The organism is Caulobacter sp. AP07 (genome assembly GCF_000281955.1).
Taxonomy (GTDB): Bacteria; Pseudomonadota; Alphaproteobacteria; order Caulobacterales; family Caulobacteraceae; genus Caulobacter.
Genome location: NZ_AKKF01000225.1, coordinates 1 through 51,539, shown reverse-complemented (window position 1 = coordinate 51,539; position 51,539 = coordinate 1). Strand labels below are relative to the sequence as shown.

Genomic DNA, 51,539 nt, shown 5'->3' with positions numbered 1-51,539 from the left:
GGGGGACCCAAGCCGAGCTTGCGGCGGCGTTCTTAAGGTGCGTCAACCGCCGCTTGGGTCCCCCGCATAAAGCGGGGGATGACGGGTGTTTGTGGGGCGATGACCTAAGCCGCCGCCCCCTGCCGGAACTCCCGCGGCGACATTCCGTACTGGTCGCGGAACGCCCGGCTGAAATGGGCCGAGCCGTTGAAGCCCCAGCGGAAGCAGATCTCCGAGATCGACAGCCGTGCGTGCTGCGGGCTGGCCAGGTCGGTGCGGCAGCGCTCCAGCCGCCGGGTGCGCAGATAGTGGCTGAAGGTCTCGTCGGCGCTGGCGAACAGCTTCTGGACGTAGCGCGGCGAAACCCCCTCCTCGTCGGCCACCCGGCGCAGGGACAGGTCCGGGTCGGGCAGCAGGGTCTCGATGGTCTGGCACAGCCGCTGCAGGTGGGCGGTGGGGGCTCCGGAGCCGCCGCCGACGCCCAGGACGTCGGTCTCGGCCCCGCCCTCGACCAGGCAGATGGCCAGGAACTCGGTCAGGGCCAATTCAACAGGACGAAGTTGGTCGACGGTCAGGTCCTCCAGCCCATCGGCCGTGGCCCGCAGCAGGCCCGACAGGATGTGGGCCACGCCGGTCGCCCCCTGCAGCCGTCCGATCCGCAGGCTGACCGGGGCGATCAGCCGGTGGTCCAGGGCCACGCGCGGGGCGCGGACGAACATCAACCGGCAGCGGGTCTCCAGCCGCAGGGCCGCCGGCTGGCCGGTCGGGCCGTAGGCGATGTCGCCGGCCACCATCTCCTCGGCCAGGTCGTCGGTGACCAGGGTGGCCTGGCCGCTCAGCAGCACCGCCAGCCAGACCGCCGCCGGCTGGCCGGTGCGGCGGCCGGAGATCGCCTGGGCCCCGGCCTCGACCAGGGCGAACTCGATGCCCAGGGGCGAGGTCAGGCAGACCACCGAGGCGCTGGCCGGCTCGGCGTCCGACAGGCCCTCGATCGGCAGGCCCAGCCGGCTCATCGCCTCGCGCCAGGCCTCCGCGCGCTCGGCGCGGGGGTGGCTGTCGGTGCTGAACGACCAGGCCTTCATGGGGCGCCCTATCCGCTCTTCTTGGGAAAGATGTCACGCGGGATGCGCACATGGCAGCCCTGCTTGCCGTCGACCACCTGGGTGACGCCGAAGTCGCTGGCCACGCTCATCAACGAATAGGCGTCGTTCTTCGACAGGCCCACATGGTCGCTGAGCAGGGTCAGCATGTTCAGCGAGGCGTCGCGCATGGCGACATCAAGATCCTCGTGGAAACCATGGACGATCCACCACTTTGGGGTCTCCAGCAAAGGTCCGGGAGACTCGAAGTCCTTGCGCAGCACGATCTGCATCAGGACGTTCAGCGAGCTCTCGATGGCGGTGCCGGAGATCTCGCCGTCGCCCTGCGACACGTGGGGGTCGCCGATCGAGAACAGCCCGCCCTCGACCTGCACGGGGTAGTACATCGTCGCCCCCGCCCCGATGCGCCAGTTGTCGATATTGCCGCCGTGGGCGCCGGGCGGAATGGTGCTGACGCGGCCGTCGACGGCCGGCGCGACCCCGGCGGTGCCCAGGTGCGGCCGAGCCGCCACCCGCACGCCGTTCAGGGCCGGCTGGCGGTCGCATTCGGGGCAATGGGTGATGGTTCCGGGGATCAGGTACTTGCCCGGGAAGTCGTAGGCGTAGAGGGCGCTGGCGGTGTTGGCGTTGGGATCCAGCTCGTAGATCGTCACCCGCTCCTTCTCGCCGAACTCCTTGTAGAGGTAGCCCCAGTTGGCCGCGAGGTTGGAGCCGTAGTTGTTGCGCGGCGCCATGCGCAGGTAGCGCACCTCCAGCACGTCGCCGGGCCTGGCGTCTTCCACGTAGATGGGGCCGGTCATGATGTGGACGCCGGGGTTGCGGTCGGCCTCGGGGATCTCGGTGAAGATCCGGGTGACCGCCTCGTCCATCATCAGGTGGGGCGCGTCGCCGGCGTGGTGGGTGATGGCCTCGGCGCAGACCAGGTCGCCGCTCTTGATGCGCAGCGACGGGCCGGTCGACGGGTCGAAATAGCCCCAGTGCACGGTCGAGGGCGTGGCGCGCAGGGTGTGCAGGGCGCCGGGCAGGACGTCGGGACGGGTCTGGCCGGGTTCGCAGATGAAGGGCATCGGGGTCTCCGGGTCAGGCCGTCGCGGGCGCGAGCGTGACGCTGGTCATGCTCAGCGAGCCGTGCTCGATGTGGTCGGGGGCGAAGGTCGGCGCGTCGCCCGGCAGGCGCGCGCCCAGCACGTAGAGCAGCGGCCAGTAGTGATCCGGGGTCGGCACGGAACGGCTGGCGTCCTGGCCCTGGGAGGCGAAGTCCACCGCCCGTTGCGGGGCGTCGTCGGCGATGGCCTGCTTGATGTAGTCGTTGAACCGCTGTGACCACTCATAGGGCGCGCAGTGGCGCTCGCCCCAGTTCATGGCCGGCAGGTTGTGGACGATGTTGCCGGTGCCGACGATCAGCACGCCCTCGTCGCGCAGGGGCGCCAGCCGCTGGGCCAGGTCGAAATGCCAGGCCGGCGGCTTGCCGGCGTCCATGGAGAGCTGCACCACCGGCACGTCGGCGTCGGGATAGGCCTTGCTCAGCACCGACCAGGTCCCGTGGTCCAGGCCCCAGGTCTGCTGGTCCAGCGCCACCGGCTGCGGAGCCAGCAACTCGACCACGCGAGCCGCCAGCTCGGGCGAGCCCGGAGCCGGATACTGCACGTCGAACAAGGCTTTAGGGAAGGAAGCTCCGAAGTCGTGGATGGTGCGCGGCGCGGCCATGGCGGTGACGGCGACCCCCTGGGTCAGCCAGTGGGCCGAGACGCAGAGAATGGCCTTGGGCTTGCCGAACGCCTCGCCCATCGCGCGCCAAGTCCGGGTGGTGTCGTTGGTCTCCAGGGCGATCATCGGACTGCCGTGACCGAAGAAAACGACGGGCAGCCGACTCATGACGCGGCTCCCGCCTTCAGCGCCGACCAGGCCTTCTGGTAGCGCGGGGTGAGCCAGCGGTTGAACTGCACCTGCGCGCCTTCCTGCCAGCTGTAGCGGCCGCGCACCGCGAACCGCGAGCGCAGGCCCTGCTGCACCAGGGCGTCGACATGCATGTCCTGGGCGATGATCTTGCCCGCCGAGGTCATGATCATCTCCAGCCGCTCCTCGAACCCGGGGGTCTCGGTGGCGCCGGGGGCGACCAGCAGGCCGGTGTCCTGCTCCATGGTCTCGGGGCCGGTGGGGCGCAGGATCAGGTAGATGACCATGTCGCTGGTCATCACCAGCGACAGGGTCGGCGGGATGTTGGCGAAGGTGGCGCGATTGCGGTCCTCATCGGTCAGCTTGGGGAACACCGGCAGCACCGCCTTTTGGGTCGGGTTGAAGCTGGCGTCAGGGTGGGTGGTCCCGTTGTAGCGCAGGAAGCCGGCGTCGCCCTCGCCCGCCTCGGGGAAGCTGCACAGCTCGCTGGGGATGAAGTCGTGCAGCGGCCCGCGATGCAGCTTGTTGGCGTGGTAGCCGTCGTTGTTGTTCTCGAACATCACCTTCCAGTTCCAGGCGAACTGGCCGGTCATCGGCGGGGTCAGGCCCTCGGCGTTGGACAGGTCGAAATTGGCGATCGCCGCCTCAACATCGGCCAGGCGCGGGGCCAGCGGCGGGGCCTCGGCGTCGAAATTGATGAAGATGAAGCCCAGCCAGACCTCGACCTTGAAGGTGGGCAGCTTCACCGACTTCTTGTCGAAATCGCAGGTGCGGTCCATGGCCGGGGCGTTCACTAGGTCGCCGTTCAGCGAATAGACCCAGTGGTGATAGGGGCAGACGAAGCCGCGGGTGTTGCCCCGGCCCTCGGCCACCAGCATGGCGCGGTGCTGGCACACCGCCGACATCGCCTTGATCTCGTCCGAGCGGTTTCGGGTGACGATGATCGGCTCGCCGATGATGGTGGTGGTGAAGTAGTCGCCCTGCGCCTTGACCCAGTCGACGCGGCCCACGCACAGCCATTCGTGGTTGAACAGCGCCTCCTTCTCGAAGTCGTAGAAGGCGGCGTCGGTGTAGCAGGCCGGCGGCAGGGTCTCGGCCGAGCCGACGTCGAGCATAGAGCGCGACAGGGCGTCGAAGAAGGCGTCGTTCAGGTATGCGGAGGCGGGCGGACTTGCCTGCAAATTGGGGCCCATGGTGCAAGCGCTCCCTTCGAGAGATCGATACGAAGGCTAGGCGCGGCGTGCGCGGCGGTCTTGCACCAGCGCGCACGATAACTTGGCCATCGCCCGGCGCGAGGGCGGGTTCGCCGCCTTCTGGGGCGGAAATGAGCAAAAGACGCGCAGCTTCCGGCCGAGGGGAAGTTTACCGAGCGCGCACGGAAAGGGATCGGGCGCGCTCAGGCAAGACGGGTCCGGCGACCCCGCCTAGGCTTTGCTTCAGACACCGCCAAAGGACCGCGCCCCGTGGACATGACGCTCGCCGACGACCTCGCCATCCAGGACTTGAAACCCGGCTTCGGCGCGCTGATCCAGGGGGTCGACCTGCCCACCGCCTCGGACGCCAGGATCGACAGCGTGGTCGCCGCCTTCCATCGCCACGGCGCCATCGTGCTGCGCGACCAGACCATGACCCCCGACGACCTGATGCGGTTCATCGGCCGGTTCGGCGATCCTGAGGACCACACCCAGACCCGCTTCACCCTGCCCGGCTATCCGAAGATCTTCATCCTCAGCAACCGGGTCGTGGACGGCAAGCCGATCGGCGCCCACAACGACGGCGTCGGCTGGCACACCGACTACAGCTACAAGCCCCAGCCGGTGATGCTGACCATGCTCTATGCGGTCGAGGTGCCCGACGAGGGTTCCGACACCCTGCTGGCCGACGGCTGCGCCGCCTGGAACGCCCTGTCGCCCGAAAAGCAGGACGAGCTGCTGCCGCTGCGCCTGCACCACAGCTACAAGCACTTCATGGCCACCCGCGAGTTCGGGGCCCAGATCCTGTCGCCGGAGCTGGAGGCGGCCAATCCCGACGTCGAGCACCCGCTGATCCGCACCCACCCGGCCGACGGCCGCAAGGCGCTGTGGCCCTCGACCGGCACGGTGACCGAGGTGATCGGCAAGCCCGGCCCCGAGGGGCTGGCGCTGATCGACGAGTTGGTGGAATTCATGACCGGCGACGACTTCGTCTATCGTCACAAGTGGGCCAAGGGCGACCTGCTGATGTGGGACAACCGCTGCACCCTGCACACCGGCACGCTGTACGACGACACCAAGTACTTCCGGACGATGCACCGGCTGTGGGTGAAGGGCGACAAGCCGTACTAAGCCTAAGTGCTCCCCCTGTGGGGGAGCTGTCGCGGAGCGACTGAGGGGGGAGTATTCGGAAAGGGCCGGTAAGGTTCGAACATCCGCCTCCTCCCCCCTCCGGCCCTTCGGGCCTCCTCCCCCAGAGGGGGAGGACCTTGTTTCCAGGAGTTTCCATGACCCAAACCTGGCTGATCACCGGCGTTTCCGGCGGCCTCGGGCGCGAGATCGCCCTGGCGGCCCTGGCGCGCGGCGACGTCGTCGTCGGCACGGTGCGCAAGGCTCCGGACGCCGACGCCTTCGAGCGGCTGGGCGGCCACGCCCTGATCCTCGACGTCACCGACGAGGCGGCGGTTCGCGCCGGCGTCGCCAGGGCGCAGGCGATCACCGGCCGGATCGACATCCTGGTCAACAACGCCGGCTACGGCCTGGTCGGGGCGGTCGAGGAGGCCTCGCTCGACGAGGTCCGCGCCCAGTTCGAGACCAACGTCATCGGCCCGCTGGCCCTGCTCAAGGCGGTGCTGCCGGCCATGCGCGCCCGCCGGGCCGGGCGGATCATCAACATCACCTCGGTCTCGGGCCTGGCCACCTGGGCCGGCACCGGCGTTTACTGCGCCAGCAAGTGGGCGCTGGAAGGCCTGACCCAGACCCTGGCCGCCGAGGTCGCCGAGTTGGGGATCAAGGTGGTCAACGTCGCCCCGGGCGGCCTGCGCACCGGCTTCTCGGCCGGCTCCAAGGCGGTCGTCGCCACCAAGATCGCCGACTATGACGGCCTGGCCCGCGACGCCGAACGGATCATGGCCGACCATGCCGGGTCGGAGCCCGGCGACCCGGCCAAGGCGGCCCAGGCCATCCTCCAGGTCGCCGACGCCGACGCCCCGCCGATGCACCTGCTGCTGGGCGAGGACGCCCTGAAATACGCCGGCTACGCGGCCGCCGCCCTGCGGGCCGACATCGACGCCTGGAAAGACCTGACCCTGTCGATCGGCTTCCCCGACGGCCCGTTTGCTGCCTAGAGTTTTGTTTTAACGCATTTTCTTCACGCGAACCGGCGGCCACTTCGCTTGAAAATGCTCTGGAGGACCACCCGTGACCAACACCCTGATCTTCGTCGACCTGGCCTCGGAAGACCCGAACGCCGCCGGCAAGTTCTACGCCGAAGTGTTCGGCTGGGAGAACGACGCCCGCCCCGAGGGCCTCTACCACCGCATGGTGCCGGGCGGGTTCTTCAAGAAGCCCGACGGGACCGACAGCGAGATCGGCAACCTGCACCTGGGGATCTTCAAGGCCGCCAACGCCCGGCCCCATCCGGAGCCGACCAGCGTCGAGCCCCGCCACCTGTCGACCGACGGCCGCAAGCCGCGCATCTGGGTGCTGATCGGCGACGACGACAGCGCCGACCGCATCCTGGACACGGCGGTCGGCCTGGGCGCCGAACTGCTGTGGCGCGACCACTACTGGGCCGAGTTCAACGGCTACAACCACGCCTTCCGCGACCCGTGGGGCAACGAGATCGTGCTGTGGGGCAAGGCGGGGGTGAGCCCGATCATTCCGGAGAGCTTCACGCGGGAGTAGGGCCGCCCCATCCACACTATAAGGTCGTCATCCCCCGACTTGTTCGGGGGACCCAAGCCGGGCCTGCGGCCGCGTTCTTGCGGTACGCCAACCGCCGCTTGGGTCCCCCGCATAAAGCGGGGGATGACGGACGTGGGGTGCGGCGGTGGAAACTTTCAGTCCACCCGCTCCGGCTGGCCCACGAAGTCCCTGGCGCAGTACCAGCCGCCCTGGAACGGCGCGGCGGCCGGATCTTCCGGACCGTCCGCCAGGATCGCGTCCGCCCAGGCCTCGGCATTGTCCTTCGGCGCGTAGCCCAGGAACGCCACCTGGGAATTATCCCAGAAACTCCGCGTGTTGGCCGAGACTCCGTAGGCGACCGCATAGCCGAAATCCGAGGCCTCGATCCCGCATCTCACCAGCTCGACCATGTCGCGAGGGCTGATCCAGACCGCCAGCTGGCGGGGGTCGGACGGCCGGTCGCGATAGGCGCCGATCCGCAGGGACAGCACCTGCAGGCCGAACTTGTCGGCGTACATCCGGCCCATGGCCTCGCCGAACACCTTGCTGACGCCGTAGTAGCTGTCGGGCCGCGGAACCAGGGTCTGCGCCGTCGGCGCGTCGCGGCGATGAAAGCCGGCCGCGTGGTGCGACGAGGCGAACAGCACGCGCCCGACGCCCGCCAGCCGCGCGGCCTCGAACAGATTGTGGACGCCGACGATGTTGGCCGGGAGGACCTGCTCCCAGGCGTTGGTCTCGGGCTCGACGGGCACGCCGGCCATGTGGACGACGCAGTCGATCCCGGCCATCGCCGTCACCAGTGACGGGATGTCGAGGAGGTCGGCGTGAACGGTTTCCTCGCCCGGCCCGGCCGGCGCCAGCGGCGCGATGTCGGCCAGGCGCATCAGGCCGTAGCGGCCGCGCAGGCCGTCCCGGATCGCGCTTCCGATGCCGCCGGCCGCGCCGAGCAGGAGGATGCGGCGGTGGTGCGGATCCATATTCCCCTCCCCTTGCTGTCATCCCGGACGAGCGCGCAGCGCGAAGATCCGGGACCGACGCCTGAGCGTATGCGTTTCCGGCGGTCCCGGGTCTGCGCTTCGCTACGCCCGGGATGACAAGTTTTAACGAGGAACTAGAAAGGCTTGTCGCCCGCCACGGTCACCCGGAACCCCGTCCGGGTGTCGGGGAAATAGTCCCAGATCGCCTGGTGCCAGGTGCAGCGGTTGTCCCAGAAGGCCACCGAGTTCTTCTGCCAGCGAAAGCGCACCTGGAAGTCGGGGTTGGACGCGTGCTGGTAGAGATAGCTGAGAACCGCCGTGCTCTCGGCCTTCGACACGCCCGCGACATGGGTGGTGTAGGACGGGTTGACGAACAGGCTCTTGCGACCGCTGACCGGATGGGTGCGGACGATCGGGTGGGTCGAGCAATTATATTTGCGGTCGATGTCCGGGAAGATCGCCTTGTAGACCGGATTGGCGTCGTGCACCGCCGACAGGCCTTCCAGATAGGCCTTCATCCGGTCCGACAGGGTCTCGTAGGCCGCATACATGCTGGCGAAACAGGTGTCGCCGCCGTCGTCGGGCAGGACCTTCATGTGCAGGATGCTGCCCAGCGGCGGCTCGGGGTCGCAGGTCAGGTCCGAGTGCCAGTTCTCGCCGGCCACGAACCTGGAATTGGCGTCGGCGTGGATGGCGACGATCTCGGGGTGGCCCTCAATGCCGGGCACGCCCGAATGGATGGCCAGGTCGCCGAACTTGCGGCCGAAATCCTTGTGGGCCTCGTGGTCCATCTCCTGGTCGCGGAAGAAGATCACCTGATACTGGGTCAGGGCCTGGTGCAGCTCCTCGAACTGGCGGTTCGTGAGGGGCCGGCCCAGGTCCACGCCGAAGATCTCGGCGCCGATCCGGCGCGTCATCGGCTTCACGTCGAGTACGTCGTAGGTCATGAAACCGCCCTTCCTAAGCGTTGAGAAAGCCGCCGCGCACGTAGACGAGCGGGGCCTTGGCTTCGTCGACCACGACGCGCAGGACGCGGCCGACCAGGATCTCGTGATCGCCGCCGTCATGGGCGGCGTGCAGCTCGCATTCGACGGCCGCCGCGCAGCCGGCCAGCACCGGCGCCCCGCACACCCCCGCCTCGACGGCGGTCAGGGCGAAGCGGTCGTCGGCCCCGCTCCTGGCGAAGCGGTGGGCCAGGTCGCCCTGCTCGACCGACAGGATGTTGACGCAGAACGTCCGGGCCTGGCTGAGGGCCGCCAGGGTGCGGCTGTCGCGCTTGAGGCAGACCATGACCAGCGGCGGGTCCAGCGACACCGAACTGAAGGCGCTGACCGTGGTGCCGACCAGCCGGCCCTCGTGGCAGACGGTGACCACCGTCACCCCGGCCGCGAAGCTGCCCATGGCCTTGCGGAAATCGCCGGGCTCGGGCGCGAGTTCCTTCACCACCCCTTCTTTGGGCAAGATTGGCATCAGTCGTTCCCGAACGGGTTGTCGGGATAGACCGCCGAGGCCGGGCGCTTGGCGCCTTCTTCGGGCGAGGCCCGGCCACAGACCGCCAGGGCGGTCAGGGCGTAGACCAGGGCGCTGTCGACCAGGTCCTGGGGCGTCGGCCGCCAGCGGCGGAAGCCGGTGGTGATGGCCGGGATGCGGTGCATGTTGAAGACGTTGTGGTCGCGCCACATGCTGGAATAGACCGGGTTGGCCAGGGCCACGGGATGACCCAGGCTGAGCTTGGTGGCGTCGTCGACGGCGGCGACCAACGGGGCCACCTCGCGGGCGTCGGCCTCGAAGCCGTGGCGCACCACCACCGGCTCGATGTCGATCCGGCCCAGGCCGGCCTCGCGGACCATGGCCTCCAGCGAATGCTGGATGTCGGCCACCCGCTGCTTCGGATTGAGGCCCACCTCCAGATAGAGGTTCACCAGCTCGGTGCCCGCCCCGAAGGCGAACGGGATGCCGCCGCGGATCGAGGCGATCTGCGACTTGGGCTGGGCCACGCCGCCCGGGCTGTCATAGCGGCTCCTCTTCTCCCATTCGCCGCTCCAGGCGTGGATGGCGTCGGTCAGCCGGCCGATCTTGTAGATCGGGTTCGGGTGCTGGGCCGAGGTGGCCGGATGGTCGAGCAGCGGGGTGAACACCCCCTCGCCCCAGACCTGGAAGCGGAACACCGCATAGCCGCAGCCCACCCAGGTCAGGCCGAAGTCGCAGCCCTCGGCGGCGATGGCGTAGTCAGGGGCGACCCCGCCGTGGTGGAACAGGTAGTGGGCCCCGATGTCCTTGCCCATATAGGCCACGCCTCGGTGCTCCTCGATCGGCTCGGGGCCGATCTCGCCGGGACAGGCGGTCAGGTACATCTTGCCGGCCAGTTCGTAGCCGGCCGTTTTCAGCGCCTTGGCGGCGATCAGGAAGCAGCTCATCGGGCCGCGGTCGTTGGCGATCGGGTAGCCGTACAGCTTGCCGTCCTCCAGCCAGCATTTCTCCCATTCGGGATTGGCCAGGGTCTCGGGGCTGTACTTGTAGGCGTCGAGGTCGGGGTTCCAGGTCGGCGCCTCGGTGTCGAGGTGGGCGGTGAACAGCAGGTTCTTGCCGACACCCTTGCCGCCGTGCGTGCCGATGATGTTGGGCCGTTCGGGCGTGGCCCCGACCTTGCGCGGCGAGAAGCCCTCGCGCGCCATCCAGTCGTGGACGTAGTTGGCGACTTCCAGCTCCTTGCCCGACGGCGCGGGGATGTTGCCCAGGGTCAGGGCCAGCGCGACGATCTCGTCCTGGCTGATCGCGGCGGCGATGGCGGCGCGGTCGGCGTCGGTGACGGTGTAGGGCGCGGAGGCCCCCAGGGGCGGAAATCCGTCGGCCATACTCAAGCAGCCCCTTTCCAGGCGCGCGCGACCGCCGCCGTGTCGGTGAGGATCGCGCTGTTCAGTTCCATCACCTTCAGCGACGCCGCATGGATGTCCGCCTCGTAGGCGGCGCAGGCGTCGGCGGCTACGAACACGTGGTAGTCGAGGTCGAAGGCGTCGCGGACGGTGCTGTCGACGCAGCACTCGGTGGTCAGGCCGGCCACCACCAGGGTGTCGACGTCCATCTCCGTCAGCCTGACATCCAGGTCGGTGCCGACGAAGCCGCTGTAGCGGGTCTTGGGCACCACCAGCTCGCCTGGCAGGGGCTGGGGACCGTAGAACTCCGAACCGACCTGGCCGGCCCGGCACAGCGCCGCATCGACGTCGGGATCGCCGCCGCGACGGCGCAGGCGCTCGGTCCAGGCGGGGGAGTCGGTCTCGGGCGTGGTGGACAGGCCGACGAACACCACCGGCACGCCGGCGGCGCGGGCGCTGTCGGCCAGGGCTTGGGCGGCGGCCAGGGCCGGCTCGACCACGCTCATGTCGATGAAGGCCCCCAGCACGCCGTCGGGCGAGGCGAAGTCGACCTGCATGTCGATGATCAGCACCGCCGTGCGGCCCGGGGCGATCCAGCCGGCCAGGTCGTTCGTGGTTGTGGCGGTCGGGCTCACGGCGTTCACGAATAGACCGCCCGCAGGCCCGGCAGGATGTCGGCGCCGAACATGGTCAGGCCTTCGACATAGTCCGGGAAGATCAGCATCAGGCCGTCCAGCTCGCAGTAGGTGACGAACTCCTCGACCTGGGCGGCGCAGGAGCTGGGCGAGCCGACCACGGTGTGGGTCATGAACGCGCCCTGCTGGGCGGCGACGGAGCTCAGCTTGTCGGCCGGCACGCCCCAGCTGGCCAGCATGGCCAGGATCGCGCCCATGTCGGCGCCGTCCTTGTAGTGCTCGACCATGGCCTGGGCCTTGGCGTCGGTGTCGCCGTGGACGATCGTGCACATGGCGTAGGTCTTGATCGACTTGCCCATGCCCTCGGCCGCCTTCTTGGCCCGCAGCGAGGCGTCGCGGCGCTCGTCGGGCGTGCGGCCGCCGATGAAGCAGATGTCGGCCTCGCGCACCGAGAACTGGAAGCCGCGATCGGACATGCCGGCGCAGATCAGTTCCGGACGCGGCTTGGACAGCGGCTTGGGCTTGGACTGGCAGTCCTTCATCGTGAAGAACTTGCCGGCGAAATCGACGCTGTCCTCGGCCCACAGGCGCTTGACCACCGTGGTCCATTCCTCGGTCAGGGCGTAGCGGTCGTCGTGGGACAGGCTGTCGTCCCAGGCTCCCATCTGGTCGAACTCGCCCTTGTAGGCGCCGGCCACGATGTTGAGGCCCGCCCGGCCGCCGCTGATGTGGTCCAGGGTTGAAATTAGCTTCGCCGCCACCGCCGGGTTCTGCAGCAGCGGATGGATGGTGGCCCAGATGCGGACGTTCTTGGTGGCCTCGGCGATGCCGGCCATCATCGTCACCGACTCCAGGGCCGTGCCCCAGTGGTCGGTCTCGCCGCCGAAGCCGCGGAACTTGCCCATCGACATCACGAAGTCCATGCCGACCTGGTCGGCGGTCACCGCCGCGGCCTTGTTCTGCTGGTAGAGGCCGTCGAGGACCGGCGTGGTCTTGGAGATGATCCAGCCGCCGTTGGCGACCGGCAGGAACACCCCGAAGTCCTTGTGCTTGGATGGGCTGTGGAACATGGCGCTTCCTCCTCAGGCGGCGTCTTGAAGCATGGTCGGGACCGGTTCTGCGACCGGTTCTACATGGGTGGCCTTGCGCGGCGGCCGCATGAACAGCGCCGCGACGAAGATTACGCCGATTATGGCGGCGAACACCTGGAAGGTTGGGGCGAAGCCGCCGAGACGGTCGCGCATCACGCCGCCGATCACCGGCCCCAGGGCCGAGACCGCGCCCACCAGGCAGACCAGCGAGAAGATCTCCAGATTGTTCTTCCGGCCATAATAGTTGAGCAAAAGAATGCTGATCGCCAGCACCGTCATGCCGAACCCGACGCCGACGCCGACGGCGAACAGCATCATCAGCGGCCAGGTCGTGGCGTGGGTCAGGGCCAGCAGGCCGACCGCCATCATCCCCTGGGCCCCGGCCAGCAGCCAGCGCGGATCGACGCGGTCGCCCAGCAGGCCCCCGCCCATGCGGGCCACCACCTGCATCAGGGACTCGAAGCTGATGACGCTGACCGCCACGGCCGAGACCACGCCCAGCTCGCTGAAGTGGGTCGGCGCCAGGCTGACGGCGGTGACCCCGCCCAGCAGGTGGGCGAAATAGGCGGCCAGGATCACCCAGAACTGCGGGGTGGCGAGGGCCTCCTTCACCGTCCAGTCGGTGGTGGTGCGATAGACCTTGGCGTTGACGGGCGCGGTCTGGGCGTCCTCGGCGACGGCCTTGTCGGTCAGGGCGGCGGCGGCGGCCAGCCAGGCGCGGCCGCCGACCAGGGCCGCGCACAGGGCGCCGACCACCACCGAGGCGACCGCCTGGGCCCACCAGTACGGACGCCAGTCGCCGTGGGCCGCCGCCATGCCGGTCAGGGCCATCCAGGGGCCGGCCACCCCGCCCAGCGAGCCGATGGTGAAATAGACCCCGAACGGCAGGGCGCGCTTCTTGAACAGCATCGACAGCACGTGGGTGCCGGGGATCAGGGCCATCATCTGGTAGCCGACGCCCAGCAGGGCCGTGCCGACCAGATAGACCGGCAGGCCGTGCGCGCTGGCCAGGCAGGCGAAGCCCGCCACCATCACCGCCGAGCCGGCGACGATGGTCAGCCGCACCCCCAGCTTGCGGATCAGGATGGCCGGCAGCCACGACGAGCCGCCGCAGAAGGCCCCCAGCAGGGTGAAGCCGAGGAAGGCGGTGCCGAAGCTCCAGCCCTGCTCCTTGATCATCGCCGGCAGCACGACGCCCAGCGACGAAAAGGTCGAGGCGGTGATCAGGAACAGCAGCAGGCTCAGCGCGCCGAGCAGCAGCCAGGATCTCCACGGGATCGTCGACATGGGGGCCTCCATGTTTAAGCGATGAACCCCACGCCCCGTCTCCGGGGCGTGGGAACGGCGAGAACTAGAACTTGCGGGCCAGGGTCAGACGCCACTCGCGGCCCTTGCTCGGCAGGGCGCCGAGGTTGGCGTAGCTGTCGGCGTCGGGCGTGAAGTAGAGCTTGTCGAACAGGTTATCGACGTTGAACGTCGCCGTGTACGGACCGTAGCTGTAATAGGCCGAGGCGTTGGCCACCCAGTAGGCCGGATAGGTCACGGCGTTCTGCACGGTGCCGGCGGTCTTGGTCACGTGGGTGACCCCGAACGTGCCGCCGACCTTGCCCCAATCGTAGTCGTTGCTGGTATAGGCGCCGTACAGGCTGACCACCGATTTGGGGATCAGGGTGTAGTCGTAGTCCCCCGCCCGGCCGGCCAGGCCCGCGAAGCTCCACACCACATAGGTGCCGCCGAAGGCCTGCGAACCCGGGACGCCGGCGGTGTAGGCCGGGATGTACTGGAACGAGGTGTCCGGGCCCTTGACCGTGGTGTGCTGGGTGTTGCCCGAGAAGGTGAAGCTGAAGTTCTCGCTGGCCAGCCAGCGGACCTCCAGCTCCACGCCCTTGGCGCGGGTGCCGGTCGGGGTGGCGTTGATGCCCATCAGCTGGGTGCGGTTCTGGCGGTAGCCGGCCAACGAGCCCACCAGCGTGCCGCGCAGCCACTGGAACTTGAACCCGGCCTCGGCCAGGTCGCTGTCCGACAGCCAGGCGTCGGTGGCCGAGGCCACCAGGCCCGGGGCGATGTCGCCGGCCTGGCTCATCTCCAGGGCCGAGGCCTTGGCGTAGGTGATGTAGGGCATGATGTCGGCCGGGGCCTTGTAGGTCAGGCTGGCGGTGTAGGTGCCCTTGCCCTTGCTGGCCTTCTGCTGGCCGGCGATCTGGTAGCTGAGCACGCCGCTGTCCTTGGACTTGACGTCGTAGTCGTCGTAGCGGCCGCCCAGCATCAGGTTCAGCTTCTCGCCGACCGTGATGTCGGTGGTGAAGAACACGCCCTTCTGGCGCCAGTCCGACTTGTTGTCGTTCTCCCAGGCCAGGCCCAGAACGCCGGCCCCGGTTTCGGTGCTGAACGGGCTGTCGATGATGTCGGTCGGCGTGGCGCCGAAGGCGATGTCGCGACGGTCCAGGGCGATCACGCCGCTGTTGTAGCTCTCGCGCCGGCGGCCCGAGAAGTCGCGGTACGAGGCGCCGACGAACGACTTGGCGCTGACCTTGCCGTCCAGGAATTCGTTGGCGAAGTTGTAGGTGACGCGGGCCTCCCACACCGAACTGTCGAACCAGGCCGGGTAGCCGTAGGAGACGAAGCGCTTGTTCTCCTGGTCGTCGTAGAACAACTGGGCCTTGATGGCGCTGGTCGCCGTCAGGTCCTTGGCCAGGTCGAAATAGAAGGTGTTGGTGTCGGTCTTCGAGAAGTCGGCCGGGCTGATATAGACCTGCCGCGGGCTGAGCTTCACCGTGCCAACCCCGGTGTCCAGGGTGTGGGCGGCGTTGGTGTTGTAGAAGTTGTAGTACGGGATGTAGAGCGGGTTGAAGGTCGGGTCGTAATAGTAGGGGTTGGCGGCGTTGCCGCTGATCTCGTTGAGGGTCAGGCGGCCGTTGTGGTCGCTGTCGACGATGCTGGTGTCGCGGCCAGTGGTGTAGTTCCGGTTGTCGATCAGGTCCTGGGTCAGGCGGTTCCAGCCCGGCGTCTGCACGTCGCCGTCCGAGTGGTACTTCATGCCGCCGAACGCCGTGGTCCAGCCATTGCCCAGGTCGAAGTCCGCCGAGATCTCGCCGGTCTGGCGGCGCGGATAGACGCCCTTGTAGTAGCTGTGGCTGTCCTCGGCCTCGCCATAGACATAGACGCCGCCGGTCACCGGCCCAATATTCACCGGCAAGCCGAACTGCCCGGTGACGTTCTTCTTGTTGTACGAGCCGTAGGTGGCGGTGATCTCGCCGGTCGGTTCGCTGAGGTAGCCGCCCTCGTTCTTCCCGGATTTCGGGATGAAGTTGAGCATGCCGCCGACCTTGCCCGAGCCGTAGATCGGAGTGGGCGGGCCGCGCACGATCTGGATCTGGTCGGCCGCGCCGATCGGTGTCGAATAGGTGCCGCGGTTCTCGATCCGCTTGAAGCCCCGGAAGTAGTTCTCGGCCAGGGTGCCGCGAATGTTGAGCGCGCCGGGCACCCCGTAGAAGCTGGCGGTATAGGTGCCCGGCGACACCGCGGTGAGGCCGTCGATCGTCTCGATGCCGTAACGTTGCAGCGTTACGTCGCTGACGAAGCTGGCCGAGCGCGGCGTTTCCAGCAGCGGCTTGTCCAGCCCGAACACGGTGTTGTTGGGCTGCTTCTCCAGCAGGCCGGCCTTGTCCCGCGCCTTGACGACGATCTCGTCGACGGCGGTCGACGCATCGGCCGGGGCCGGATCGGCGGCGGCGGCGGCGAAGGCATGGCCAGACAGGGCGAGCAGCACAGCGGCGGAAGCACCCGCCATCAAAAGCCGTTGGTTCGACATGACGTCCTCGTTCGAGGCGTCGCGCCCATCACCCGCGGTGATTATCCCCAGGACGACGCCTCTTGAGAACCAGCATCACCCGCCCTCGCCGTCCTGGCCGGATCGGCAGCTGACATTTTGAACGAAATGTCTCCGCCGCTCGCTTCTTGTTCAGTCCGCGCCGCCTCGCGCCCGGCGAAGGTCAAGAAACTTGATCCACCGCGCACAAGGGGCCGCCAAAAGCGTCGCGGCTTGACCCGACGTCCAAGCTAGGCCGCGCGTCAGCCCCGAGCGGTGTCGATCCAGATCACATCACCCCGATCATGGTCATGAACCCAGGGCATATCCTTCAAACCGCTCCAGGCGGCGGCGACCAGCCCGCAGACGACGGTGGTCATCAGGACAAAGCCGCGAACGGCGCGAAACGTGGACATGGACACCTCCCACGCCGACGATCTCCGGACCGTGGTTTCCGCCGCGTTGATCGGGAGCGCTCGGAGGCTGCGACAGAGGATCGCGCCTGGGCCGGATCGGCGTTCAGAATGATTTCTCAATCTGTCGTCATTCCCGCCCGAGAGTTCACCCTCAGCGATAGCGGCTGAACAGGAAAGGTCCCAGCGGCCTCGCGCCGCTGCCCTCCGTTGTCATTGGCGAAGGCCAGCAGCGTTTCGAGATCGCCGAAAAGCTAGGCCTCGACCTCGCCCCGGCGCGGGGGCCAGGGCTGAGCACGATGCGATCAATAAGGCCCCGAAGCGCGGCGGACGCTGCGTCGCGGTCCTCGGGGCAGTCCAGCGCCTCGGCTAGGATCAGGACCCGGACGATTGTCGGGCCGTATTGCAAAAGGCGTTGCACCGCGCGCTGGCAATCGACCGAGGAGCCAGCGTGGCCGTGATACTGCAGGCCAAGAAGTTCGCTACGAGCTGGCGGCATCTGGGATCCGGAATCGTGGAGGTCGGCGCGCGGGGGCGGCCGGCTATCGAGGCGGTGGAGTCGCGGTGCGTGTCGAGGCATTGTCCACGAGCTTGACCGCGACGGGAACCCCGCGGGGCCGCTGACTGGAGGACCGATGTCGCGTTTGCAGCCATACCGCCGCGTGATCGGGTGCGGCTCCAGGAGGCGTCATTGAGCCCCTCCCTGACCGTCGTTTCCGATAAGGCCGCCCGGATCGCGCGGCTGCACGCGCTGATCGACGAGCTGGAGGAAATGGCCGAGCCTTACGAGATCGGCGGGCTGCAGGTCCGCCGCCGCACGATCAAAGGCCTGCGGAGCGGACGCAAGCAGATTTTCGCCGAGCGCAAGCGGATCAAGGACTGGGCCTTTCACTACGGGGGGCGCGGCGAACTGCAGTTCAACGCCGGCCTCGACGTCCTGCCCAGTGGCGACCATGCCTTCCGGATCGGCGTCGGCTTTTCGCTGGAGGCCAGCAAATTCTTCCACGACATCGAACTGCTGCTGCCCCACGTCGTCCGGTTCGACGACTGGATGGCCGCGAATCCCGACGCTTACCCGGACTTGGCCATGTGGCACTATGTCGAGGGCGAGCGCAGCAACGACTATCGGCCGGGGCCAGTGCGCGCGGATTTCGTCGAACGGGCTCTGAAGACGCGCAAAGGGTTTGTCTTCCTGGGCGATCGTCAGCCCTTCGAGCGGGTCGATCTAAACCGTGCCCTTGGGGTGATGGATCGGCTGCTGCCCATGTGGGATTGGATCGAGCGGGGTCTGGCGTCCGGCGTGGCCTCTCGTCCTGGAACCGGGCTTATCGCTGGCGCGGGCTCGGCGCAGGGCGACGAGGCCGAGGAAACCCTGGACCTTGATCGCGGACGCCGCATCGACCCGCGCCGCTGGACCAGAGCCTCGATTGTCCAGCGCGTCGTCGATGTGGACCTGCGTCATGCGGAGCTCCAGCGGCGGCTGGAAGCGAAGCTCCTGGCGGACGGCTGGCCCAAGGTCACCGTAGAAGCGCCGATCGGACGACGGCGCGTCGATGTGGTGGCCAAGCGTCCCGGCGAGATGTGGTTTTTCGAGGTGACGATCGCGTCCTCGGCCCGGCTGTGCCTGCGCGAAGCAGTCGGCCAGCTTCTGGAATATTCCATGTGGCCCGGCGCGACGAAGCCGGAACGTCTGGTGGTGGTAGGCGAGCCGCCGCTGACGACCAAGGGGCGGGCGTATCTGCAGGCGCTGAATGGGGTGCTTTCGATCCGGCTGGACTATGAGCAACTAGCCTTGGACTAGGTCTCGTGGCTGGGACGAGAAGCTTGGCGTCGCCGCCGGCGGCGATCGAACTCTAAGCTGGGGTCCGTCCCAAGCCTCAGCCTGGGTTTGGCCGCAGTAAGCTCCAGTCGCACCGGTTAGATCGCCGCCGCGAGCAATTGCCGGTTACACATGCCCTTGTGGCGGGAACCCCTGGTTCAGTTGGCGGTGACGAGCCTTGGCGAGCTAACGCGCACACCCGCGCGCCTGTGGCGGACAACGGGGTTCCCGCCACAAGGCGGGTGCCCGCCGAGACCGACAATTCCTGGCAGGTGGCGATCCAAAGGTCGGCTTGCAGGTATAGCGCCGATGGCGAATTTCGACCCATTACAGGCGTTCGCTCCTCCTGCACCGGGTCAGCTTGACGGAAGCTGTCGTCTGGTCGCTCATGCGGCGTTCGCGGTTCGAAAGGCGCTGGATGACCAGGAAGAATGGGGCGAATTTTTTCTTGGGCGTGACGGGCGGCGTCATCGTCGGAGCCCTCATGGACAACATGGCGATCGGCCTTTTGCTCGGGTTCGCCGTGGGCTTCGGCCTCGTGAAATTCAACCGCGGCAAATCCTAGGTTCGGACGCCTCACGCGCCGGATGAAGGGACCGACGCGGTCGAGCAGCCCGAAGTGCTGAAGGTCGATACCCCCTACGCCGTCGCCCGCGCCGCCAGCGCCGCCTCGCGCGACACCCCGCCCGCCGCCTTGCGCTCGCTGTAGCGATCGACCAGGTGATCGGCGCGGTCCCGCGTCAGCAGGGTGAACTTGACCAGTTCCTCCATCACGTCGACCACGCGGTCGTAATAGGCCGAGGGCCGCATGCGGCCGGCCTCGTCGAACTCCTGCCAGGCCATGGCCACCGACGACTGGTTGGGGATGGTGATCATCCGCATCCAGCGGCCCAGCAGGCGCAGGGTGTTGACGGCGTTGAACGACTGCGAGCCGCCGCTGACCTGCATCACCGCCAGGGTCCGGCCCTGGGTCGGGCGCACGCTGCCGATCTCCAGCGGGATCCAGTCGATCTGCGCCTTCATCACCCCGGTGATCGCCCCGTGCCGTTCCGGGCTGCACCACACCTGGCCCTCCGACCACTGCGACAGGGCCCGCAGTTCCTGGACCTTGGGATGGTCGGGACCGACGGCGTCGGGCAGCGGCAGGTCGCGGGGATCGAAGATCCGGGTCTCGCAGCCCATCAGCTCCAGCAGTCGGGCCGCCTCCTCCGTCAGCAGCCGGCTGAACGAACGTTCCCGCAGCGAGCCGTAGAGCAGCAGGATGCGCGGCGGATGAACATGGGGCGCCGCGACCTCCAGGCCGGCCGAGGTCGGAACGGACAGGAACCGCGGTTGCAGGGCGGGCAGGTCGGTCATGGCGGGAGGATCCTCGAAGCTGTCTTCCCCTCGTCACATATTTCCATCATATTGGAAATATGGAATTGAAAGCCGCCACCGTTTCGCTCTCCGCGCTCGGCCACGAGGGCCGGCTGGCGATCTTCCGCCTGCTGGTCCAGGCCGGCCGGCCCGGCGTCGCCGCCGGCGAGATCGCCCGCCGCCTGGCGATGGTCCCCAATACCCTGTCGGCCAACCTCAACATCCTGTCGCACGCCGGGCTGATCGGCGCGCGGCGCGAGGGCCGGTCGATCATCTACGCCGCCGACTACGGGGCGATGAGCGCCCTGCTGGGCTTCCTGATGGAGGATTGCTGCGGCGGCGCGCCGGAGATCTGCGCGCCGCTGGGCGACATCCTGGCCAAAGCCGCGGCCTGCGACGGAACCTGCCAAACCGAACTGGAGACAGCATGATCGACGTCACCACACACCGCCCGCTGAACGTCCTGTTCCTCTGCACCCACAATTCGGCGCGCTCGGTCTTCGCCGAATCCATCATGAACCGCGTCGGCGCGGGCCGCTTCAAGGCCTACTCCGCCGGCTCCATGCCCAGCGGCGCGATCAACCCGCACGCCCTGCACCTGCTGAAGCATCTGAACTACAACACCGACGACCTGCGCTCGAAGGCCTGGGACGAGTTCGCGATCCTGAACAATCCAGACGCCCCGGAACTCGATTTCGTGTTCACCGTCTGCGACAACGCCGCCGGCGAGGTCTGCCCGGTCTGGCCCGGCCAGCCGATGAGCGCCCACTGGGGCATCCCCGATCCCTCGACCGCGACCGGCACGGACGCCGAGATCGCCCTGGCGTTCGACGAGGCCTACCGCCAGCTCAACAGCCGCATCACCGCGTTCTGCGCCCTGCCGATGGCCTCGCTGGACCGGCTGTCGCTGCAGCACCAGATGGACCAGATCGGCCAGCCCAAGGCCCCGGACGAGTCGGCGGCCTAGGATTTCCATGACGCATTTCACCTTGCCGCGCCGCCTGGCCGCCGAAGCCCTGGGCTCGGCCCTGCTGCTGGCCGTGGTCATCGGTTCCGGGATCATGGGCGAGCGGCTGGCGGGCGGCAATGTCGCCATCGCCCTGCTGGGCAACACCCTGGCCACCGGCGCGGGCCTGGTGGTGCTGATCACCGTGTTCGGGCCGATCTCGGGCGCCCACTTCAACCCCGCCGTCACCCTGGTCGCCCTGTTGCGCAGGGAGATGTCGACGCGCGACGCCCTGCTCTATCCGCTCGCGCAGGTCGTCGGCGCGGTGGCCGGGGTCTGGCTGGCCCACGCGATGTTCGGCGAGCCGATCCTGCAAGTCTCGACCAGGCTGCGCGACGGCCCCGCCCAGATGCTGGCCGAGACGGTGGCGACCTTCGGCCTGGTGGCGACCATCCTGGGCGCGGTCCGCTTCCGGCCCGACTTCACGGCCGTCGCGGTCGGGCTTTACATCACCGCCGCCTACTGGTTCACCGCCTCGACATCGTTCGCCAATCCGGCGGTCACCGTGGCGCGCGCCCTGTCGGACACCTTCGCCGGCATCGCCCCCGCCTCGGCGCCCGCCTTCATCCTGGCCCAGTTCGTCGGCGCCCTGCTGGCGACCGGGGTGTTCGGATGGCTTCTCAAGGACCAAGACCGCCCATGACCCGGACCGATTTCCCCGTCACGATCTTCCACAATCCCAAGTGCGGCACCTCGCGCAACGTGCTGGCCATGATCCAGGCCTCGGGCGTCGAGCCCACCGTGGTCGAGTACGTGAAGGCCGGCTGGACGCGGGAACAGCTGCGGGACCTGCTGGCCAAGGCCGGCGCGACGCCGCGCGACTGGCTGCGCGCCAAGGGACCGGCCACCGAGCTGGGCCTGCTGGAGCCGGGCGTGGCCGACGACGCGATCCTCGCCGCCATGGTCGCCGAGCCGATCCTGGTGGAACGCCCGATCGTCGTCACGCCCAAGGGCGTCGGGCTGTGCCGCCCCTCCGAGCGGGTGTTCGACCTGCTGGACGCCGCGCCCGAAAGCTTCACCAAGGAAGACGGCGAGGTCGTGCGGCCCAAGGGTTGATCTACCGATCGTCCGTGAACGGATTCTGTCGCAAATCTGTCGCTAAACTGTGACAAATGACGACCGCATAGGACGTAGATTTCACGCGTTCCCTCCTTCTCGCCCCCTCGAAAGTAGGATGCCGTCATGAAGACCCTGCTCGGAGCCGCCGCCGCGCTCGCCCTGCTGACCGGCGCGTCCAGCGCCCACGCCGCCCGCGACTACGTCTGGGCCGCCGGCTCGTCGACCGTGTTCCCGTTCTCGACCCGCACCGCCGAGAACTTCGCCAAGAAGACCGGCAAGAAGTCGCCGAAGATCGAAAGCCTGGGCACCGGCGGCGGCATCAAGATGTTCTGCGGCGGCATGGGCGAGAAGTTCCCCGACATCGCCAACGCCTCGCGGCCGATGAAGAAGTCCGAGTTCGAGGCCTGCAAGGCCAAGGGCGTCAACAACATCGTCGAGCTGAAGATCGGCTTCGACGGCATCGTCGTGGCCATGGACAAGAAGGCGCCCGACTACAACTTCAAGGTCGAGCACCTGTATCTGGGCCTGGCCCAGAACGCCCTGCGCGGCGGCCAGTTCGTGGCCAACCCCTACAAGAGCTGGAAGGACATCGGCGCGGGCCTGCCGGCCAACCGCATCCTGGTCTACGGCCCGCCGCCCACCTCGGGCACCCGCGACGCCTTCGTCGAGCTGGCCATCGAGGGCGGAGCCAAGAAGTTCCCCACCGCCAAGGCCCTGCACGACAGCGACGAGAAGGCCTTCAAGGCCAAGGTCGATCCGCTGCGCACCGACGGCCCGTGGGTCGACGCCGGCGAGAACGACAACGCCATCGTCGGCACCATCGAGAAGACCCCGGGCGCCCTGGGCGTGTTCGGCTATTCCTTCCTCGAGGAGAACGCCAACCGCATCAAGGCCGCCAGCGTCAACGGCGTGAAGCCTTCGGCCCAGACGATCGCCAACGGCTCCTACCCGCTGGCCCGCTCGCTCTACATCTACGTCAAGAAGGACCAGATCGGCGTGACGCCCGGCCTGAAGGAGTTCATCGCCGAGTTCGTCTCCGACTCGGCCACCGGCCGGGGCGGCTACCTGCAGGGCCGCGGCCTGATCCCCCTGCCCCCGGCCCAGCACGAGGCCATGAAGGGCGCGGCGAACAAGCTGCCGGCGATGGCCGCGCCGAAGTCGTAGGAACCGATCCCAAGCGTTACAGCACGGCCCCGGACTCCTCCGGGGCCGTGTGCGTTTGGGCTCGGTGCAAACGCACAAACCCACTTGACCTCGCCGGGTCAGGCGCGTTCGATGGCGGTCCTGGTGGTTGGAGACAGCCCATGACTGAACGCATCGAGGAACGTCTGCAGGATCTGGAACGCCTGGTGATCAAACAGGCCGAGCGCATAGAGGCGATTGAGCAGCAGCTCAGCGTCATGCGCCATATTTCGCGCTACGCGGCCCCGCCCCGGCCACGTGAAGACGAAGCGGCCTAACGTCCTTACAACCTAATTTGTCGGTTGGTCGGAGCCCGCCCGCGAGGTCATGCCCGCGGCGGCGGCGTCGTCGGCCATCTGGGCGTCGACGGTCGGCGCCGGCTGGGCGGCGGCGGGGGCCGGGATCGTGGCGACAGGGGCGGCCGGCTGCTCGGGCTTGGGCATGGCGATCACGGCCGGCGGCCGCGCGGCGGCGGCGCTGGCGGCGTCATCGGCGGCGGTGCGGATTTCGGTCGGGCCGTCCTCATAGCCGCGGTCGGAGGACATCGAGCTGGCGATCATCAGCACGCCCATGGTGGCGATCGCCCCCACCAGCGCCCCCACGACGATCCATCCGAACGGGTTGCTCTTGCGTTCGGCCTTGGCCATCAGGGACTATCCTCTGATCTGCGGCCCTCTTCTAGGAGCCGACCCAACGCCGGACAGGTCCGACGTCGACGTGGACGAAGTTGCTCGTGGGATAATAACCCACACCCCCCCGTCCGAGATCCAGGGCCGCGGCCCTCACCCGATCCAGAGCGACATCCTCCAAATAGATATCAATCGCCTTGCCGTCCATGTGCAGGCTGCGTTTGGCGACCTCGCCGCTGCGTTCGTTGAGCATGGCGTTGGTCTTGGGCGAGCGGTAGCCGGAGATCACCTGGAAGTGGTCCTTGGTGTCGGTCTTCCTGGCCAGGTCGGCCAGGGTGTCGAACAGCTGGGGGTTCATCGGATGGACGTCGCCGGTGCGGAAGTCGCGCAGCACCTTGTCCAGGGCCTGGACGGCGTCGGGCACGTACTCGCCCTTTTCGAAATAGACCGCTTCCAGCCGCTCCTGGGTGTGGACGTTGTGCAGCTTCAGCCAGCGCTGGGCGGTCGCGGCGGGGCGGTAGGCGCCGAGGGGAACCGCCGCCTGGGTCGCCGCGGCTTCCGCGGGCAGGCCTTCGACGGGCAGGCCCTCGGGCAGTTGCGACTGGCGCAGCAGCAGGTCGCCGATCGGGTCGCTGTCGGCGAGTTTGGCTTGGGCAAGCGCCGCCATGGGCCCGACCATGCTCGCGCCGAGCACGCCGAAACCAAGCCCAAGCAGCTTGCGTCGATCGATCATGGTACGCTTTCCCGACTAACTTCGCGCGATGGCCGGAAGGCGGGCCACCGCACTTGGCGGCCCTCACGCGAGCACTAGAACGCCAAAGTCCTTTCCGAACAGGAAAGGACCGAGACAGGAAAGAGGCCTTACGCGGGACCCCGGGTCAAGCTGCGCCGGGGGTGGATGCGGCAATACGCAGCACCAGTTCCCTGTCCCAGCCATAGGGGTCGTCGCGGAAGTTCACCTGCCCGTCTGGGGTCACATAAGCGGTCCAGTACAGCAGAAATACGGCGATCGGCTGGGCCAGGGGGGCCCGCACGGTCTTGCCCGCGGCGATGGTCTCGTCGACCACCTCCGGGCTCCAGGCCGGGTCGGCGGCCAGCAGCTGCTTGGCCAGCGGGATCGGTTTTTCCAGGCGCACGCAGCCGTGGCTGGCCAGGCGGCTGAAGCTGGCGAACTTCGAGCGGCTGGGGGTGTCGTGCAGATAGACGCCGTAGGGGTTGTTGAAGTCGAACTTCACCAGGCCCAGGGCCGCCTTGGGACCGGCCTTCTGCTGCAGGCGCGTGCCGCCGTCGCCGGTCGGGATGACCACGAAGTCGTTGTTGGCGAAATAGCTCGGATTGGCGCGCTGCTTGGGCCACAGCTCCTTGGCGGCGATCGAGGACGGCACGTTCCAGGGCGGGTTGAGGACGATCGAGTGGATCGTCGACGACAGCATCGGCGTCTCGTCGCCCGGCCGCCCGGTGACCGCCCGCATGGTCAGGTTCGGGGCGTCGTCGTGGAAGACGCTCATCACCGCGGCGGCGATGTTGACCTGGATGCGGTCGGCCGGAAGCTGCTGCGGCAGCCAGCGCCAGCGCTCCATATTGGCCAGGATCTGGTCGATGCGGCGCTGGACCGGCACGTTCAGCGCCGTCAGGGTCTGCGGACCCAGTCCGCCGTCGGGATTGAGGCCGAAGCGCTTCTGGGCCCGCATCAGCGCCTGTTGCAGGGCCTCGTCGAACACCGGGGCGCCGTCGACGGCGACGGTGGGGTCCTCGACGGCCAGCCGGGCCTCCAGGGCCGCGATGCGTGGATCGTTCTTGGCGCCCAGCTTCAATGGCGGCGTACCGGCGGCCAGCGGCTTCCAGCCCCCGCGCGCGGCGATGTCGCGATAGGTCGCCAGGCCCTTCCGCAGGGTCTGGTAGCCGGTATAGGGCGGCGGCAGGCTGTCCAGCCAGGGACCGAGGCGATCCTGGAGCGCGGCCTGCATGAAGTCGGGGCCGGGGTCGTAGGCCGCCGGGCGCAGTCCCCAGTCGCCGAGGAAGGCGTCCGGCGCCAGGCGGCCCGAACGCACGGCCTTGGCGTAGCGCAGGGTGTTGAGGATCAGCTGGGCCTGGCCCGCCTGGCGGGTGGCGGTGTCGCGCGAGCCCAGCATCGGCAGGATGGCGTCGGCCGAGAAGTCCCCGGGCTCGAAGCCGTGGGTCGGGGCCTGGGCCAGGGTCCGCGTCAGCAGCTCGACCTGGTCGGGCCGCAGCACCACGCTGGTCGGCGGCGGCGTGAAGACCTGGGGCTGCTGCGGCGCCCTCACCAGGGGCGGGTTCTGGACCTGGGCGCGAGCCGCCGCGATCGACAGGAAAGAAAGCGCGCCGCCAAGCAGTGCGCCCCGTTTGGTCCAGGTCTTCATCACCGTCAAAAGGTCTCGCCGCACGCTCGCACGCGGCCGGTCCGCGTCGCTTCAGATGGCCGTCACGTCTCTTGCTCGTTAACGCAAGTATCGTGGAAGGCGAACGGTTGAAACAGCTTCAGGTTCTTTATTTTTCGCGCGGAACCTTAAGGCCACACTGGCGGTTTGATCCGACGTCGGGGCGTGCGCTCGCGCCCTCCCGCGTCAGGACTTCATTCGATGAAGATCGCCCAGGTTCCCCCCCTGTACGAAGCCGTCCCGCCGCGTCTCTACGGCGGCACCGAACGGGTCGTGGCCCACCTGACCGACGCCCTGGTCGACCTGGGGCACACGGTCACCCTGTTCGCCTCGGGCGACGCCCGCACCAAGGCCGAACTGGTGGTGGTGCGCGACCAGGCGATCCGCCTGGACCCCGCCCCGCTGAAGTCGGACCTGGCCGCCCACATGGCGATGCTGGCCGAGGTCCGCCGCCACGCCCACCGCTTCGACGTCATCCATTTCCACACCGACATGCTGCAGTTCCCGATGTTCGAGGACATGCCGGAAAAGACCCTGACCACCCTGCACGGCCGCCTCGACCTCAAGGACCTGCCGGGCGTCTACCGCCGCTGGCCGCAATACCCGCTGGTCTCGATCTCCGACGCCCAGCGCGCTCCCCTGCCCTTCGCCAACTGGGCCGGCACCGTGCTGCACGGCATGGCCGCCGAGATCTATGATTTCAGCGCGAAATCCGAGGGTTACCTGGCCTTCCTCGGTCGCATTTCCCCCGAGAAGGGTCCCGACCGCGCCATCGCCATCGCCAGGCGCCTGGGCAAGAGGCTGAAGATCGCCGCCAAGATCGACGCCGCCGACCGCGCCTATTTCCACGACGAGATCGAACACCTGCTGGACGATCCGCTGATCGAGTTCGTCGGCGAGATCGGCGACCACCAGAAATCGGCCTTCCTCGGCGGCGCCGACGCCCTGCTGTTCCCCATCGCCTGGCCCGAGCCGTTCGGCCTGGTGATGATCGAGGCCATGGCCTGCGGCACGCCGGTGATCGCCTACGACTGCGGCTCGGTGCCCGAGGTGGTCGAGGACGGCCTGACCGGCTTCATCGTCAAGGACGAGGACGGCGCCGTGGCCGCCGCGCGCCGCCTGGACCAGATCGACCGGTTCGCCGTCCGCCGGCGGTTCGAGACCCGGTTCTCGGCCACCGCCATGGCCCACCGCTACCTGAACCTCTATGATCGCCTGGAAGACGCGTCCGCGCCGAAGCGCCTGGCGCTGGCCCAAAGCGCCTGACCGTTTCGGCGACGCGACCGCCGCGCCCGGGACACGATCGGGTTTTAGGAAACGGGAGCCCAGCCGCCGCATCCGCGCGGCGCGACGGGCTTTCGAGGGACCTCAGCGCAAGGGGCCGAGACCATGGATGATCTGACGCCGGCCCCGACCGGAGCGATCGAACAAGGCGAGACGGCCGAGCCCCGGACGCCGTTCAGCCTGTTCGCGCTGAAGGACAAGGACACCTTCCTGGTGGCCGACGCGTTCGGCGACGTGCTGGGCGCGGCCGACGGCCTGTTCCACGACGACACGCGCCTGCTGTCGCGCCTGCGGCTGCTGATCGGCGGTCGCCCCCCGTCCCTGCTGAGCGCGGCGGTGTCGCAGGACAACGTCTATTTCACCTCGCATTCGACCAACAACCCCCTGCCGGCCCTGGGCGGCGCGGCCGCCCCGCACGGCGCCATTCACATCGAGCGCAAGCGCTTCCTGTGGGACCAGCGGCTGTTCGAGCGCCTGCGCTTCGTCAACTACAGCCGCGACATGGTCATCCTGCCGGTCGGGCTGGAATACGACGCCGACTTCCACGACATGTTCGAGGTGCGCGGCTCCACGCGTCCGGCCGGTCGCGGTCGTGTGCTGCCCGCCCAGATGAACGGCCGCAGCGTCACCTACGCCTATGACGGCCTGGACGGCGTGCGGCGCACCAGCGTCATCTCGTTCTCGGAACCGCCGGGACGGCTGGGTCCGCAACGCGCCGACTTCATGTTCATGCTGACGCCGGAGACCCACTTCGACCTCTATGTCGAGGTCGGCACGGCCCCGGACCACACGCCCAGCCGCGAGCGCTGGCGAGCCGCCGCCGCCCGGGCCCGGCTGGACATGCGCAAGCGCCGCCGGCGTGGGGCGCGGCTGCACACCTCGGGCCGGCTGTTCAACGACTGGCTGGAGAAGTCGCGGGCCGACCTGGCCCTGCTGACCACCGAATTCGCCACCGGCCCCTACCCCTACGCCGGCATCCCGTGGTTCTCGACCCCGTTCGGCCGCGACGCCATCATCACCGCCTGGCAGGTGCTGTGGATCGAACCCAGCCTGGCGCGCGGCGTGCTGGGCTACCTGGCCGAGCACCAGGCCGAGGAGGTCAGCGCCTTCCGCGACAGCGCGCCCGGCAAGATCATGCACGAAACCCGCAAGGGCGAGATGACCGCGCTCGGCGAGCTGCCGTTCGGCCGCTACTACGGCGGGGTCGACACCACGCCGCTGTTCGTGGCCCTGGCCTGCGCCTACGCCGAACGCACCGGCGACCTGGCGTTCATCGAGCGCCTCTGGGAGCCGCTGCTGGCGGCCATCACCTGGATCGAGCATTTCGGCGACAGCGACGGCGACGGCCTGATCGACTATGCCCGCGGCCTCGACTCCGGCCTTTCGAACCAGAACTGGAAGGACAGCGAGGACAGCGTCTTCCACGCCGACGGCCATTTCCCCGACGGGCCGATCGCCGTGGTCGAGGTCCAGGGCTACGCCTTCGCGGCCTTCAAGGGCATGGCCGACCTGGCCGAGCGGCGCGACGACCCCGACAACGCCAAGCGCTGGCGGGCCAAGGCCGAGCACCTGCGCCAGGAGGTCGAGGACCGCTTCTGGATGGAGGACAAGGGCTTCTACGCCATGGCCATCGACGGTCACGGCCAGCCCTGCCGGGTGAGGGGCTCAAACCCCGGACACCTGCTGTTCTGCGGCCTGCCCTCGCCGGAGCGGGCCCGCAAAGTCGCCGACGCCCTGCTGTCGGCGGCGTTCCACAACGGGTTCGGCGTGCGGACCCTGGCCCAGGGCGAGCCGCGCTTCAATCCGATGAGCTACCACAACGGCTCGGTCTGGCCGCACGACACCGCGATCTGCGCCATGGGCCTGTCGCGCTACGGCAACCGCGACGGGGTGGTGGAGATGACCTCGGGCCTGTTCGAGACCGCCGCCCACTACGAGATGCGGCTGCCCGAGCTGTTCTGCGGCTTCCCGCGCCAGCCGGGCGAGCCGCCGGTGGCCTATCCGGTGGCCTGCCTGCCCCAGGCCTGGGCGGCGGGCTCGGCCTTCATGATGCTGCAGGCCTGTCTGGGCGCCACCGTCGACGGCTGGAAGGGCGAGGTCCACCTGACCGACCCCCGCCTGCCGATCGGCATCGACCGCCTGTCGATCGAGGGGCTGTGCGTCGGCGGCGGCCTGACCGACATCACCTTCGAGCACATCGGCGGCTATGTCGCCGCCCATGCCGGCAAGCACTCCACCGTTCCGATCCTGATCCGGCGCTAGGGACCCCATGCCCCAGACCCTCGACCTCTTCCCGATCGGCAACTGCGCCGTCAGCGCCCTGATCGACCGTTGCGGCCGCTTCGTGTGGGCCTGCATGCCGCGCGTCGATTCCGACCCGGTGTTCAGCTCGCTGCTCGGCGGGCTGGAGCCGGGCGACCCGACCGCCAAGGGGACCTGGGAGGTGGCGGTGGACGGCGTCCAAACCGTCGAGCAGGCCTATCTGCGCAACACCCCGATCCTGCGCACGGTGATCACCGACGCCGACGGGGCCAGCCTGGAGATCCTCGACTTCTCGCCGCGCTACCAGCAGTTCGGCCGGATCTTCCGCCCCACCGCCTTCATCCGCCTGATCCGGCCGATCAGCGGGGTCTGCCGCGTCACCCTGCGGGCCCGGCCGACCGCCGAGTGGGGCGCGCGCCTGGCCGAGCACACCAACGGTTCCAACCACATCCGCTACCTGTGTTCGGACATGACCCTGCGCCTCTCCACCGACGGGCCGGTGTCGCACATCCTGGAGGAGCGCACCTTCCGGCTGGAACGGCCGATCGCCATGTTCCTGGGGGCCGACGAGGGCTTCAACGCCGACATCGGCGCCACCTGCAACCGCATGCTGCAGCAGACCCAGGAATACTGGATGGACTGGGTGCGGGGCCTGGCCGTGCCGCTCGACTACCAGGGCGCGGTGATCCGCGCCGCCATCACCCTGAAGCTCTGCATGCACGAGGAGACCGGGGCGATCGTCGCGGCCCTGACCACCTCGATCCCCGAGCACGCCAACAGCGGCCGCAACTGGGACTACCGCTACTGCTGGCTGCGCGACGCCTATTACGTGGTCCAGGCCCTGAACCGGCTGGGCGCGGTCGACATCCTCGAGAACTATCTGGGCTATCTGCGCAACATCGTCGACCGGGCGGCCGGCGGCCACATCCAGCCGCTGTTCGGGGTGGGGTTCGAGCCGCAGCTGACCGAGCGCTTCGCCCCCGACCTGGCCGGCTATCGCGGCATGGGGCCGGTGCGCATCGGCAACCAGGCCTTCGAGCACCAGCAGCACGATGTCTACGGCCAGATCATCCTGTCCTCGACCCAGGCCTTCTTCGACGAGCGCCTGCTGCGGCCGGGCACGGTGGAGGACTTCCAGAACCTGGAGCCGGTGGGCGAGCGGGCCTTCCAGCTGCACGACCAGCCCGACGCCAGCCTGTGGGAGTTCCGCGGCCGGGCCAATGTCCACACCTATTCGGCGGTGATGTGCTGGGCGGCCTGCGACCGGCTGGGCAACGCCGCCGCCAAGCTGGGCCTGGCCGACCGCGCCGACTTCTGGAACGCCCGCGCCGCCCGGGTGCGCGCCACCATCGACAAGCGGGCCTGGAACGAGGAACTCGGCCGCTTCGCCGCCACCTTCGAGGGCGACGAGCTGGACGCCAGCCTGCTGCAGCTGGTCGACCTGCGCTTCATCGAGGCCAACGACCCGCGCAACGCCGCCACCGTCGAGGCCATCGAGGCCGGCCTGCGCAAGGGCTCCTACCTGCTGCGCTACGCCATCCCCGACGACTTCGGCGCCCCGCAGACGGCGTTCAACATCTGCACCTTCTGGCTGATCGAGGCCCTCTACCTGGCTGGCCGCATCCAGGAGGCCCGCGACCTGTTCGAGGAGATGCTGGCGCGGCGGACCACCGCCGGCCTGCTGTCGGAGGACATCGGCTTCGCGGACGGCGAGCTGTGGGGCAACTACCCACAGACCTATTCGTTGGTCGGGCTGATCAACTGCGCGGTGCTGCTGAGCCGGCCGTGGACGTCGGTGCGGTAGCGTCTTCGCGGGCGGCGCCCTCCTCCGATCGCCGGACGTAGGCCTCGCCCCAGTCGCCCATCTGGTCCAGCAGCGGCGCCAGCGTCAGGCCGCGGTCGGTGATGGCGTACTCCACCGAAGGCGGAACCTGGCCCAGCACGGTCCGCGAGATGATCCCGTCGTTTTCCAGCGCCCGCAGCTGCAGGGTCAGCATGCGCTGGGTGATGTAGGGGGTCAGGCGGCGCAGCTCGTTGAAGCGGCGCGGCTGGTCCTTCAGGTAGTAGAGGATCGTCGGCTTCCACTTGCCGCTGATCACGTCGACCGTGGCGGACACCGAGCACCAGGGAACGGACGGCTTGGACATGATGGCGTTCCCAAGGGGCTGCGGCGAGCGGGCGGTATCAAAATAGTGCGTACTTACGGAACGCCAAACCGCCGCGCTATGCAGCTCCATCCGATCGATGGAGACGACGATGTTCGCGATCATGGAAGCGACCGGCGCGACAGGCGGCGCGGCCCTGGCCGAGCTGCGACGGTGCGGGATCCGGGTCAGGGCCCTGGCCCGCGACCCCGAACGCGCGGCGATCCTGTGGACCCAGGGCGTCGAGGTGGTCATCACCGCGTCGGACGACGCCGACGCCCTGGCCGCCGCCTTCCTCGGCGTCGACGCCGCCTGCGTGATGCCGTCGCCGCACCGGCCGTCATCGGCCGTCGCCAGGGCGATCGGCCAATCCCGGTTGCGCCATGTGGTGGCCATCTCGCCCGCCGGCGCCTGCCCGGATTTCGAGGACGCCCTGCTGGCCACCGGCGCCTCGGTGACCTTCGTGCGGCGGCTCGACACCGCCAAGTCCGGCGCGGTCGGCGGGCGCACGGCGGGCCGCCTGGCCGCCCGATGCCTGATGGAGATACGGGCATGAGGCGTCTTGTCCTTGCCCTGGCCCTGTTGCTGGCCGCCTCGTCCGCCGCGGCCGGTCCGTTGGACGGCGACGCGGCGCGCGGCGAGCGGCTGTACGGCGGTCGCTGCGGCTTCTGCCACGCGCTGGACAAGAACCGGTCCGGCCCGCGTCATCGCGGAATCTATGGACGGCACGTCGCCGCGGTGACCGATTTTCACTACAGCAAGGCGCTGGCCGCGCGCGACTTCATCTGGGACGCGGCTAGTCTCGACGCCTGGCTGGCCGACCCGAAGCGGTTCGTGCCCGGAACCTCGATGGGCGCCAGGGTGCCGTCGGCCCAGGATCGCGCCGACCTGATCGCCTACCTGCGGGCCCATCCCTGATCATGACGCCGCCTTAACTGGTCGAACGCTGGTTCCCCGCTAGACTGCCGCCATGTCCAAGCCACGCCACGCCCTGACCCCGGGCGAAACCATTCCCCGCCACATCCACGACGAGGCCTATGCCGCCGTCGTGCTGGACGGCGGTTATGAGGAAGCCGGCGAGCGCGGACGCTGGCGGGTGCGGGCCGGCGACGTGCTGATCCACGGCCGATTCTCCGGCCACTGGAACCGCGCGCCCGGCAAGGCCCTGGTGCTCAACCTGCCGCTTCCGGTCGCCCTGAGGCCGGACACGGCGATGGCCCGGACGGTCGATCCCGACCTGCTGGCCCGGCTGGCCCAGCGCGATCCGGTCGAGGCCGCCGCCGCCCTGTTGGAAACCTTGCGACCCGGGCAAGGCGGCTTGGCCGACGCTCCCGACCTTCTGGCCCTGGCCCTGTCCGGCGACGACGCGCCCGGCGTCGAGACCTGGGCCCGGGACCAGGGGGTGACCCGCGAGACGGCCTTCCGCTGGTTCCGCGAGGCCTATGGCGTGGGACCGGCCCGCTTCCGCGTCGAGGCCCGCGCCCGCCGCGCCTGGCGGCTGATCGTCGAGGGCGACGCGCCCCTGGTCGACATCGCCGCCGAGGCCGGCTTCGCCGACCAGGCCCATATGAGCCGCGACGTGAAGGCTCTGACCGGTCGCTCGCCCGGCGCCTGGCGGGTCGGCCTGCAACATAGCTTCAAGACCTGGGCCGCCTGAGGCTGGGACAAGGTCGGCATGACCGACCTCGCCCTCACCCCGCCTCGCCGCCCGTTCTTCGAAGTCACGGGCTTCAAGTTCCGCCTCTGGCCGATCGTGCTGGCCGCGGTGCTGATGCAGACCCTGCTGGTCCCCGGCCGCGAAGCGGCGCGCTGGCTCTTCAAGGCCAATATCGACCTCTTCCAGCACCAGGTCTGGATCTTCGTCGCCCTGGCCACCCTGCTGCAGATCGCCACCGGCCAGGCCAGCCTGCTGGTCATGCGTCGCGCCCTGCCCCAGGCCGACAGCCACATGCGCTGGCCGCCGGGCAAGACCTATGTCGGCCTGGCCGTGGTCTTCGGCGTGGCCATGGGGCTGATCATGCTGGTCGCCGACTATTGGCCGCAGCTGCTGAGCCACGCCGCCCCCGCGGGCGGCTACGACATCTCTTCGCCGACCGGCGTGGTCGGCTGGCTGTCGGTGATGCTGGCGGCGGGCCTCAACGAGGAGCCGATCTTCCGCGGCCTGCTGGTCGGCATGCTGGTGGTGCTGGTTCCCGGCCGCGTGCGCCTGGGACGCCTCGACCTGCCGGTCGCGGCCTATATCGTCGCCCTGCTGTTCGGCCTCGCCCACTACGACAGCTTCCTGCGCAACCCGCTGCATCTGGCCATGGCCCAGCAGGTCTACGCCTTCGTCTGGGGCCTGACCTATGTCTGGCTGATGGAACGCTCGCGCAGTCTGCTGGCCCCGATGATCGCCCACGGCCTGAGCGACGCGGTGGAGGTCGGGGCGGTGATGATGCTGATGGCTGCATGGAGGTAGCCCTGACGAACCGCTCGTCCCGGGCGAATGCCGGGATGAGCGGAGGTCGTGGACGTTTCAGCCTTGCCTCCCTGCCCGCCAGTCCGCAAGAACCGACGGGTGAAGCAAGACACACAGAGGTTCGCCGCCCTGGACGGCCTGCGCGGCGTCGCGGCGGCGGGGGTTCTGCTCTACCACTTCGCCGGCTGGTCGGGCCGGCCCGGCGGCTTCGCCCACGGCTATCTGGCGGTGGATTTCTTCTTCTGCCTCAGCGGCTTCGTCCTGGCTCACGCCTTCCAGCACGGCGACATCGGCTGGGCCGCCTATCTGCGCATCCGGATCGTCCGGATCTGGCCGCTGCTGGTGTTGTCGACCGTGATCGGCGCGATCCTGACCTCGCGGCACAGCCCGCCGTTCTGGCCCAACCTGGTCCGCAACCTGCTGCTGATCCCCCGCCTCGACCCGACGCCCTACGGGACCTTTCCCTCCCTGTTCCCGTTCAACCCGCCGGCCTGGTCGCTGTGCCTGGAGGTGGTGGTCAGCGCCCTGTGGTTCCCGCTCCGCCGGCTGATCGACGCGGGCCTGGTGACCATCCTGATCGCCTGTTTCGCGGTGATGCTGTGGGCCGCGGCGGGCATGCACGGGATCGAGACCGGCTGGGACCGGGCGACCTTCTGGATCGGCTTCTGCCGCGCCGCCTACAGCTTCACCCTCGGCTGGCTGTCCTGGCGCCATCGCGCCCTGATCTCGCGCCCGCGCCTGCTGGTCGCGGCCGTCGTGCTGACGGCGGTGATGGTCGCGCCGATCCTGCCCGTCCGCAACGAGGTCTACGACCTGGCCTGCGTCACGCTGCTGTTTCCGCTGGTGGTGCTGATGGGCGCCCACGACCCCGGCGGCGCGGTCGGCGCGCTGTGCCGGCGGGCGGGCGAGCTCTCCTATCCGGTCTACGCCCTGCACTGGGCGATCTGGGCGGTGATGCTGCGGGTCTTTCCACAGGAAGAGCTGGCGCGGCCGCTATGGTTCTGCGGCCTGGCGCTGCTGGTCACGCCGATGGTCGCCTGGATCGCCCAGCGGTTCTACGATGCGCCCGTGCGACGATGGCTGGGGCGTCGAGCGGCCAGGCCATGATGAGGTTCGACGCCTCCCCCGTCCCCGTTCCAGTCTCCCCGCCGCGAAGCCCCCCGTCACCCGTCACCCGTCACCCGTCACGAGGTCCCATGCCGACAAGCCTCCTGGTCGCCAGCCTGCTGGCCGCCGCTTCCGCCGAACCCGCCACGACCGATCCGCTGAGCTATTTCGAAGGCGCCTGGACCTGCACGGGCCATTTCGAGCCGTCCAAGAAACCCCTGGCCTCGGCGATGGTCTTCAGCCGCGACCCCGACACCGGCGCCCTGCTCAAGCGGCATCGCGACGCCGCGCCGGGAACCTACAAGGCGGCCGAGACCTGGAGCTTCGCCAAACCGGCCGGCGGCTTCCGCGCCACCATCGCCGACGGCTTCAGCGGCCTGCGCTGGTACGCCTCGCCAGGCTGGGACGGCGATCGCTGGACCTGGACCCGCGGCGGGACCGGCGAGCCGGGCGAGCAGTTCGTCTATATCCGCACCGGTCCGGCGACGATGACCGTGGACTGGATGATCTCGCGGGCCGGCGCGCCGCTCGTCCTGGGCGACACTCTGGACTGCAAGAAAACCTAGGACGCCCTCTTGCGCGACGCCGGCTTCCTGGCCGGCGCGCCCGGCTTGTGGCCCAGGCTCTTGCGCAGGGCCTCCATCAGGTCGACGACATTGGTGGTTTCCGGCTCCTCCACCGTCACCTTGGACTCGCCGCCCTTTTCCTTCTGCTTGATCAGGGCCCGCAGGGCGTCCTCGTAGCGGTCCTTGAACGTGCTGGGATCGAAGGGGCCTTCCTGCTGCTCGATGATCTTCTCGGCGATGGCCACCATCTGCGGGTCGGCCTTGCTGGCGGGGATGTCGTCGAACAGCTCGGCGGGGTCGCGCACCTCGTCGTGGCTGCGCAGGGTGTAGGCGACCAGGCCGTTGTCGCGCGGCTCGATGGCCATCAGCCGCTCGCGGGTGTGCATCACCACCCGGCCCAGGGCGATCTTGCCGGCCCCGGCCATAGCGTCGCGGATCACCGTGTAGGCGTCGGTCGCCAGCTTGCCGTCGGGGACCAGGAAATAGGGGTTGTCCCAGTACAGGCGGTCGATATCGGCCGCGTCGACGAAGCGTTCGATGTCGATGGTGCGGGTGCTTTCCAGCCGGACGCTGTCGATCTCCTCGGGGGTGAGGATCACGTAGCGGCCCTTCTCGTACTCATAGCCCTTGACCAGGTCGGCGCGGTCCACCGGCCCCAGGTCCGGGTCGGTGGCGACCATCTTGATGCGGTTGTGGGTCTTGGGGTGCAGCAGGTTGAACCGCACCTCGCCGCCGGGGCTGACGGCCGTGTACATCGCCACCGGACAGCTCACCAATGACAGTCGCAGATGGCCTTGCCAGCTGGGACGCGGGGCCATGTCAGATCCTCCCTCCGGCCCGCACGGTCAGAGCCGGCGTGGCGTTGGCGGCCTTGGGCAAGGCGGGCGCCGGCTCGCGCAGGGCGGCCACGAAGTCGTCGCGCCAGGCGGTGACGTCCTGGCGGGTGACGTTGTCCATCAGCGCCTCCCACCGCCGCTTGCGGTCGGCCAGGTCCATGTTCAGCGCCCGGGTCAGGGCGTCGGAAATCTCTTCGGGGCTGTTGGGATTGATGATCAGCGCCTCCTTCAGCTGGCGCGCGGCGCCGGCGAAGCGCGACAGGATCAGCACCCCGGGATCGTCCGGCGTCTGCGCGGCGACATATTCCTTGGCCACCAGGTTCATGCCGTCGCGCAGCGGCGTCACCAGGGCGGCCTTGGAGGCGCGGTAAACCCCCGCCAGCTCGTCGCGACGGTAGCTGCGGTTGAGGTAGCGGATCGGGTTGTAGTCCATGTCGGCATATTCGCCGTTGATCCGGCCGATCAGGCCGTCCAGCCGGGCGCGCAGGTCCTGATAGGCCTCGACCTCGTCGCGCGACAGCGGGGCGATCTGCAACAGCATCACCTCGCGACGGGCCTCGGGATTGTCGTGCAGGAAGCGCTCGAAGCCGATCAGCCGCTCCTCCAGCCCCTTGGAATAGTCGAGGCGGTCGACGCCGACGATCATCTTGCGGAACACGCTGTGGGCCATCAGCCGGTCGTAGACCCGGGTGGCGCGGAAGCTGTCCTTGATGCGGGCGAAGTCCTCGGCGTCGATGCCGATCGGGAAGGCCCCGATCTGGGTGGTCCGGCCGAACGCCGTCAGCCGCCCGTCCTCGGTGCGCTCGCCGCCCACCTCGTTGAACACGTAGCCCTCGAAGGCCTGGACGCTCTCCTCGGTCTGGAAGCCGATCAGGTCGTAGTGGAACATCGCCTCCACCAGCGGCCGGTGGCGCGGCAGGGTCACCACCAGCTGGTGGGCGGGCCAGGGGATGTGCAGGAAGAAGCCGATGCGGTTGGTCACCCCCAGCCGCCGCAGCTCCCGGGCCATCGGGATCAGGTGGTAGTCGTGCACCCAGATCATGTCGTCCGGCTCGATCAGCGGCAACAGGGTCTCGGCGAACCGCTTGTTGACCCGGTCATAGCCCTCGCCGAACGAGCGGTCGTAGGCGGTCAGGTCGACGCGGTAATGGAACAGCGGCCACAGGGTCTTGTTGGCGTAGCCGTTGTAATATTCCTGATAGTCGCCCTCCTCCAGGTCGACGGTCGCCACCGTGACGCCGTCGGCCTTCTGCATGCTGAGCTGGCCGGTGAACTCGGTGGTGGTCTTGCCGCTCCAGCCGAACCAGATGCCGGAATATTCGCGCAGGGCCGCAGCCAGGGCCATGGCCAGGCCGCCGACGCTCTCGTCGCCCTTGCCGGTGGGCGGGTTGACGCGGTTGGAGACGACGATCAGACGACTCATGCGGGCGCCTCATGGATGGCGGCGCTCAGCCAGGCGAGCACGGCGTTGAAATCGTTCAGGCGATAGGTCGCCTGGGTGGGACGTTCGGGGCCGGTCAGCACGCCGTAGCCGCCCAGGCGGGCGGCGGCGGCGAAGCCGTCCTCGTCGGTCAGGTCGTCGCCGACGAACACCGGAACGGCGCCGACGAACGGGGCCTCGCGCAGGAAGGCGGCGACCGCCCTGCCCTTGTCCTGGCCGGGCGTGCGCAGCTCGGCGACCATGTCGCCCAGCTGGAGCACCAGGTCCGAGGATCGCGCCAGCCGCTCGACGGCCTCGACCACCGCGTCGGCGGCCGAGGGGACGTTGCGGTAATGCAGGGCGACGCTCAGCCCCTTGTCCTCGAACAGCAGACCCCGATCGCTCCGCGCCAGGTCGCGCAGCACCTCGCGGGCGGCGTCGAGATCGGGGTGCGGCTGGACGCGGTCGACGCCATGGACGCCGCGCCGCACCAGGCCATGGACGGCCGCGACGGCGCCCACCCGGCCCTCCAGGATGCGGTCGAGGTCTTCCAGCGCCCGGCCGCTGACGACGGCCAGCCGGCCGTCCAGCGCCCGCGCCAGGTCGTCGAGCAGCGCCGCGCGCCGCGCGTCCGGCCCAACCTCTTCGGGCCGGGGCATGATGGGAGCGAGGGTTCCGTCGAGATCGAGAAACAGCGCCGCGCGCGGCGGCAGGGCGATGGGGGGTGGCGGCAAGTCGGCCGGCGCATGCCGAACGGCTGACCCGGACGCGGTCATGGCGATGAGGCCCCTTTCGAAAACTGTCGGCCTCAAGAACGCGCGCTGGGGGCGTTTCGATCCCCGGACAGCTCGGGGAATGACGAATGGGGGCCGGCCTGGGCGCCCGGATACCGGCTGATCGCGCCTAGAGCGAAACGGCCCGCAACACCGCGTGACCGAGCGTCGCGTAGTCGCCGTTGAAGTGGTGGCTGCCGGCCAGCCTGACCTGGCGGATGGTGGTCGCGGGCAGACCGGCGCAGACGTCGCGCCGCTCCTTGTCGCCGTAGATGCAGGTCATCGGCAGGCCCTTCAGCGCCTCGATCGCCGGGGCGACCGGGTAGGAGTCCGCCGACGGCCGGTTCAGCCAGCTGTTGAGGTGAAAGGCCAGGTCGCCGTCGGGGCCGGTTCCGATCAGCACCATGGTCTTGACCTGGGCCCGCACGTCGGGCGGCAGGCGCGGCACGATGGCCGGCAAGACGCCGGCGCCGAAGGAGTAGCCGACCAGCACGACCTCGCGGCGCCCCCAGGTCCGCTCGTAGCGGCGCAGCGACGCGGCCAGGTCGTCCGCCGCGGCCTGCGGCGAGCGCGGCGTCAGGAAGTAGCGCAGGGAATCGACGCCGATCACCGGCACGCCGCCCTTGGCCAGCTCCTTGGCGACGTCGCGGTCCAGCGGCCCCCAGCCGCCGTCGCCCGAATAGATCACGGCCAGGGCCTCGCCGGGCGCCGAGGCCGGGGTCTCGACCAGTCGCAGGGCCGCGACCCGGTCGTCCGGCGCCGAGGCCTGGGACGGGGCGGTCAGGAACAGCGTGGCGAACAGGGCCAGGGCGGCGCGGAGAGCCATGCCGCCACAACACACTCCAATCTTGACCATGGCGGGGCGAAGGTGGGGCGGTGTCACGGCGGAAGTCATGCCAACGGCCTTCGTCTCCGACCGGTCTTGCCCCACACGCAACCTGTCACCCCGCACCCGGCGCGGAGCGCCGTTGGCCGTGCGCTCCCGCCTATGGCTCAGCGGGCGCTGTCGATGATCATTCCGCCATCCGGCGTCAGGCTATAGCCCGTGATGAACTGCGCATCCTTGCTGGCCAGGAACAGAACGACCGGCGCGATGTCATCCTCGGGCGAGCCGAAGCGCGCGAGCGCATTGGGTGGCGGCGGCGCATTGCTCTCCGCGGCGCCCCAGGTGTCAGCGACCGGGAGCATGTTGTTCACGGTGATCCTGTCGGGACCCCACTCCCGCGCCGCCATTCTGGTCAATGCACGCACCGCCTCCTTGGCCATGCCATAGGGCGCATACGGCAGCAGAGCGGCAATACCGGCGGCCGAGCCGAAATTGATGACGCGCCCCTCTCCGCTGGCTTTCAGGTAGGGATAGCAGGCCTGCATCATCCGCAGATAGGCGATCGGCCCCATGTCGAAGTTGCGCTGCAACTGTTCAACGGACAGGTCGATCACCGAGGAGAACACGACCGACGGATCGAAGGCGTTGTTCACCAGGATGTCGATCCCGCCATAGGCGGCGACCACCTTGTCCACCGCCACCTTGATCTGGTCGGTGTCGCTGACGTCGCAGACCACGCCGAGCGCGGCGCCCCCGGCGGCCTCGATATCCGCCACGACCGCGTCGATATTGGCGGGCGTAAGTGAAAGGACGGCGACCTTGGCGCCTTCCGCCGCGAACAGTTTCGCGGTGGCGCGGCCGATGCCACGACCGGCTCCCGTGACAATGGCGATTTTTCCGTTCAGGCGATCCATGTCTCGCTCCTTTTGATCAGGGTGACGTGCTGTTCAGCCGCGCTCCGGGCGTACGGCGACGGGGTTTGGCGAGCGGCGTTTTGCGTGGTGAAGGACGCGGCCAGCAGCGCGAGGCCTATTGCCGCCGGCAAGGCGCCCTTGGGCTTGCGGACTCCGATGTGAGCCAGGCCCGACAACAGCAGGTGATAGAATGCGCCCGCATAGGCCAGGTCGCTGAGCGCCACGTTGACCCGCGAGACGATCGCGGCGACCGCCAGGACCTTTACCGCGACGAGGATTGGCTGGAGGTACCTGGGGTATCCAAATCCAACGATCGTCTCGCCCACCCAATCACGCTTCATCACGTAGATGATGGCGGACGATATGTAGATAAATGATAGGAATACGGTGCTTATCCAATAGATATAGATCGTTACCATAATATTCTCGCTTACCAATGCTGTCGAAAAGGCGCTCCTGTTACTTAATATGTTGTCATTCGTGCGCGACTATCGGCGCTCATGCTGTACATGAGGAAAATGTGAGATTAGATGGACGCCTGCAAGTAGGATGAAAAACCTGCGGTTAGTATGGAAAACCAGACCATGCCTGAGCCCGAGATCAACATGCATGAAGAGATGAGGCGCGCCTTCGCGCTTCTCTCGGGTAAGTGGAAGCTCGAGATCATGTGGCTGCTGCATCAGCGGATCTATCGCTTTGGAGAGCTGCGAAAGGCGATCCCAGGCATCACCCAGCACATGCTGACCGCGCAGCTGCGTGAACTGGAAGCCGACGGTCTGGTCTCGCGCACCGTGTTCGCGGAGGTGCCGCCACGCGTCGACTATGAGATCACAGCCAAGGCCAGGGGACTTGGCCCGACCATGGAGGCGCTGACCGCCTGGTGGACTGAGTATGGAGGGAGCGTTCCGCCGAAGCCGAGTTCGCGCGGTCGCAAGAGCGGAGGCCGTTAGCGGCCGCCTCTTCGAATTGGACGCGGGCCGATTTCCCGCAGAACGCCAAGCCTGCAACCCGGAATATGGCGGCGTCCAGTCGGATCAGACGAATCCGAGAGGTGCGCCCAACGCCCTCACCCCAGCCGTTTGATCGCCGCCCTCAGCGGTTTGGCCGCGTCGAAATAGTCCGCCCAGGCGGCGCCCTTGGCGATCAGGGCCGGGGCGGTGCGGATCGTGTACCGCCTGGGGTCCAGACCAGCCTTCACCTGGGTCCAGTTCAGCGGCATCGACACCGTCGCCCCCGGCCTCGCCCGGGCGGACAAGGGCGCGACGGCGGTGCTGGTGCGGTCGTTGCGCAGGTAGTCGAGGAAGATCCGCCCTTCGCGCGCCGCCTTGCTCATGGTGATCAGGTACCGGTCGGGGCTGTCGGCGGCCATCCGGGCGCAGACCTCGCGGGCGAAGGCCTTGGCGGCGTCCCACGGGACCTTGTCGGACAACGGCGTGACGACGTGCAGCCCCTTGCCGCCCGTGGTCTTGCAGAAACTGGCCAGCCCCACGTCCTCCAGCCGGTCGCGGACCTCGCGCGCGCCTTCGACCACGTCGTCGAAGGTGACCCCAGGGGCCGGGTCGAGGTCGAAGACCAGCCGGCCGGCCGCCTCGGGATCGCCCGGCTGGCAGTTCCAGGGATGGATTTCGACGGCGGCGATCTGGGCGGCGGCGACCAGGGCCTCGACGCGGTCGAACTGCAGGTAGGGCTGCTTGTCGCCCTTCACCGACACCAGCCCGATCAGCGACAACATCCCGCGCATGGCGTGGCGCTGGAAGAAGGTCTCGCCGCCGATGCCGTCGGGAACGCGGATGATCGAGGCCGGGCGCCCCTTCAGGTGCGGCAGCATCCAGTCGCCGACCGCCGCCATGTAGCGGGCCAGATCGATCTTGGTGGCCGGCGCGCCATCGACGTCGGGCCACAGGGGCTTGTCGGGCTTGGAGATGGTGACGCCCAGCACGACGCCGTCGCCCTTTGGCGTCGGGGTCGCCAGCGCCGCCGTCTCGGCCCTGGCCGGAACCTCGGCCTCGACCTCGGCGGCGAGCTTGTCCTCGCGCAGCCCCTTGAAGGCGGCCTGGCGGATCGCGCCGTCGCCGGTGAAGCCGGCATATTCGATCTCGGCCACCAGCTCAGGCTTCACCCAGTGGACGTTCGCGGCGGCGCGCGGCGCGCCCTCGCCCTCGAACGGTGAGGTGTCGGTCTCCAGGGCCTTCAGCCTGGGGAGCAGGCGCGCCAACGTGTTACGGCCGAAACCCGTGCCGACCCGGCCGACATGCGCCAGCTTGCCGCCCTGCATCACCCCGGCGATCAGCGAGCGGAAAGCCCCGCCGGTCGTCGTCCAGCCGCCGATCACCACCTCATGCCCGGCCCGGCACTTGGCCTTGGTCCAGGTCTCGCTACGGCCGCTGCGATAGGGCGCGTCCAGCCGCTTGGAGATGATCCCCTCCAACTTCAGCTTGCAGGCCGACAGCAGCACCGCGTCGCCGGCCGCCTCGAAGTGGTCGACGAAGCGCAGGCGCGGCTCGCCTCGCCCCATCATCGCCTTCAGCCGCGCCTTGCGCTCGCGCAGCGGCAGGTCGCGCAGGTCCTCGCCGTCCCGGGCCAGCAGGTCGAAGGCGAAGTAGATCAGGTCGCCAGTGTCGCCGTCCGCCAGCGCCGCCTGCAGGCCGGCGAAGTCGGGCTGGCCGGCGGCGTCCAGCGCCACCACCTCGCCGTCGAGGATGGCGTCGGGCAGGCCGGCGGCGGCCTTGGCGATCGCCGCGAACCTGGCGGTCCAGTCCAGGCCCTTGCGGGTGCGCAAGGTCGCGCGGCCGTCCTCGACGCGCAGTTGCAGGCGATAACCGTCGAACTTGATCTCGTGCGCCCAGCCGGGGCCGGACGGCGGACGGTCGAGGGACTTGCACAGCTGGGGTTCGATGAAGTCGGGGAGGACCTTCCCGTCATCCCGGGCGGACCCCGGCCTTGAGCCGGGGGCAGGCCCGGGACCGCCGGGAGCGCCGCGTTCACGCGCCGGTCCCGGATCGGCGCGCTTCGCGCTTGTCCGGGATGACAACGAAGGGGGCGAAGAGAAAGTCCGGGTTTCCTCCGCCTTCGTCCGGCTCTCCCACACCGCGTCGCCCTTGCCCCTGGCCTTCAGGATGAACGGCCTCGGCCCCCTGCCCTTGCCCGCCGCGATGTCGGCCATGGTCCGGCCCGAGGCGACGGAGGCGTCCGCCTCCAGCACCGCCGCCCCCTCGCCCGGCCGCGCCGCCTTGTCCTTGTGCTTGATCAGCAGCCAGTTGGAGCGCTTGCCGTCTCCCTGTCGCTTGACGCCCTCCCTGGCGTCGCGGTCCCAGGCCATCCGCACCAGCACCCAGGAGCCGTGCAGCCGCTCGCCCTCGAGCACGAACTTCAGCTCGCCCTTCTTCAGCGCCTCGGCCACGTCCTCGAAGCCCGGCTCGGGCGCCCAGAAGCCGCGGTCCCACAGCTGCACAGTGCCGCCGCCGTACTGGCCCTTGGGGATCGTGCCCTCGAAGTCGCCATAGTCGAGCGGATGGTCCTCGACCTCGACCGCCAGACGCTTGTCGGCCGGGTCCAGCGACGGCCCGCGCGTCACCGCCCAGGACTTCAGCACCCCGTCGACCTCCAGCCGGAAGTCGTAATGCAGCCGCGTGGCGGCGTGCTTCTGGATCACGAACCGGGCGTGCGGGGCCGGCGCCACGGCCGCGTCCCCGCTGGGTTCGGCGGTCTTCTCGAAGTCGCGCTTGCGGCGATATTCGGTGAGCTGTCCCCGGGGCATGCGGCGCTCCTCGTCCGTTACGGAAAACCGCCGGGGCGGTCAGGGTTCCCCTGGCCCGGCCTGGGCCTCGACGCGCCTGACCAGGGCCTTGGGGGCCAGCAGCCGCCAGGCCTGGGCCAGCAGGCCGGCCAGTTCGTCCGCCTCGATCGCCTCCAGCCGCACCAGCACGGCGGGAAAGCCGCGATAGTGGTCGTCGTCGAAGAACCGCTCGGGCGCGGCCTCGATCAGCATCTCCTTGGTTTCAAGCCGGCAGCGCACGGCGATCACGCCCTCCACCAGCTCGCGCCGGCCCTTGGGGTGGGCGCGGGCGAAATAGGACCAGGCGATGCCCTTGCCGCGCACCGAGAACGCCAGGCGCGCCCCGTCCGGACTCGCCTCGACCTCGGGCAGGGCCAGCGCCAGGCGGCGAAGGGCGGACAGGTCGACCATGGTGGCCAGACAACGCCCAGTTTGAAGGCCTGACAATCGCCTGCCACCGGTGTCGCTTGGCCGATTGTCAATGACACCGGTTTCCATTATGCACGAACAAAGCCCGTCCAACGGGAGTGTGTGTGTGCGAGGGAGGATTCGCGGCGTGACCGTTTCCGAGGCCGAGAGCGAAGTGTTCGCGCCGGCGTCCATCGCCCCACAGTTTGTCGAGGCGCGCCTGAAGGGCGTGTCGGTTCCCGGCTATCCGGGCGGCGTCCTGCCCCAGACCATGGCCGAGGGCTACGCCGTGCAGGACCTGGCCATCGATTCGTGGCCGGACGAACTGGTGGGCTGGAAGGTGGGCCTGGTGCCCCCGCAGCATCGCGAGCGCCTGGGCGCCGAGCGCCTGGCCGGCTGCATCTTCAAGACCCGCGTCTGGGAGGCGACCGACGCCCCCACCCCGTTCCGCGCCATCGCCGGCGGCTTCACGGCCGTCGAGGCCGAGTTCATCGTCCGCCTGGGCAAGGACGCGCCCGAAGGCAAGACCGAATGGACTGCCGAGGAAGCCGCCGACTATGTCGGCGAGCTGATCGTCGGCGTCGAGATCGCCGGCAGCCCGCTGGCCACCATCAACGCCCTGGGCCCGCCGATCGTCGCCTCGGACTTCGGCAACAACGACGGCCAGATCCTGGGCGCCGTGATCGAAAACTGGCGCGACATCGCCTGGGAAGACATGCCCGCCGAGACCTTCGTCAACGGCGTGTCGGTCGGCAAGGGCGGCGCGTTCTCGATCCCCGGCTCGCCCCTGGCGGCCCTGGCCTTCCTGCTGGGCCACGTCGCCTCGCGCGGCCGGCCGCTGAAGAAGGGCATGCTGGTCACCACCGGCGCCAGCACCGGCATTCATGACGTTACGGCCGGCGACAAGGCCCGCGTAGACTTCGGACGGCTTGGAAGCGTGGCCTGCGTCGCCGTTCCGGCCTAAGAAACGAAAAACCGGCGGGGGCGTCGGAAAAACAACAAGACCACAAGGGTAAGGAAGCCGTGTCCATGGACGCTCCAACGATGCCCGCTCCCTCTGAAAAGATCGGGCGGTACAGGTGGGTGATTGTCGGCCTGCTGTTCCTGGCGATGGTGATCAACTACGTCGATCGCCAGACCATCGGCCTGCTGAAGCACGACCTGTCCACCGAGTTTGGCTGGGACGAGAAGCACTACGCCGACCTGGTGTTCTATTTCCAGCTGGCCTACGCGGTGGCCTATCTGGCCTGGGGCAAGATCATGGACAGGATCGGGGCCCGCTGGGGCTTCGGCATCGCCTTCCTGATCTGGCAGGTGGCCCATATCAGCCATGCCCTGGCCCGCGGCTTCGGCGGCTTCGCCATCGCCCGCATGGGGCTGGGGATCGGCGAGGCCGGCGGCTTCCCGGGCGGCATCAAGGCGGTGGCCGAATGGTTCCCCAAGAACGAGCGGGCCCTGGCCACCGGCATCTTCAACGCCGGCACCAACATCGGCGCCATCGTCACCCCGCTGGTGGTGCCGGGCATCGTCCTGGCCTTCGGCTGGCAGATGGCCTTCATCGTCACCGGCCTGGCCGGCCTGGTCTGGCTGCCGCTCTGGCTGATCGTCTATCGCCGGCCGCGTGAGCAAAAGCGCCTGGGCGCGGCCGAACTGGCCCATATCGAGCAGGACCCGGCCGACCCGGTCGAGAAGATCGGCTGGCTCAAGCTGCTGGGCAAGAAGGAAACCTGGGCCTTCGCCCTGGGCAAGTTCCTGATCGACCCGATCTGGTGGATGTTCCTGTTCTGGCTGCCCGACTTCCTGGGCAAGCGCTACGGCCTGGACCTCAAGAGCTTCGGCCCGCCGCTGATCGCCATCTACCTGCTCAGCGACGTCGGCAGCGTCGGCGGCGGCTGGCTGTCGTCCAAGTTCATGAAGATGGGCTGGACGATCAACCGGGCCCGCAAGACCACCATGCTGGTCTGCGCCCTGCTGGCCACGCCGGTGGTGTTCGCCGCCAATGTCGACAGCCTGTGGCTGGCCGTGCTGATCATCGGGGTGGCCACCGCCGCCCACCAGGGCTTCTCGGCCAACCTCTACACCCTGCCGTCCGACGTCTTCCCGCGCGGCGCCGTCGGCTCCGTGGTCGGCATCGGCGGCATGCTCGGCGCCTTCGGCGGCATGGTGTTCTCCAAGTACATCGGACAGGTGCTCGACCGCATCGGCACCTACACCCCGATCTTCCTGGTCGCCGGCAGCGCCTATCTGATCGCCCTGCTCGTCGTCCACATCCTGACGCCGAAGATGGAGCCGGTGAAGATCTAGGTCTTCGCACGAGCGCCTTAAGAACGAGCCCCCGGTCGCCAGATCGGGAGCTTTTTCTTGGGGCCTCTCACGGAGGGGAGAGGCTATAAGGAAGCATGTCCTCCCCCCTCCCCATCCACGTCGCCCTGGTCGGCTACGGCTTCGTCGGCAAGACCTTCCACGCGCCGCTGATCGTCGCCACGCCGGGCCTGGTCCTGCACACCGTGGTCTCCAGCGACCCGGTCAAGGTGCTGGCCGACCACCCGGTCGCCAAGATCGTTCCCGACCTGGCCGCCGCCCTGGCCGACCCGGCCGTCGACCTGGTGGTGATCGCCACCCCCGACCCGCTGCACGCCCCCCAGGCCCACGCCGCCCTGGACGCCGGCAAGGCCGTGGTCATCGACAAGCCGTTCGCCGTCACCCTGGAGGAGGCGCGCAGCGTCGCCGACCACGCCGCCCGGGCCGGCAAGCTGCTGAGCATCTTCCACAACCGCCGCTGGGACAGCGACTTCCTGACCCTCAAGGCGCTGATCTCCGACGGGTCGCTGGGCGAGATCGTCCAGTACGAGAGCCACTTCGACCGCTTCCGCCCGGTGGTCCGCGACCGCTGGCGCGAAGCCCCCGGGGCTGGGGCGCTGCTCGACCTGGGCCCGCACCTGATCGACCAGGCCCTGCAGCTGTTCGGCCCGCCCACCTCGGTGTTCGCCGACCTCGCCATCCAGAAGGACGGCGGCCAGGCGCCCGACTATTTCCACCTGCTGCTGCGCTATCCGCGCCTGCGAGTGCTGCTGCACGCCAGCCAGATGACCGTGGCCAGCGACCTGCGCATGGCCGTGCACGGGACCCGGGGCAGCTTCGTCAAGCAGGGCCTGGACCCGCAGGAGAACGCCCTGAAGGCCGGGATCATCCCGGGCTCGCAAGGCTGGGGCGTCGATCCGCGTCCCGGGACCCTGACCGTGCCGGACGGCGAAGGCGCGGCCAGCCGCGTGGTCGCGGGCGCGCCCGGCGACTACCTGGCCTATTACGCCGGCGTCCGCGACGCCCTGCTGGGCCATGGCGAGAACCCGGCTCCGCCGCAAGAGGCCCTGGCGGTGATGGAACTGATCGACCTGGCCGCCCGCAGCGCCGCCGAAGGCCGGGAGCTCAGCCTGTGACTGACGCCGAGTTGCTGGCCGCCATCGCCGCCCAGGAAAAGACCCTGGTGTTCGAGCGCTTCACCCTGGAGACCGCCTGGACCCTGGGAACCGCCCTGCGCGACGCCGCCGTCGCCCGCGCCGCGCCGGTGGCCATCGACATCAGCCTGCGCGAGCGCCCGCTGTTCCACGCCGCCCTGCCCGGAGCGGGCCCCGACAACACCGACTGGGTCCGTCGCAAGCGCAACACCGTGCTGGCCCTGGGGAGCAGCACCCTGGCCGTCGGCCTGAAGCTCAAGGCGTCCGGCGAGACCCTGGAGCAGCGCTACGGCCTGCCGCTCCGCGACCACGCGGCGCATGGCGGCGGCTTTCCGCTGATCCTGGCGGGGCTGGGCTGCGTCGGGGCGATCACGGTGTCGGGCCTGCCGCAGGTCGAGGACCACGCCCTGGTGGTCGAGGTGCTGGGGCGGGTGCTGGCGAGCTAGAGGCGCGGATGCGGACGGGGACGTCCGCATGCGCACGTCCCCAACCCGGTCTCATCCCTCCCCCGGAACCGCCACCGCCAGCCCCACATCCCCTTCGCCCTCGTCCGTCGCCGGAGCGTCGGGCATCGGCAGCGGCCGTTCGATCCGCGCCCGGATCTCGGGGTCCTTCAGCAGCGCCACCCGCATCACTTCCCGCGCCCGCGGCGCCGCGGCGCTGGAGCCGAACTGGCCGCCGTGCTCGATGATCACCGACAGGGCGTAGCGCGGGTTGTCGTAGGGGGCGAAGGCGATGAACAGGTTGTGGTCCTTGAGCTTCCAGGCCACGCCCTGGTTGCTGCGCGAGGCCCCGGCCGCGTACTGGCGCACCTGGGCGGTGCCGGTCTTGCCGGCCATCTTGACGTCGCCCAGGCCCAGCTGGCTCTGCTTGAAGGCCCCGCCGGTCGGGTCGTTGGCCACCGCCGCCATGCCGCCGCGCACCACGTCCAGATGTTCCTGGCTGAACGGCAGGTCGGGCACGGCGTCGCCGTGCGGCTGCTCGACCCCGCCCACCGACTTGACCAGCCGGGGATTGAGCGCCTTGCGGCCGTTGGCCAGCCGCGCGGTCATCACCGCCAGCTGCAGGGCGTTGACGTTGATATAGCCCTGGCCGATCCCGTACGGCACGCTGTCGCCCGGATGCCAGGTCGGGTCGCGCTTGAAGGTCCGGCGCTTCCACTCGCGCGAGCCGACCAGGCCCTTCTTCTGGCCGGGGATGCCGATGTCGAACGCCCCGCCATAGCCGAAGGCCTTGGCGGTCGTCGCGATCGGGTCGGGGCCGATGCGCAGGGCCATCTGGTAGAAATAGACGTCGCAGCTGTTCTTGATGGCGGCGTGCATGTCCTGCACGCCGTGGCCGCCCTTCTTGTGGCAGTGCCAGACCCGGCCGCCGAACGCCCAGCCGCCGGTGCACAACACCCGCTCGGTCGGATCGACCCCGGCGGTCAGGGCCGCCATGGCGACGGTCGGCTTGAAGGTCGAACCGGGCGGATAGGTCCCGGTCATCACCTTGTCGAGCAGCGGCTTGCGCTCGTACTGCGCCAGGGCCCTGTACTCGGGGCCGCTGAGCCCCTTGACGAAGCGGTTGGCGTCGAAGCTGGGGGCCGAGGCCATGGCCAGCAGGTCGCCGGTCCGGCAGTCCATGACCACGATGGCCCCGCTCTCGTCGCCCATCACCTCCAGGGCGCGGTTCTGGATGTCGGCGTCCAGCGTCAGACGGATGTCGGCCCCCGCCCCCGGCGCGATGTCGCCCTCGGGGTCGAGGCGCACGGTGCGGCCCTGGGCGTCGACCTCGGCCTTGGTCGCCCCGGCATGGCCGCGCAGGGCGGCGTCGAAGGCCTTCTCGACCCCCAGCTTGCCGATCCGGAAGCCCGGATGGTGCAGGAGTTCCTGGTCCTGGCCCGGATCCCCCTTGGCGGTCTCCAGGTCGCGGTCGGAGACCTTGGCCACATAGCCGATGACGTGGGCGAAGGCTCCGCCGAAGGGATAGACCCGCACCTCGCCCATGTCGGCCGTCACATTGGGCAGTTCCGGGGCGCGGATGTTGACGCGGGAGAACTCCTCCCAGGTCATGTCCTCCATCACCGCCACCGGGGCCTTCTTCGGCGCGTGGGCCAGGTCCTTGAGGATGCGGGTCCGGCGGGCCGGGTCGATGGGCACGAGCTGGGCCAGCTCGTCCAAGGTGGCCTCGGCGTCGAAGCCCTTGTCCTTGGTGACCAGCAACCGGAAATTGGGACGGTTGGAGGCCAGCGACACGCCGTTGCGGTCGAGGATCTGGCCCCGCGGCGGCGACACCAGGCGGTAGTTGAACTGGTTGCCGGCCGAAAGCTTCTGGTAGCGCCGCGCCTCGACCAGTTGCAGCTGGGCCAGGCGGCCGCCCAGGGCCAGAAGGCCCACGCCGGCCAGTCCGCCCATCAGGAAGGCCCGGCGGTGGAACATGCCCTGCCGTTCGTTGACCTCGGAAAAGAAGATCGTCGGCTCGCTCACCGTCCGCCTCCGCGAACGGGTGTCGGGAGGGTGTCAGGCGACGTCGCTCGACGGCGCGCATTCCGCGCGGCGGCCAGGGGATTCATGGTGTGGGAATGGCCGCGCGCTGGAGTTGATCTGTAGGCAGAGTGGACCTGTGCCAGGCGGCGTCAATGGGTCGAGTGGGACAGGTGAAAATAATTTCGCGGCGCCCTCTCGCACCCTCTCCCCATGGGAGAGGGTTTTCGAACGTCTATCCCCCTCGCCTACGACGTCGTTCCCCAACAAATTCAACGACTGAAACGCACTTATCCTCCCCTCCAAAAGCCGCCGCATAATCAACCCACCTCAAGGCATGGGGAGGGCGCGTGGCCAGCGACCTTCGTGGCCCTGGGGTGCGGTCGAGCGGGAAGCGCTCGTCGGCGGCGGTGTCGTCCTCGGACGGGGCCGCGACCTGTATCCCTCTGGTGCCGGCCGGGCATGGAACACAGATACGGCGTGGGATGCATGGGCCGATGAGGGCGGCAGGCGTGCGGTGACGCACGCGGACCGGATGGGGCTTCGTTGACCTCGTCCGCCCGTCAGGGGCTTCAGTCGGCGAGGCGTCAACAGCGCCGCCCGCCGGACGCTCCTGGAAAACGCGCCGCGCGGAGCGTCGGTCTGTGTCGAAACGGTATTTCCAAATCAAACTCCGGGCCCAGCCCGGCGCTCCGCGTCCCTCCCCACACCTTCAGCGGCGCGCCGCGTGAGGCGGCGAAGCCGTG

The 51,539-nt window shown here is 69.0% G+C and carries 52 protein-coding genes; 25 read left to right on the top strand and 27 right to left on the bottom strand.

The window, feature by feature from the left end; translation table 11 throughout:
- Positions 1-104 precede the first annotated feature (104 nt).
- The 4 genes from PMI01_RS20355 to PMI01_RS20340 are packed head-to-tail and all read right to left on the bottom strand — an operon-like array spanning position 105 to position 4,168.
- Complete coding sequence (locus PMI01_RS20355; RefSeq protein WP_007673423.1) at positions 105-1,061, bottom strand: helix-turn-helix domain-containing protein; 957 nt, start codon at positions 1,059-1,061, stop codon at positions 105-107.
- 8 nt (positions 1,062-1,069) lie between these two features.
- Positions 1,070-2,146, bottom strand: coding sequence for an acetamidase/formamidase family protein (locus PMI01_RS20350; protein WP_007673420.1), 1,077 nt, complete (start codon positions 2,144-2,146; stop codon positions 1,070-1,072).
- 13 nt (positions 2,147-2,159) lie between these two features.
- Positions 2,160-2,954, bottom strand: a complete 795-nt coding sequence (gene ygiD / locus PMI01_RS20345; protein WP_007673418.1) for a 4,5-DOPA dioxygenase extradiol — start codon at positions 2,952-2,954, stop codon at positions 2,160-2,162.
- Positions 2,951-4,168 carry an aromatic ring-hydroxylating oxygenase subunit alpha gene (locus PMI01_RS20340; RefSeq protein ID WP_007673416.1) on the bottom strand — a complete coding sequence of 406 codons (1,218 nt, stop codon included), beginning with the start codon at positions 4,166-4,168 and terminating at the stop codon, positions 2,951-2,953. The genes ygiD and PMI01_RS20340 overlap by 4 nt, the downstream gene beginning before the upstream one ends.
- Before the next feature lie 276 nt (positions 4,169-4,444).
- On the opposite strand from PMI01_RS20340, the gene PMI01_RS20335 reads away from it, so the two are divergent.
- From PMI01_RS20335 to PMI01_RS20325, 3 genes are all read left to right on the top strand, one after another.
- The gene (locus PMI01_RS20335; RefSeq protein WP_007673414.1) at positions 4,445-5,299 is read left to right on the top strand and encodes a TauD/TfdA dioxygenase family protein; all 855 of its coding nucleotides are present in this window, start codon (positions 4,445-4,447) and stop codon (positions 5,297-5,299) included.
- Positions 5,300-5,454: 155 nt separating this feature from the next.
- Positions 5,455-6,294 carry an oxidoreductase gene (locus tag PMI01_RS20330; protein ID WP_007673411.1) on the top strand — a complete coding sequence of 280 codons (840 nt, stop codon included), beginning with the start codon at positions 5,455-5,457 and terminating at the stop codon, positions 6,292-6,294.
- Between the two features lie 73 nt (positions 6,295-6,367).
- The gene (locus PMI01_RS20325) at positions 6,368-6,853 is read left to right on the top strand and encodes a VOC family protein (protein WP_007673408.1); all 486 of its coding nucleotides are present in this window, start codon (positions 6,368-6,370) and stop codon (positions 6,851-6,853) included.
- Between the two features lie 155 nt (positions 6,854-7,008).
- Here the strand turns inward: PMI01_RS20325 and PMI01_RS28145 are convergent, their stop codons facing one another.
- The 9 genes from PMI01_RS28145 to PMI01_RS27255 all read right to left on the bottom strand — a co-directional run bounded on the left by PMI01_RS28145 (position 7,009) and on the right by PMI01_RS27255 (position 16,653).
- Positions 7,009-7,830 carry an NAD-dependent epimerase/dehydratase family protein gene (locus tag PMI01_RS28145; protein ID WP_007673406.1) on the bottom strand — a complete coding sequence of 274 codons (822 nt, stop codon included), beginning with the start codon at positions 7,828-7,830 and terminating at the stop codon, positions 7,009-7,011.
- Positions 7,831-7,964: 134 nt separating this feature from the next.
- Positions 7,965-8,777, bottom strand: a complete 813-nt coding sequence (locus PMI01_RS20315) for a TauD/TfdA dioxygenase family protein (protein WP_007673405.1) — start codon at positions 8,775-8,777, stop codon at positions 7,965-7,967.
- Positions 8,778-8,790: 13 nt separating this feature from the next.
- Positions 8,791-9,300 (bottom strand): flavin reductase family protein, encoded by a 510-nt coding sequence (locus PMI01_RS20310; RefSeq protein WP_007673404.1) that lies wholly within the window; start codon positions 9,298-9,300, stop codon positions 8,791-8,793.
- Positions 9,300-10,685: a hypothetical protein gene (locus PMI01_RS20305; RefSeq protein WP_007673403.1), complete on the bottom strand. Its 1,386-nt coding sequence runs from the start codon at positions 10,683-10,685 to the stop codon at positions 9,300-9,302. The genes PMI01_RS20310 and PMI01_RS20305 overlap by 1 nt, the downstream gene beginning before the upstream one ends.
- Positions 10,686-10,687: 2 nt before the next feature.
- Entirely contained in the window at positions 10,688-11,347 is a 660-nt protein-coding gene (locus PMI01_RS20300) for a cysteine hydrolase (protein WP_007673402.1), read from the bottom strand.
- On the bottom strand, positions 11,344-12,408 hold the full coding sequence (locus PMI01_RS20295; protein ID WP_007673401.1) for an LLM class flavin-dependent oxidoreductase: 1,065 nt from the start codon (positions 12,406-12,408) through the stop codon (positions 11,344-11,346). The genes PMI01_RS20300 and PMI01_RS20295 overlap by 4 nt, the downstream gene beginning before the upstream one ends.
- A gap of 12 nt (positions 12,409-12,420) precedes the next feature.
- Positions 12,421-13,716: an MFS transporter gene (locus tag PMI01_RS20290; protein WP_007673399.1), complete on the bottom strand. Its 1,296-nt coding sequence runs from the start codon at positions 13,714-13,716 to the stop codon at positions 12,421-12,423.
- Between the two features lie 64 nt (positions 13,717-13,780).
- On the bottom strand, positions 13,781-16,240 hold the full coding sequence (locus tag PMI01_RS20285) for a TonB-dependent siderophore receptor (RefSeq protein ID WP_007673397.1): 2,460 nt from the start codon (positions 16,238-16,240) through the stop codon (positions 13,781-13,783).
- Between the two features lie 260 nt (positions 16,241-16,500).
- A complete protein-coding gene (locus tag PMI01_RS27255) occupies positions 16,501-16,653 on the bottom strand; it encodes a hypothetical protein (protein ID WP_007673395.1) in 153 nt (50 codons plus the stop codon).
- A gap of 688 nt (positions 16,654-17,341) precedes the next feature.
- Here PMI01_RS27255 and PMI01_RS20280 point away from each other — a divergent pair.
- Both PMI01_RS20280 and PMI01_RS27515 read left to right on the top strand, forming a co-directional pair.
- Positions 17,342-18,451, top strand: coding sequence for a hypothetical protein (locus PMI01_RS20280; RefSeq protein WP_007673380.1), 1,110 nt, complete (start codon positions 17,342-17,344; stop codon positions 18,449-18,451).
- Between the two features lie 436 nt (positions 18,452-18,887).
- Positions 18,888-19,034 carry a hypothetical protein gene (locus tag PMI01_RS27515; protein WP_007673378.1) on the top strand — a complete coding sequence of 49 codons (147 nt, stop codon included), beginning with the start codon at positions 18,888-18,890 and terminating at the stop codon, positions 19,032-19,034.
- Between the two features lie 74 nt (positions 19,035-19,108).
- On the opposite strand, the gene arsH is transcribed toward PMI01_RS27515, so the two are convergent.
- Positions 19,109-19,825, bottom strand: coding sequence for an arsenical resistance protein ArsH (gene arsH, locus PMI01_RS20270; RefSeq protein WP_007673376.1), 717 nt, complete (start codon positions 19,823-19,825; stop codon positions 19,109-19,111).
- Between the two features lie 59 nt (positions 19,826-19,884).
- Between arsH and PMI01_RS20265 the strand changes: the two genes are divergently transcribed.
- The 6 genes from PMI01_RS20265 (at position 19,885) to PMI01_RS27250 (ending at position 23,350) form a co-directional block, all read left to right on the top strand.
- A complete protein-coding gene (locus PMI01_RS20265; protein ID WP_007673374.1) occupies positions 19,885-20,256 on the top strand; it encodes an ArsR/SmtB family transcription factor in 372 nt (123 codons plus the stop codon).
- Positions 20,253-20,792: an arsenate reductase ArsC gene (locus tag PMI01_RS20260; RefSeq protein WP_007673372.1), complete on the top strand. Its 540-nt coding sequence runs from the start codon at positions 20,253-20,255 to the stop codon at positions 20,790-20,792. Before PMI01_RS20265 ends, PMI01_RS20260 begins: the two co-directional genes overlap by 4 nt.
- A 7-nt stretch (positions 20,793-20,799) precedes the next feature.
- Complete coding sequence (locus PMI01_RS20255; protein WP_007673370.1) at positions 20,800-21,474, top strand: MIP/aquaporin family protein; 675 nt, start codon at positions 20,800-20,802, stop codon at positions 21,472-21,474.
- A complete protein-coding gene (arsC, locus tag PMI01_RS20250) occupies positions 21,471-21,887 on the top strand; it encodes an arsenate reductase (glutaredoxin) (protein ID WP_007673365.1) in 417 nt (138 codons plus the stop codon). The genes PMI01_RS20255 and arsC overlap by 4 nt, the downstream gene beginning before the upstream one ends.
- Before the next feature lie 126 nt (positions 21,888-22,013).
- A complete protein-coding gene (locus PMI01_RS20245; protein ID WP_007673362.1) occupies positions 22,014-23,054 on the top strand; it encodes a substrate-binding domain-containing protein in 1,041 nt (346 codons plus the stop codon).
- A gap of 140 nt (positions 23,055-23,194) precedes the next feature.
- Positions 23,195-23,350 carry a hypothetical protein gene (locus PMI01_RS27250; protein WP_007673360.1) on the top strand — a complete coding sequence of 52 codons (156 nt, stop codon included), beginning with the start codon at positions 23,195-23,197 and terminating at the stop codon, positions 23,348-23,350.
- A 12-nt stretch (positions 23,351-23,362) separates the two neighbouring features.
- Here the strand turns inward: PMI01_RS27250 and PMI01_RS20240 are convergent, their stop codons facing one another.
- From PMI01_RS20240 to PMI01_RS20230, 3 genes are all read right to left on the bottom strand, one after another.
- Positions 23,363-23,719 (bottom strand): hypothetical protein, encoded by a 357-nt coding sequence (locus PMI01_RS20240; protein ID WP_007673358.1) that lies wholly within the window; start codon positions 23,717-23,719, stop codon positions 23,363-23,365.
- 31 nt (positions 23,720-23,750) lie between these two features.
- Entirely contained in the window at positions 23,751-24,434 is a 684-nt protein-coding gene (locus tag PMI01_RS20235) for a DUF882 domain-containing protein (protein ID WP_007673356.1), read from the bottom strand.
- A 145-nt stretch (positions 24,435-24,579) separates the two neighbouring features.
- Positions 24,580-26,082, bottom strand: coding sequence for a L,D-transpeptidase family protein (locus PMI01_RS20230; RefSeq protein ID WP_007673355.1), 1,503 nt, complete (start codon positions 26,080-26,082; stop codon positions 24,580-24,582).
- 219 nt (positions 26,083-26,301) lie between these two features.
- Between PMI01_RS20230 and PMI01_RS20225 the strand changes: the two genes are divergently transcribed.
- The 3 genes from PMI01_RS20225 to PMI01_RS20215 all read left to right on the top strand — a co-directional run bounded on the left by PMI01_RS20225 (position 26,302) and on the right by PMI01_RS20215 (position 31,450).
- The gene (locus PMI01_RS20225; RefSeq protein ID WP_007673352.1) at positions 26,302-27,366 is read left to right on the top strand and encodes a glycosyltransferase family 4 protein; all 1,065 of its coding nucleotides are present in this window, start codon (positions 26,302-26,304) and stop codon (positions 27,364-27,366) included.
- A 123-nt stretch (positions 27,367-27,489) separates the two neighbouring features.
- Entirely contained in the window at positions 27,490-29,646 is a 2,157-nt protein-coding gene (locus tag PMI01_RS20220) for an amylo-alpha-1,6-glucosidase (RefSeq protein WP_007673349.1), read from the top strand.
- Between the two features lie 7 nt (positions 29,647-29,653).
- Positions 29,654-31,450, top strand: coding sequence for a glycoside hydrolase family 15 protein (locus PMI01_RS20215; RefSeq protein WP_007673345.1), 1,797 nt, complete (start codon positions 29,654-29,656; stop codon positions 31,448-31,450).
- On the opposite strand, the gene PMI01_RS20210 is transcribed toward PMI01_RS20215, so the two are convergent.
- Positions 31,404-31,793 (bottom strand): winged helix-turn-helix transcriptional regulator, encoded by a 390-nt coding sequence (locus tag PMI01_RS20210; RefSeq protein WP_007673342.1) that lies wholly within the window; start codon positions 31,791-31,793, stop codon positions 31,404-31,406. The genes PMI01_RS20215 and PMI01_RS20210 overlap by 47 nt on opposite strands.
- 109 nt (positions 31,794-31,902) lie before the next feature.
- On the opposite strand from PMI01_RS20210, the gene PMI01_RS26180 reads away from it, so the two are divergent.
- From PMI01_RS26180 to PMI01_RS20180, 6 genes are all read left to right on the top strand, one after another.
- The gene (locus PMI01_RS26180; RefSeq protein WP_007673339.1) at positions 31,903-32,346 is read left to right on the top strand and encodes an NAD(P)H-binding protein; all 444 of its coding nucleotides are present in this window, start codon (positions 31,903-31,905) and stop codon (positions 32,344-32,346) included.
- Positions 32,343-32,708 carry a c-type cytochrome gene (locus tag PMI01_RS20200; RefSeq protein ID WP_007673325.1) on the top strand — a complete coding sequence of 122 codons (366 nt, stop codon included), beginning with the start codon at positions 32,343-32,345 and terminating at the stop codon, positions 32,706-32,708. Before PMI01_RS26180 ends, PMI01_RS20200 begins: the two co-directional genes overlap by 4 nt.
- 52 nt (positions 32,709-32,760) lie before the next feature.
- Positions 32,761-33,447, top strand: coding sequence for a helix-turn-helix domain-containing protein (locus PMI01_RS26175; protein WP_007673322.1), 687 nt, complete (start codon positions 32,761-32,763; stop codon positions 33,445-33,447).
- An 18-nt stretch (positions 33,448-33,465) separates the two neighbouring features.
- Positions 33,466-34,248 (top strand): CPBP family intramembrane glutamic endopeptidase, encoded by a 783-nt coding sequence (locus PMI01_RS20190; protein WP_007673319.1) that lies wholly within the window; start codon positions 33,466-33,468, stop codon positions 34,246-34,248.
- Between the two features lie 99 nt (positions 34,249-34,347).
- Positions 34,348-35,355: an acyltransferase family protein gene (locus tag PMI01_RS20185; RefSeq protein WP_035037419.1), complete on the top strand. Its 1,008-nt coding sequence runs from the start codon at positions 34,348-34,350 to the stop codon at positions 35,353-35,355.
- Positions 35,356-35,444: 89 nt separating this feature from the next.
- On the top strand, positions 35,445-35,921 hold the full coding sequence (locus PMI01_RS20180) for a hypothetical protein (protein ID WP_007673315.1): 477 nt from the start codon (positions 35,445-35,447) through the stop codon (positions 35,919-35,921).
- Here PMI01_RS20180 and PMI01_RS20175 read toward each other — a convergent pair.
- From PMI01_RS20175 to PMI01_RS20150, 6 genes are all read right to left on the bottom strand, one after another.
- Positions 35,918-36,739, bottom strand: coding sequence for a non-homologous end joining protein Ku (locus PMI01_RS20175; RefSeq protein ID WP_007673312.1), 822 nt, complete (start codon positions 36,737-36,739; stop codon positions 35,918-35,920). The two genes, PMI01_RS20180 and PMI01_RS20175, sit on opposite strands and share 4 nt — an antisense overlap.
- 1 nt (position 36,740) lies before the next feature.
- Entirely contained in the window at positions 36,741-38,180 is a 1,440-nt protein-coding gene (locus PMI01_RS20170; RefSeq protein WP_007673310.1) for an alpha,alpha-trehalose-phosphate synthase (UDP-forming), read from the bottom strand.
- The gene (otsB, locus tag PMI01_RS20165) at positions 38,177-38,953 is read right to left on the bottom strand and encodes a trehalose-phosphatase (protein ID WP_035037416.1); all 777 of its coding nucleotides are present in this window, start codon (positions 38,951-38,953) and stop codon (positions 38,177-38,179) included. Before otsB ends, PMI01_RS20170 begins: the two co-directional genes overlap by 4 nt.
- Before the next feature lie 127 nt (positions 38,954-39,080).
- Complete coding sequence (locus PMI01_RS20160) at positions 39,081-39,776, bottom strand: AcvB/VirJ family lysyl-phosphatidylglycerol hydrolase (protein WP_157223833.1); 696 nt, start codon at positions 39,774-39,776, stop codon at positions 39,081-39,083.
- Between the two features lie 167 nt (positions 39,777-39,943).
- A complete protein-coding gene (locus tag PMI01_RS20155; RefSeq protein ID WP_007673304.1) occupies positions 39,944-40,690 on the bottom strand; it encodes an SDR family NAD(P)-dependent oxidoreductase in 747 nt (248 codons plus the stop codon).
- The gene (locus PMI01_RS20150; protein WP_007673302.1) at positions 40,678-41,109 is read right to left on the bottom strand and encodes a DoxX family protein; all 432 of its coding nucleotides are present in this window, start codon (positions 41,107-41,109) and stop codon (positions 40,678-40,680) included. Before PMI01_RS20150 ends, PMI01_RS20155 begins: the two co-directional genes overlap by 13 nt.
- Positions 41,110-41,259: 150 nt before the next feature.
- Here PMI01_RS20150 and PMI01_RS20145 point away from each other — a divergent pair, with 150 nt between their 5' ends.
- Positions 41,260-41,640, top strand: a complete 381-nt coding sequence (locus tag PMI01_RS20145) for a winged helix-turn-helix transcriptional regulator (RefSeq protein ID WP_035037410.1) — start codon at positions 41,260-41,262, stop codon at positions 41,638-41,640.
- A 116-nt stretch (positions 41,641-41,756) separates the two neighbouring features.
- Here the strand turns inward: PMI01_RS20145 and ligD are convergent, their stop codons facing one another.
- Both ligD and PMI01_RS20135 read right to left on the bottom strand, forming a co-directional pair.
- Positions 41,757-44,447, bottom strand: a complete 2,691-nt coding sequence (gene ligD, locus PMI01_RS20140) for a DNA ligase D (protein ID WP_007673297.1) — start codon at positions 44,445-44,447, stop codon at positions 41,757-41,759.
- Between the two features lie 39 nt (positions 44,448-44,486).
- Positions 44,487-44,876 carry an MmcQ/YjbR family DNA-binding protein gene (locus PMI01_RS20135; protein WP_007673295.1) on the bottom strand — a complete coding sequence of 130 codons (390 nt, stop codon included), beginning with the start codon at positions 44,874-44,876 and terminating at the stop codon, positions 44,487-44,489.
- 145 nt (positions 44,877-45,021) lie between these two features.
- On the opposite strand from PMI01_RS20135, the gene PMI01_RS20130 reads away from it, so the two are divergent.
- The 4 genes from PMI01_RS20130 to PMI01_RS20115 all read left to right on the top strand — a co-directional run bounded on the left by PMI01_RS20130 (position 45,022) and on the right by PMI01_RS20115 (position 48,774).
- Entirely contained in the window at positions 45,022-45,837 is an 816-nt protein-coding gene (locus PMI01_RS20130) for a 2-keto-4-pentenoate hydratase (RefSeq protein WP_007673292.1), read from the top strand.
- 65 nt (positions 45,838-45,902) lie between these two features.
- The gene (locus PMI01_RS20125; protein ID WP_007673290.1) at positions 45,903-47,177 is read left to right on the top strand and encodes an MFS transporter; all 1,275 of its coding nucleotides are present in this window, start codon (positions 45,903-45,905) and stop codon (positions 47,175-47,177) included.
- A 95-nt stretch (positions 47,178-47,272) separates the two neighbouring features.
- Positions 47,273-48,310, top strand: coding sequence for an oxidoreductase (locus PMI01_RS20120; protein WP_007673286.1), 1,038 nt, complete (start codon positions 47,273-47,275; stop codon positions 48,308-48,310).
- On the top strand, positions 48,307-48,774 hold the full coding sequence (locus PMI01_RS20115; RefSeq protein ID WP_007673283.1) for a heme-degrading domain-containing protein: 468 nt from the start codon (positions 48,307-48,309) through the stop codon (positions 48,772-48,774). Before PMI01_RS20120 ends, PMI01_RS20115 begins: the two co-directional genes overlap by 4 nt.
- A 51-nt stretch (positions 48,775-48,825) precedes the next feature.
- Here the strand turns inward: PMI01_RS20115 and mrdA are convergent, their stop codons facing one another.
- Positions 48,826-50,796 (bottom strand): penicillin-binding protein 2, encoded by a 1,971-nt coding sequence (mrdA, locus tag PMI01_RS20110; RefSeq protein ID WP_007673280.1) that lies wholly within the window; start codon positions 50,794-50,796, stop codon positions 48,826-48,828.
- Between the last annotated feature and the right edge of the window lie 743 nt (positions 50,797-51,539).

What these genes read in the sequence shown, in the direction of transcription:
- PMI01_RS20355 (WP_007673423.1), bottom strand. Translation starts at nt 1,061, where the DNA reads ATGAAGGCCTGGTCGTTCAGCACCGACAGCCACCCCCGCGCCGAGCGC.
- PMI01_RS20350 (WP_007673420.1), bottom strand. Translation starts at nt 2,146, where the DNA reads ATGCCCTTCATCTGCGAACCCGGCCAGACCCGTCCCGACGTCCTGCCC.
- ygiD (WP_007673418.1), bottom strand. Translation starts at nt 2,954, where the DNA reads ATGAGTCGGCTGCCCGTCGTTTTCTTCGGTCACGGCAGTCCGATGATC.
- PMI01_RS20340 (WP_007673416.1), bottom strand. Translation starts at nt 4,168, where the DNA reads ATGGGCCCCAATTTGCAGGCAAGTCCGCCCGCCTCCGCATACCTGAAC.
- PMI01_RS20335 (WP_007673414.1), top strand. Translation starts at nt 4,445, where the DNA reads ATGACGCTCGCCGACGACCTCGCCATCCAGGACTTGAAACCCGGCTTC.
- PMI01_RS20330 (WP_007673411.1), top strand. Translation starts at nt 5,455, where the DNA reads ATGACCCAAACCTGGCTGATCACCGGCGTTTCCGGCGGCCTCGGGCGC.
- PMI01_RS28145 (WP_007673406.1), bottom strand. Translation starts at nt 7,830, where the DNA reads ATGGATCCGCACCACCGCCGCATCCTCCTGCTCGGCGCGGCCGGCGGC.
- PMI01_RS20315 (WP_007673405.1), bottom strand. Translation starts at nt 8,777, where the DNA reads ATGACCTACGACGTACTCGACGTGAAGCCGATGACGCGCCGGATCGGC.
- PMI01_RS20310 (WP_007673404.1), bottom strand. Translation starts at nt 9,300, where the DNA reads ATGCCAATCTTGCCCAAAGAAGGGGTGGTGAAGGAACTCGCGCCCGAG.
- PMI01_RS20305 (WP_007673403.1), bottom strand. Translation starts at nt 10,685, where the DNA reads ATGGCCGACGGATTTCCGCCCCTGGGGGCCTCCGCGCCCTACACCGTC.
- PMI01_RS20295 (WP_007673401.1), bottom strand. Translation starts at nt 12,408, where the DNA reads ATGTTCCACAGCCCATCCAAGCACAAGGACTTCGGGGTGTTCCTGCCG.
- PMI01_RS20290 (WP_007673399.1), bottom strand. Translation starts at nt 13,716, where the DNA reads ATGTCGACGATCCCGTGGAGATCCTGGCTGCTGCTCGGCGCGCTGAGC.
- PMI01_RS20285 (WP_007673397.1), bottom strand. Translation starts at nt 16,240, where the DNA reads ATGTCGAACCAACGGCTTTTGATGGCGGGTGCTTCCGCCGCTGTGCTG.
- PMI01_RS27255 (WP_007673395.1), bottom strand. Translation starts at nt 16,653, where the DNA reads ATGTCCACGTTTCGCGCCGTTCGCGGCTTTGTCCTGATGACCACCGTC.
- PMI01_RS27515 (WP_007673378.1), top strand. Translation starts at nt 18,888, where the DNA reads ATGACCAGGAAGAATGGGGCGAATTTTTTCTTGGGCGTGACGGGCGGC.
- arsH (WP_007673376.1), bottom strand. Translation starts at nt 19,825, where the DNA reads ATGACCGACCTGCCCGCCCTGCAACCGCGGTTCCTGTCCGTTCCGACC.
- PMI01_RS20265 (WP_007673374.1), top strand. Translation starts at nt 19,885, where the DNA reads ATGGAATTGAAAGCCGCCACCGTTTCGCTCTCCGCGCTCGGCCACGAG.
- PMI01_RS20260 (WP_007673372.1), top strand. Translation starts at nt 20,253, where the DNA reads ATGATCGACGTCACCACACACCGCCCGCTGAACGTCCTGTTCCTCTGC.
- PMI01_RS20255 (WP_007673370.1), top strand. Translation starts at nt 20,800, where the DNA reads ATGACGCATTTCACCTTGCCGCGCCGCCTGGCCGCCGAAGCCCTGGGC.
- arsC (WP_007673365.1), top strand. Translation starts at nt 21,471, where the DNA reads ATGACCCGGACCGATTTCCCCGTCACGATCTTCCACAATCCCAAGTGC.
- PMI01_RS20245 (WP_007673362.1), top strand. Translation starts at nt 22,014, where the DNA reads ATGAAGACCCTGCTCGGAGCCGCCGCCGCGCTCGCCCTGCTGACCGGC.
- PMI01_RS27250 (WP_007673360.1), top strand. Translation starts at nt 23,195, where the DNA reads ATGACTGAACGCATCGAGGAACGTCTGCAGGATCTGGAACGCCTGGTG.
- PMI01_RS20240 (WP_007673358.1), bottom strand. Translation starts at nt 23,719, where the DNA reads ATGGCCAAGGCCGAACGCAAGAGCAACCCGTTCGGATGGATCGTCGTG.
- PMI01_RS20235 (WP_007673356.1), bottom strand. Translation starts at nt 24,434, where the DNA reads ATGATCGATCGACGCAAGCTGCTTGGGCTTGGTTTCGGCGTGCTCGGC.
- PMI01_RS20230 (WP_007673355.1), bottom strand. Translation starts at nt 26,082, where the DNA reads ATGAAGACCTGGACCAAACGGGGCGCACTGCTTGGCGGCGCGCTTTCT.
- PMI01_RS20225 (WP_007673352.1), top strand. Translation starts at nt 26,302, where the DNA reads ATGAAGATCGCCCAGGTTCCCCCCCTGTACGAAGCCGTCCCGCCGCGT.
- PMI01_RS20220 (WP_007673349.1), top strand. Translation starts at nt 27,490, where the DNA reads ATGGATGATCTGACGCCGGCCCCGACCGGAGCGATCGAACAAGGCGAG.
- PMI01_RS20215 (WP_007673345.1), top strand. Translation starts at nt 29,654, where the DNA reads ATGCCCCAGACCCTCGACCTCTTCCCGATCGGCAACTGCGCCGTCAGC.
- PMI01_RS20210 (WP_007673342.1), bottom strand. Translation starts at nt 31,793, where the DNA reads ATGTCCAAGCCGTCCGTTCCCTGGTGCTCGGTGTCCGCCACGGTCGAC.
- PMI01_RS26180 (WP_007673339.1), top strand. Translation starts at nt 31,903, where the DNA reads ATGTTCGCGATCATGGAAGCGACCGGCGCGACAGGCGGCGCGGCCCTG.
- PMI01_RS20200 (WP_007673325.1), top strand. Translation starts at nt 32,343, where the DNA reads ATGAGGCGTCTTGTCCTTGCCCTGGCCCTGTTGCTGGCCGCCTCGTCC.
- PMI01_RS26175 (WP_007673322.1), top strand. Translation starts at nt 32,761, where the DNA reads ATGTCCAAGCCACGCCACGCCCTGACCCCGGGCGAAACCATTCCCCGC.
- PMI01_RS20190 (WP_007673319.1), top strand. Translation starts at nt 33,466, where the DNA reads ATGACCGACCTCGCCCTCACCCCGCCTCGCCGCCCGTTCTTCGAAGTC.
- PMI01_RS20180 (WP_007673315.1), top strand. Translation starts at nt 35,445, where the DNA reads ATGCCGACAAGCCTCCTGGTCGCCAGCCTGCTGGCCGCCGCTTCCGCC.
- PMI01_RS20175 (WP_007673312.1), bottom strand. Translation starts at nt 36,739, where the DNA reads ATGGCCCCGCGTCCCAGCTGGCAAGGCCATCTGCGACTGTCATTGGTG.
- PMI01_RS20170 (WP_007673310.1), bottom strand. Translation starts at nt 38,180, where the DNA reads ATGAGTCGTCTGATCGTCGTCTCCAACCGCGTCAACCCGCCCACCGGC.
- otsB (WP_035037416.1), bottom strand. Translation starts at nt 38,953, where the DNA reads ATGACCGCGTCCGGGTCAGCCGTTCGGCATGCGCCGGCCGACTTGCCG.
- PMI01_RS20160 (WP_157223833.1), bottom strand. Translation starts at nt 39,776, where the DNA reads ATGGCTCTCCGCGCCGCCCTGGCCCTGTTCGCCACGCTGTTCCTGACC.
- PMI01_RS20155 (WP_007673304.1), bottom strand. Translation starts at nt 40,690, where the DNA reads ATGGATCGCCTGAACGGAAAAATCGCCATTGTCACGGGAGCCGGTCGT.
- PMI01_RS20150 (WP_007673302.1), bottom strand. Translation starts at nt 41,109, where the DNA reads ATGGTAACGATCTATATCTATTGGATAAGCACCGTATTCCTATCATTT.
- PMI01_RS20145 (WP_035037410.1), top strand. Translation starts at nt 41,260, where the DNA reads ATGGAAAACCAGACCATGCCTGAGCCCGAGATCAACATGCATGAAGAG.
- ligD (WP_007673297.1), bottom strand. Translation starts at nt 44,447, where the DNA reads ATGCCCCGGGGACAGCTCACCGAATATCGCCGCAAGCGCGACTTCGAG.
- PMI01_RS20135 (WP_007673295.1), bottom strand. Translation starts at nt 44,876, where the DNA reads ATGGTCGACCTGTCCGCCCTTCGCCGCCTGGCGCTGGCCCTGCCCGAG.
- PMI01_RS20125 (WP_007673290.1), top strand. Translation starts at nt 45,903, where the DNA reads ATGGACGCTCCAACGATGCCCGCTCCCTCTGAAAAGATCGGGCGGTAC.
- PMI01_RS20120 (WP_007673286.1), top strand. Translation starts at nt 47,273, where the DNA reads ATGTCCTCCCCCCTCCCCATCCACGTCGCCCTGGTCGGCTACGGCTTC.